The 57,671-nt window shown below is 31.9% G+C and carries 48 protein-coding genes and 1 tRNA gene (1 of these 49 cut by a window edge); 26 read left to right on the plus strand and 23 right to left on the minus strand.

What is annotated here, in order from left to right; all coding sequences use genetic code 11:
- Positions 1-71 precede the first annotated feature (71 nt).
- The 5 genes from GCL57_RS07135 to GCL57_RS07155 all read left to right on the plus strand — a co-directional run bounded on the left by GCL57_RS07135 (position 72) and on the right by GCL57_RS07155 (position 3,102).
- The gene (locus tag GCL57_RS07135; RefSeq protein WP_152212667.1) at positions 72-830 is read left to right on the plus strand and encodes a hypothetical protein; all 759 of its coding nucleotides are present in this window, start codon (positions 72-74) and stop codon (positions 828-830) included.
- 248 nt (positions 831-1,078) lie between these two features.
- Positions 1,079-1,195, plus strand: coding sequence for an HNH/endonuclease VII fold putative polymorphic toxin (locus GCL57_RS15185; RefSeq protein WP_152212668.1), 117 nt, complete (start codon positions 1,079-1,081; stop codon positions 1,193-1,195).
- A 12-nt stretch (positions 1,196-1,207) separates the two neighbouring features.
- Entirely contained in the window at positions 1,208-1,966 is a 759-nt protein-coding gene (locus tag GCL57_RS07145; RefSeq protein WP_152212669.1) for a hypothetical protein, read from the plus strand.
- A 248-nt stretch (positions 1,967-2,214) separates the two neighbouring features.
- A complete protein-coding gene (locus tag GCL57_RS15190) occupies positions 2,215-2,331 on the plus strand; it encodes an HNH/endonuclease VII fold putative polymorphic toxin (protein ID WP_152212668.1) in 117 nt (38 codons plus the stop codon).
- A gap of 12 nt (positions 2,332-2,343) precedes the next feature.
- Complete coding sequence (locus GCL57_RS07155; protein ID WP_152212670.1) at positions 2,344-3,102, plus strand: hypothetical protein; 759 nt, start codon at positions 2,344-2,346, stop codon at positions 3,100-3,102.
- On the opposite strand, the gene GCL57_RS07160 is transcribed toward GCL57_RS07155, so the two are convergent.
- Both GCL57_RS07160 and GCL57_RS07165 read right to left on the minus strand, forming a co-directional pair.
- A complete protein-coding gene (locus GCL57_RS07160; protein ID WP_152212671.1) occupies positions 3,091-5,103 on the minus strand; it encodes an ATP-dependent helicase in 2,013 nt (670 codons plus the stop codon). The two genes, GCL57_RS07155 and GCL57_RS07160, sit on opposite strands and share 12 nt — an antisense overlap.
- Positions 5,104-5,127: 24 nt before the next feature.
- Positions 5,128-5,991, minus strand: a complete 864-nt coding sequence (locus tag GCL57_RS07165) for a prepilin peptidase (RefSeq protein WP_152212672.1) — start codon at positions 5,989-5,991, stop codon at positions 5,128-5,130.
- Between the two features lie 20 nt (positions 5,992-6,011).
- Between GCL57_RS07165 and smpB the strand changes: the two genes are divergently transcribed.
- Positions 6,012-6,548, plus strand: coding sequence for an SsrA-binding protein SmpB (smpB, locus tag GCL57_RS07170; protein ID WP_281349648.1), 537 nt, complete (start codon positions 6,012-6,014; stop codon positions 6,546-6,548).
- Here the strand turns inward: smpB and GCL57_RS07175 are convergent.
- Both GCL57_RS07175 and GCL57_RS07180 read right to left on the minus strand, forming a co-directional pair.
- A complete protein-coding gene (locus GCL57_RS07175; RefSeq protein WP_152212674.1) occupies positions 6,545-7,009 on the minus strand; it encodes a hypothetical protein in 465 nt (154 codons plus the stop codon). The genes smpB and GCL57_RS07175 overlap by 4 nt on opposite strands.
- A gap of 5 nt (positions 7,010-7,014) precedes the next feature.
- Complete coding sequence (locus GCL57_RS07180; RefSeq protein ID WP_152212675.1) at positions 7,015-7,659, minus strand: hypothetical protein; 645 nt, start codon at positions 7,657-7,659, stop codon at positions 7,015-7,017.
- A gap of 477 nt (positions 7,660-8,136) precedes the next feature.
- Between GCL57_RS07180 and GCL57_RS07185 the strand changes: the two genes are divergently transcribed.
- Positions 8,137-8,352, plus strand: coding sequence for a hypothetical protein (locus GCL57_RS07185; RefSeq protein WP_152212676.1), 216 nt, complete (start codon positions 8,137-8,139; stop codon positions 8,350-8,352).
- Between the two features lie 129 nt (positions 8,353-8,481).
- On the opposite strand, the gene GCL57_RS14780 is transcribed toward GCL57_RS07185, so the two are convergent.
- Entirely contained in the window at positions 8,482-8,877 is a 396-nt protein-coding gene (locus GCL57_RS14780; RefSeq protein ID WP_161597647.1) for a hypothetical protein, read from the minus strand.
- A gap of 246 nt (positions 8,878-9,123) precedes the next feature.
- On the opposite strand from GCL57_RS14780, the gene GCL57_RS07195 reads away from it, so the two are divergent.
- Positions 9,124-10,014, plus strand: coding sequence for a shikimate dehydrogenase family protein (locus GCL57_RS07195; protein ID WP_152212678.1), 891 nt, complete (start codon positions 9,124-9,126; stop codon positions 10,012-10,014).
- Here GCL57_RS07195 and GCL57_RS07200 read toward each other — a convergent pair.
- Complete coding sequence (locus GCL57_RS07200; protein ID WP_152212679.1) at positions 10,004-11,203, minus strand: aminotransferase class I/II-fold pyridoxal phosphate-dependent enzyme; 1,200 nt, start codon at positions 11,201-11,203, stop codon at positions 10,004-10,006. The two genes, GCL57_RS07195 and GCL57_RS07200, sit on opposite strands and share 11 nt — an antisense overlap.
- Positions 11,204-11,418: 215 nt before the next feature.
- On the opposite strand from GCL57_RS07200, the gene tilS reads away from it, so the two are divergent.
- Both tilS and ftsH read left to right on the plus strand, forming a co-directional pair.
- Complete coding sequence (tilS, locus tag GCL57_RS07205; protein WP_152212680.1) at positions 11,419-12,462, plus strand: tRNA lysidine(34) synthetase TilS; 1,044 nt, start codon at positions 11,419-11,421, stop codon at positions 12,460-12,462.
- Between the two features lie 158 nt (positions 12,463-12,620).
- A complete protein-coding gene (gene ftsH, locus GCL57_RS07210; RefSeq protein WP_152212681.1) occupies positions 12,621-14,594 on the plus strand; it encodes an ATP-dependent zinc metalloprotease FtsH in 1,974 nt (657 codons plus the stop codon).
- A gap of 136 nt (positions 14,595-14,730) precedes the next feature.
- On the opposite strand, the gene GCL57_RS07215 is transcribed toward ftsH, so the two are convergent.
- Positions 14,731-15,969 carry an anthrax toxin-like adenylyl cyclase domain-containing protein gene (locus tag GCL57_RS07215; protein WP_152212682.1) on the minus strand — a complete coding sequence of 413 codons (1,239 nt, stop codon included), beginning with the start codon at positions 15,967-15,969 and terminating at the stop codon, positions 14,731-14,733.
- 350 nt (positions 15,970-16,319) lie between these two features.
- On the opposite strand from GCL57_RS07215, the gene GCL57_RS07220 reads away from it, so the two are divergent.
- The 4 genes from GCL57_RS07220 to GCL57_RS07235 all read left to right on the plus strand — a co-directional run bounded on the left by GCL57_RS07220 (position 16,320) and on the right by GCL57_RS07235 (position 20,821).
- Positions 16,320-17,942 carry a hypothetical protein gene (locus tag GCL57_RS07220; RefSeq protein WP_152212683.1) on the plus strand — a complete coding sequence of 541 codons (1,623 nt, stop codon included), beginning with the start codon at positions 16,320-16,322 and terminating at the stop codon, positions 17,940-17,942.
- A 15-nt stretch (positions 17,943-17,957) separates the two neighbouring features.
- The gene (locus GCL57_RS07225; protein ID WP_152212684.1) at positions 17,958-18,800 is read left to right on the plus strand and encodes an MBL fold metallo-hydrolase; all 843 of its coding nucleotides are present in this window, start codon (positions 17,958-17,960) and stop codon (positions 18,798-18,800) included.
- Between the two features lie 8 nt (positions 18,801-18,808).
- Entirely contained in the window at positions 18,809-19,666 is an 858-nt protein-coding gene (rsmI, locus tag GCL57_RS07230; RefSeq protein ID WP_152212685.1) for a 16S rRNA (cytidine(1402)-2'-O)-methyltransferase, read from the plus strand.
- A 204-nt stretch (positions 19,667-19,870) separates the two neighbouring features.
- A complete protein-coding gene (locus GCL57_RS07235) occupies positions 19,871-20,821 on the plus strand; it encodes an acyl-CoA desaturase (RefSeq protein WP_152212686.1) in 951 nt (316 codons plus the stop codon).
- Positions 20,822-20,869: 48 nt separating this feature from the next.
- Here the strand turns inward: GCL57_RS07235 and GCL57_RS07240 are convergent, their stop codons facing one another.
- Positions 20,870-21,781, minus strand: coding sequence for a DNA adenine methylase (locus GCL57_RS07240; RefSeq protein WP_161597648.1), 912 nt, complete (start codon positions 21,779-21,781; stop codon positions 20,870-20,872).
- 163 nt (positions 21,782-21,944) lie between these two features.
- Here GCL57_RS07240 and GCL57_RS07245 point away from each other — a divergent pair, with 163 nt between their 5' ends.
- The 4 genes from GCL57_RS07245 to GCL57_RS07260 all read left to right on the plus strand — a co-directional run bounded on the left by GCL57_RS07245 (position 21,945) and on the right by GCL57_RS07260 (position 26,607).
- On the plus strand, positions 21,945-22,184 hold the full coding sequence (locus GCL57_RS07245; RefSeq protein WP_152212688.1) for a hypothetical protein: 240 nt from the start codon (positions 21,945-21,947) through the stop codon (positions 22,182-22,184).
- A 527-nt stretch (positions 22,185-22,711) separates the two neighbouring features.
- The gene (locus GCL57_RS07250) at positions 22,712-23,752 is read left to right on the plus strand and encodes a hypothetical protein (protein WP_152212689.1); all 1,041 of its coding nucleotides are present in this window, start codon (positions 22,712-22,714) and stop codon (positions 23,750-23,752) included.
- A 97-nt stretch (positions 23,753-23,849) separates the two neighbouring features.
- Positions 23,850-25,172 carry a site-specific DNA-methyltransferase gene (locus tag GCL57_RS07255; protein WP_152212690.1) on the plus strand — a complete coding sequence of 441 codons (1,323 nt, stop codon included), beginning with the start codon at positions 23,850-23,852 and terminating at the stop codon, positions 25,170-25,172.
- A 49-nt stretch (positions 25,173-25,221) separates the two neighbouring features.
- On the plus strand, positions 25,222-26,607 hold the full coding sequence (locus tag GCL57_RS07260; protein WP_152212691.1) for a hypothetical protein: 1,386 nt from the start codon (positions 25,222-25,224) through the stop codon (positions 26,605-26,607).
- A 46-nt stretch (positions 26,608-26,653) separates the two neighbouring features.
- On the opposite strand, the gene GCL57_RS07265 is transcribed toward GCL57_RS07260, so the two are convergent.
- Positions 26,654-26,730 (minus strand) — tRNA-Arg (locus tag GCL57_RS07265).
- Positions 26,731-26,923: 193 nt separating this feature from the next.
- Here GCL57_RS07265 and GCL57_RS07270 point away from each other — a divergent pair.
- Positions 26,924-28,081, plus strand: a complete 1,158-nt coding sequence (locus GCL57_RS07270; protein WP_152212692.1) for a ComEC/Rec2 family competence protein — start codon at positions 26,924-26,926, stop codon at positions 28,079-28,081.
- On the opposite strand, the gene ligA is transcribed toward GCL57_RS07270, so the two are convergent.
- The 3 genes from ligA to GCL57_RS07285 form a co-directional block, all read right to left on the minus strand.
- Positions 28,076-30,043: an NAD-dependent DNA ligase LigA gene (ligA, locus tag GCL57_RS07275; RefSeq protein WP_161597649.1), complete on the minus strand. Its 1,968-nt coding sequence runs from the start codon at positions 30,041-30,043 to the stop codon at positions 28,076-28,078. The genes GCL57_RS07270 and ligA overlap by 6 nt on opposite strands.
- 76 nt (positions 30,044-30,119) lie before the next feature.
- A complete protein-coding gene (locus tag GCL57_RS07280) occupies positions 30,120-31,478 on the minus strand; it encodes a helix-turn-helix domain-containing protein (protein WP_152212694.1) in 1,359 nt (452 codons plus the stop codon).
- 28 nt (positions 31,479-31,506) lie between these two features.
- On the minus strand, positions 31,507-33,858 hold the full coding sequence (locus GCL57_RS07285; RefSeq protein WP_152212695.1) for a DNA translocase FtsK: 2,352 nt from the start codon (positions 33,856-33,858) through the stop codon (positions 31,507-31,509).
- A gap of 49 nt (positions 33,859-33,907) precedes the next feature.
- On the opposite strand from GCL57_RS07285, the gene GCL57_RS07290 reads away from it, so the two are divergent.
- Positions 33,908-34,657: an EI24 domain-containing protein gene (locus GCL57_RS07290; protein ID WP_152212696.1), complete on the plus strand. Its 750-nt coding sequence runs from the start codon at positions 33,908-33,910 to the stop codon at positions 34,655-34,657.
- Positions 34,658-34,659: 2 nt separating this feature from the next.
- Here the strand turns inward: GCL57_RS07290 and GCL57_RS07295 are convergent, their stop codons facing one another.
- Positions 34,660-35,193: a DUF1003 domain-containing protein gene (locus GCL57_RS07295; RefSeq protein ID WP_152212697.1), complete on the minus strand. Its 534-nt coding sequence runs from the start codon at positions 35,191-35,193 to the stop codon at positions 34,660-34,662.
- Positions 35,194-35,484: 291 nt separating this feature from the next.
- Here GCL57_RS07295 and leuS point away from each other — a divergent pair, with 291 nt between their 5' ends.
- Together leuS and GCL57_RS07305 are read left to right on the plus strand one after the other, a co-directional pair.
- Entirely contained in the window at positions 35,485-37,941 is a 2,457-nt protein-coding gene (leuS, locus tag GCL57_RS07300; protein ID WP_152212698.1) for a leucine--tRNA ligase, read from the plus strand.
- Between the two features lie 227 nt (positions 37,942-38,168).
- Positions 38,169-39,113 carry a TerC/Alx family metal homeostasis membrane protein gene (locus GCL57_RS07305; RefSeq protein WP_152212699.1) on the plus strand — a complete coding sequence of 315 codons (945 nt, stop codon included), beginning with the start codon at positions 38,169-38,171 and terminating at the stop codon, positions 39,111-39,113.
- A gap of 33 nt (positions 39,114-39,146) precedes the next feature.
- On the opposite strand, the gene GCL57_RS07310 is transcribed toward GCL57_RS07305, so the two are convergent.
- The 4 genes from GCL57_RS07310 to GCL57_RS07325 all read right to left on the minus strand — a co-directional run bounded on the left by GCL57_RS07310 (position 39,147) and on the right by GCL57_RS07325 (position 45,836).
- Complete coding sequence (locus GCL57_RS07310; protein WP_161597650.1) at positions 39,147-40,010, minus strand: phytanoyl-CoA dioxygenase family protein; 864 nt, start codon at positions 40,008-40,010, stop codon at positions 39,147-39,149.
- A 69-nt stretch (positions 40,011-40,079) separates the two neighbouring features.
- Positions 40,080-40,670, minus strand: a complete 591-nt coding sequence (locus GCL57_RS07315; protein ID WP_152212701.1) for a cupin domain-containing protein — start codon at positions 40,668-40,670, stop codon at positions 40,080-40,082.
- A gap of 81 nt (positions 40,671-40,751) precedes the next feature.
- Positions 40,752-41,144, minus strand: a complete 393-nt coding sequence (locus GCL57_RS07320) for a CVNH domain-containing protein (RefSeq protein ID WP_152212702.1) — start codon at positions 41,142-41,144, stop codon at positions 40,752-40,754.
- Positions 41,145-41,195: 51 nt separating this feature from the next.
- Positions 41,196-45,836, minus strand: coding sequence for a non-ribosomal peptide synthetase (locus tag GCL57_RS07325; protein WP_152212703.1), 4,641 nt, complete (start codon positions 45,834-45,836; stop codon positions 41,196-41,198).
- 231 nt (positions 45,837-46,067) lie between these two features.
- Here GCL57_RS07325 and GCL57_RS14785 point away from each other — a divergent pair, with 231 nt between their 5' ends.
- Positions 46,068-46,208 carry a hypothetical protein gene (locus GCL57_RS14785; RefSeq protein ID WP_161597651.1) on the plus strand — a complete coding sequence of 47 codons (141 nt, stop codon included), beginning with the start codon at positions 46,068-46,070 and terminating at the stop codon, positions 46,206-46,208.
- A gap of 357 nt (positions 46,209-46,565) precedes the next feature.
- Here the strand turns inward: GCL57_RS14785 and GCL57_RS07330 are convergent, their stop codons facing one another.
- The 5 genes from GCL57_RS07330 to GCL57_RS07350 form a co-directional block, all read right to left on the minus strand.
- Entirely contained in the window at positions 46,566-48,293 is a 1,728-nt protein-coding gene (locus tag GCL57_RS07330; protein WP_152212704.1) for an ABC transporter ATP-binding protein, read from the minus strand.
- 15 nt (positions 48,294-48,308) lie between these two features.
- Entirely contained in the window at positions 48,309-50,900 is a 2,592-nt protein-coding gene (locus GCL57_RS07335) for a non-ribosomal peptide synthetase (RefSeq protein WP_152212705.1), read from the minus strand.
- Between the two features lie 2 nt (positions 50,901-50,902).
- Positions 50,903-51,415 (minus strand): hypothetical protein, encoded by a 513-nt coding sequence (locus tag GCL57_RS07340; RefSeq protein ID WP_152212706.1) that lies wholly within the window; start codon positions 51,413-51,415, stop codon positions 50,903-50,905.
- A 290-nt stretch (positions 51,416-51,705) separates the two neighbouring features.
- Positions 51,706-52,512 carry a Cof-type HAD-IIB family hydrolase gene (locus GCL57_RS07345; protein WP_152212707.1) on the minus strand — a complete coding sequence of 269 codons (807 nt, stop codon included), beginning with the start codon at positions 52,510-52,512 and terminating at the stop codon, positions 51,706-51,708.
- Positions 52,513-52,589: 77 nt separating this feature from the next.
- On the minus strand, positions 52,590-53,246 hold the full coding sequence (locus tag GCL57_RS07350; protein ID WP_152212708.1) for an NUDIX hydrolase: 657 nt from the start codon (positions 53,244-53,246) through the stop codon (positions 52,590-52,592).
- A gap of 244 nt (positions 53,247-53,490) precedes the next feature.
- On the opposite strand from GCL57_RS07350, the gene pepQ reads away from it, so the two are divergent.
- Positions 53,491-54,813: a Xaa-Pro dipeptidase gene (gene pepQ / locus GCL57_RS07355; protein ID WP_152212709.1), complete on the plus strand. Its 1,323-nt coding sequence runs from the start codon at positions 53,491-53,493 to the stop codon at positions 54,811-54,813.
- 58 nt (positions 54,814-54,871) lie between these two features.
- Here pepQ and GCL57_RS15070 read toward each other — a convergent pair whose 3' ends face one another.
- Positions 54,872-57,145, minus strand: coding sequence for an NADP-dependent malic enzyme (locus GCL57_RS15070; RefSeq protein WP_152212710.1), 2,274 nt, complete (start codon positions 57,143-57,145; stop codon positions 54,872-54,874).
- 135 nt (positions 57,146-57,280) lie between these two features.
- On the opposite strand from GCL57_RS15070, the gene GCL57_RS07365 reads away from it, so the two are divergent.
- Both GCL57_RS07365 and GCL57_RS07370 read left to right on the plus strand, forming a co-directional pair.
- Entirely contained in the window at positions 57,281-57,634 is a 354-nt protein-coding gene (locus GCL57_RS07365) for a response regulator (RefSeq protein ID WP_152212711.1), read from the plus strand.
- A 3-nt stretch (positions 57,635-57,637) separates the two neighbouring features.
- Positions 57,638-57,671: the beginning of a helix-turn-helix domain-containing protein gene (locus tag GCL57_RS07370; RefSeq protein WP_152212712.1), read on the plus strand. It continues 290 nt past the right edge of the window; only the first 34 of its 324 coding nucleotides appear in the window; the start codon lies at positions 57,638-57,640; its stop codon lies off the right edge, out of view.

Raw genomic sequence — 57,671 nt, forward strand, 5'->3', positions numbered from 1 at the left:
TAATATATTCAAAAAGCCACTATAACGGACCAAAAGAAAATTCGCATTATGATTATTAAAGGAAATATTGAATGTTAAATATATTAAAATGTCATTTAGGAAAAGACAACTATGTTGATAATATTATTTGTCCATTTTTCCCATGTATTAAAAATAGTAAATACATAAAAGAAAATGATTATTTAAGCTCATTAAAAGTCATTAAAATATATGAAAAAATACTACCATGGGCAGACAATCAAAAATTGCTCCATATATATGAAAATTTATCAAGAATTATTAAAGAAACTTTAACTCCTACAGGAACATTATACTTTACTCTTTCAAGCTACTATTCTGAGAATAATAGAATCACAAATTATTTAAAATTATGGAAACAATTGAAGAAAGATGGTGACGACATTTCATTTTATGAAAAAATAAACACATCTGAAGAAATTATGACTCTGAATGATAAGGGAAAAGTCGCATATTCGGCTATGTGCTCAATTACAAAAGACAATATAGAAGAATTTATTATGAGAAATGTTCATCGAGAATATTATGATATGAGACTTTATCTTTCAACAAGAGATATTCATTTAAAAGATGAATTTTTAAATATTTATAGTATTGATAATATCACTATAATTGAACATTTAAGTAGACAGGGTGATATATATTTTCTAATATCAGGAAACACACATGATGGAATATATGGTTTAGATATTTTTGGAGAAACTGAAAAAATAGATTTAATTTATGAAAAAATAATGCAAGATAATCCGAAATTAAATATAGTCAATTTAAGCGAGTTAACTCTTGAAAAAATATTTTCCATTCCAAAGTGATTTTGTAAATTGAGTGATGGAAAATATTTTCAAAATATGGATGCTCATTTCTCTACTTAAACAAGTTTTTGTGTTTAATTGGCATCAATAGATGCCTCTTCAATTATGGGAAAACAGGCGCACAAAAAAAATATAATACCCATTCCATTTTGGGAATGATACATTAAAACAACATAGAGGTTTTGAAAAAGATCATGAAAATATTCCCAAGAAAATGAATCTTATATAAATCATTATGATGTTTTTTTATGATCATTAAAGTTATTCAGCACCATAGCCAAGGTCATTTTTTTGGAGAGAATGATTCTCAAAACAGAGGCTCCCACTATAACGGACCAAAAGAAAATTCTCATTATGATTATTAAAGGAAATATTGAATGTTAAATATATTAAAATGTTATTTAGGAAAAGACAACTATGTTGATAATATTATTTGTCCATTTTTCCCAAGTATTAAAAATAGTAAATACATAAAAGAAAATGATTATTTAAGCTCATTAAAAGTCATTAAAATATATGAAAAAATACTACCTTGGGCAGACAATCAAGAATTGATCCATATATATGAAAATTTATCAAGAATTATTAAAGAAACTTTAACTCCTACAGGAACATTATACTTTACTCTTTCAAGCTACTATTCTGAGAATAATAGAATCACAAATTATTTAAAATTATGGAAACAATTGAAGAAAGATGGTGATGACATTTCATTTTATGAAAAAATAAATGCATCTGAAGAAATTAAAACTATGGATGATAAGGGAAAAGTTGTATATTCGGCTATGTGCTCAATAACAAAAGATCATATAGAAGAATTTATTATGAGAAATGTTCATCGAGAATATTATAATAAGAGTTTTTATCTTTCAACAAGAGATATTCATTTAAAAGATGAATTTTTAAATATTTATAATATTGATAACTTATCTACTATTGAATATGTATGTAGACAGGGTGATATATATTTTCTAATATCAGGAGAAACACATAATGGAATATATGGTTTAGATATTTTTGGAGAAACTGAAAAAATAGATTTAATTTATGAAAAAATAATGCAAGATAATCCGAAATTAAATATAGTCAATTTAAGCGAGTTAACTCTTGAAAAAATATTTTCCATTCCAAAGTAATTTTGTAAATTGAGTGATGGAAAATATTTTCAAAATATGGATGCTCATTTCTCTACTTAAACAAGTTTTTGTGTTTAATTGGCATCAATAGATGCCTCTTCAATTATGGGAAAACAGGCGCACAAAAAAAATATAATACCCATTCCATTTTGGGAATGATACATTAAAACAACATAGAGGTTTTGAAAAAGATCATGAAAATATTCCCAAGAAAATGAATCTTATATAAATCATTATGATGTTTTTTTATGATCATTAAAGTTATTCAGCACCATAGCCAAGGTCATTTTTTTGGAGAGAATGATTCTCAAAACAGAGGCTCCCACTATAACGGACCAAAAGAAAATTCTCATTATGATTATTAAAGGAAATATTGAATGTTAAATATATTAAAATGTCATTTAGGAAAAGACAACTATGTTGATAATATTATTTTTCCGCTTTTCAAATATTATAAAACAAAAAAATATATAAAAGAAAATGATTATTTAAGTTCTTTAAAAGTCATTAAAATATATGAAAAGATACTACCTTGGGCAGACAATCAAGAATTGATCCATATATATGAAAATTTATCAAGAATTATTAAAGAAATTATAACTCCTACAGGAACATTATACTTTACTCTTTCATGCTACTATTCTGAGAATAATAGAATCACAAATTATTTAAAATTATGGAAACAATTGAAGAAAGATGGTGATGACATTTCATTTTATGAAAAAATAAATGCATCTGAAGAAATTAAAACTATGGATGATAAGGGAAAAGTTGTATATTCGGCTATGTGCTCAATAACAAAAGATCATATAGAAGAATTTATTATGAGAAATGTTCATCGAGAATATTATAATAAGAGTTTTTATCTTTCAACAAGAGATATTCATTTAAAAGATGAATTTTTAAATATTTATAATATTGATAACTTATCTACTATTGAATATGTATGTAGACAGGGTGATATATATTTTCTAATATCAGGAGAAACACATGATGGTATATATGGTTTAGATATTTTTGGAGAAACTGAAAAAATAGATTTAATTTATGAAAAAATAATGCAAGATAATCCGAAATTAAATATAGTCAATTTAAGCGAGTTAACTCTTGAAAAAATATTTATTTCAACGAAATAGATCAAATAATTTTCGAGCAGCTTCCATTCGTCTTGCTTCTTCAGATGAAGGATCTGTCTTACCATATTCAACTAAATGGCGAGGTATTGCTGTCAGAAAGCGCGAAGGCTTAGGCTCTCTTTCCGAGTTGCTTGAACGTCCTTTTTTGCGAAATCCACAATGAGAAATGAGAAGTCTGTATTTAGCTCTCGTAATGGCTACATAAAATAACCGACGTTCTTCTTGCTCTCCATTTTTTATGGTTAAGCTTCTTTCATGGGGTAAAATACCTTCTTCGACTCCAATTAAAAAGACATTTGGAAACTCGAGTCCTTTAGAAGCGTGTATTGTCATAATTTGAACTTTTCCAGAATTGTCATTGGCACGATCAAATTTTGCTTCATCGAGATGAAGAGCATCAATAACTGATTGTATATTTTCTTTTTCCAGTTCAAGTTTTTCTATAACTTTAAGAACTCTCCCTACGATTTCCATTCGGAATTGAGCAATCTGCATATTGGCTGAAGACACTAAAATATCTTTTTTCAACCCAATATTTTCATAGCACTCCTTGAGTGCAGACGAAATGTCCACGATGTTTTCAGAATGTCTTAGTTTGGTACCGAAAATATTCCATAAATTAATAAATTCGAGTATCCCTTTGTGAGTTTTTGCAAGATCGGTTAAGGATTCTATAATACTTATTTTTGAATTTTGTTTGTATGCATTAAAATATGTTTCTTTAATTTTTTCAAGCGTTGTTATTCCAATGCCTCTACTAGGAAGATTCATAATACGAAATAAACTATTTAAATCAGAATTATTATGAGCAAGTTTTAAATATGAAAAAAGATCTCGAACTTCTTTTCTATCGAAAAACTGTGTCCCCCCATTAATATGGTACGGAATTTTTTTTTCAGCAAAGACTTGTTCAAGTGATAGAGTCTGACTATTTGATCTGACTAATACTGCCACATCATCATAATTAAATGAATGATTGTTCTTTTGCAAATAACAGATATTGTCAGCAACGAATATTGATTCATCTCTTTCATTTTCACACTCATGGATTATAACAGAATGAATATTTTCTTGTTTGCTCCAAAGTTCTTTGCCAAGACGCTCCGTATTTTCTCTGATCACACTATTTGCTGCATTGAGAATATTTGGACTGCAACGATAGTTTTGTTCTAAAGTCACTTTTTTTGCTTCTGGAAATTTATTTAAAAAATCTGAAATGACTGAGGGTTTTGCGCCTCTCCAAGAATAAATACTTTGATCATCATCGCCCACAACACAAATATTTCTTGATTTTGAAGACAGCATACAAATGAATTCAAATTGAGCATGACTTGTATCCTGAAATTCATCGACCATTAAAAACGAAATATTATTTTGAATTTTTTCAAGAAGGCTTGGATTATTTTTAAATCCAAGCACAGTTAAATAAACAATATCATCAAAATCTATCAAATTATATAATCGAAGTCTGCGATTGTATGCATTAAATAGTTGTTTTAAAATTTTACTGTCAAAAATATTTTTTTTATTAGTGAAGTCATCATCCGTAAATAGACAATCTTTAAAATGAGATATTTTTTGTGCGGCATCTTGCAATGAAAGAATATCTTCAAGGTTAAATTCTCGAATAGATTCCCTAAGTAAATTTCGACTTTCACCTTCGTCAGAAATTGAAAACTTATTTTGCAGCCCAAACTCAGCATGGTAATTTCGTAATATTTTTAATGCAAAAGAATGAAATGTAGAGAGTTCAACTTTTCTAGCAATTTTTTCGCTTACAAGTATTGCGAGTCTTTCTTGCATTTCTTTAGCTGCTTTATTGGTAAAGCTCACTGCAACAATACTTTCAGGCCGAATTCCAGAGTGTATCATCCATGCAATTCTTGTAGTTATAACTTTTGTTTTACCAGTACCTGCACCCGCTAAAACGAGTAAAGCTCCTTTTGAGGAAATAACGGCTTCTCTTTGTTCATTATTTAATTGAGTTAAAATATGTTGCATTAAAAATTAATTACCTTTGTTAATTTAACCAAAATAAATATAAGCATTCATATCATTTCCGAATACACTGATAATAAAAGCGGAGGTTGCTAAAAAAGGGCCAAAAGGTATTGCAGCCGAAAGTCCTTTTTTTGAATAAATAGCCCATATAATACCTATTATAGCTGCAATAAAGCTCGCCATAAAAAGAGTTAAAATAACGCCTTTCCATCCTAACACTGCGCCGATGAATCCGAGATATTTTATATCTCCCATGCCCATGCCTTCTTTTTTTCTAAAATACTCATAAAATTTTGAAATAAAAAATAGTCCTCCTGCTCCACAGGCAATACCAATTAAGCTTTCTAACCAACCCAAATCAGGGTTGAGACAGCTCATTGCAAAGCCAACTAAAATACCTGGTAGTGTGATAGAGTTTGGTAATATTTTATATTTTAAGTCGATAAATGAAAGAGGTATTCCAGTATATAAAAGCCAAAGTGACACAAAAAAAGGGACATAACCTGAGTAATGAAATCGTCCAAAATGAGTAAAATCTACTGAGAATAAAATGGGGAATGAATCGAGAATAATATATGGGTTTAAAAATTTAAAAAAGACAATAACGCTTAGTATACCGCATAAAAATTCTACAAAAGGATATTGTATAGATATTTTTGTTTTACATTTTTGACATTTTCCTCTTGTAAAAATGTAGCCCAATAATGGAATAAGTGCAAATGGAGAAATAATTGTTTTACAACTAGGACAAGAACTTCTTGGTAATATAAGCGAGATTTTATTTGGCAATCGATAAATAACCACATTTAAAAAACTTCCAATACAAATTCCAAATATAAAAACAAATAATCCGAAAATTATATTCAATGTATTTAACTCGATTGGCATTTATTTTTCCTTGACAAATTATGAGTCTTCAATCAACTATTCTAACGGATAGTTTCTGCCTTATAAATTACAGTAAAAGGCTAAACAATAGAATTGAACATGAGAAAACTATGAAATCAATCTCAAAAAACAGAAAAGCTTGGCACGACTACTATATCGAAGAAAAGATAGAAGCAGGCGTTAGTTTAAAAGGAAGTGAAGTTAAAGTACTTCGCGATGGTCATGGGAGCATTGTTGAAGGCTATGCCATGGTGCGTGATGGACAAGCTTGGCTTGTAAATGCTTATATTCCTTCGTTAAAACATGCAAGCTACTTAAATCATAACGAAAAAAGAGATAGACGATTGCTTTTGCACAGAAATCAAATTGAACGCCTCGATGCAGCAACCCGCCAAAAAGGCTACACGCTTATTCCGCTCGAAATTTATTTTGATGATAACAATCGTGTAAAAATTGAACTGGGGCTCGCTAAGGGTAAAGCGAACCACGATAAACGTGATGCTGAAAAACAAAAAGATGCTAAAAAAGAAGCTCAAAAAGCAATGAAGAGATATTAGTCGACTTCAACATTTATGTTAAAAACTTCATCTGTATCAAAGCTTACTGCAGTGGTAAGTAGTCCTTTTTGTCTTTTTATAAGTTTTATAGTTGTTTTGCCTTTACCTATAAATGAAAACTTATAAACTGAGCTGCCAGATGCACCTATGAGCCCATTTTTAGGCATGCAGCAAGAAGCTTTTCCTTCATAATTGACAAATGTATTGTGGTAGCGAGGTTCTAAATAAGAGTAAGAGGTTGTGCTGATATCGCGGACAACAACTGCAATTTTATCCTCTTTATCGAGCTTTAGGGAAACAGTGTCTTTGTCAATTCCATCTACAACCAAATAACCATTAATTTTATAATTTTCACTTTCAGATTCAGAAGGTAAATTTGGATTTTTTGGCGATGATGCACAACCAACTATAAAAAAAGGTGCTGCCAAGCAAAGTGTTGCGATTGTAAAATACTTTTTCATGACGATTAGCTCACACTGCATGTTAATTTGGTTAAAGATTCTTTTCCAGTTAGCATAACGGAATCCCATGAACGACGTGCTTCGTCCCCTTGAAATTCTTCATCATAGGTTTCAAGCAGGTCTTGAATGCCATCAGCATCTTCGAGCAAGCTTAAAGCATTTACAGCAGAGCGGAAATAGCGAGCTGCTTCATTTGGATGACGCTTGACTTTTAAACACAGTCGACCCATTTCTTCATACCATTGTGCTTTTTCTTCTGGAAGAGCGTATTCTCCACTTTCTCCGAGCAAATAAATATATGAGTTTAAGGCGCGAACATGATCGCGTGCAGCAATCATTTCGGCAATTTTTGGTGAAAGAGATTGAATTGTTTTGCGAGCGCGTACCTGCTCTCTGCGTTTGTCTTCAATACTCTCTTGTGAATTTCTTTCGATAATTCGTTCACAGTAAGCTTTTAATAGGCGCAAATCTTCTGGAAGTACTTGATCTCGTTCAGTTTCAAGTGTTGGGTTGATTTGACGAAAAAGACCCAGCAACTCTGGAGGTTGAACATGTAAGTAGCTTGCGAGGACTTGTATAGCCCATGGCCTTTCATCAGGCCATACTCTTTCAGCTCGTTCCATTTGCCTAATCAGTTCGTGCATATCCATAGCTTCTCCTTGATGGCTTCTTCTCATTTTATAAAATACAGCAAACAACAAGCCCTTAAACATTGGCCAACAAATACATGCGACTTTAGATTGCAACGGTCAAGACAATTTTTTGTCTATGCTCCAATCTCTTTGGTTTAGATTCCTTGAATACAAATAGGTTATCAGAATATTTGTTTGCTAACTACATGAAAAGTGATGTCAAACAAATTTGTGTGCGATTGACAAGAATAACTTAAAGACTTTACTAAAGCTTAAATATGATGCAATTTTGTCTGTGTCTCTTTTTTATGAAAAAACTGAATCACAAAAGACACACTTTAAGTTAAAAAAAATCGAATGGCTTATAAAAGCTAAAGATTTGTTAGAAAAAATAACGGCATAATTTTTGCTTACTAATTTAAGTTGTAAATTTTTGTCATTTTATTTTTTTACTGAGACAAAAATTTTGCGTTTAACCTAATAAAGGGGATATACATGCATACTCTTTTGAATACAATAAAAAATTTGAATCAAAGTTCAAATTTAGGATCTTCTGCCAACACGACAAAATCAATTGCAGAAAGTATTTTTAAAGATTTAAGATCTTATGGGCTTGCAGATAAAGATATCGTTGCTATTTCTTCAGAATTATTAAATAAATTAACTGACGATCTTAAAAGTAGAAATGAAAAAAACAATATTCCTTCCTAAATTATTAATAAATAAAAATTAAATTAAAACATATTGAAAAAGCCTGACTTTTAAAAAGTCAGGCTTATGAGGCAGGACAGATTGTTTTAAAAACAATTCTGCATTTTAAGAATCAGGTTAAAGCAAAGTTTAGCCTGCTTTTTTGAGATGTTTGTCGGAAGTTTTTCTTGCAACAACTTTTCTAGCTGAAGTTTTTCTTTTAGCTTTCCGTTTACGAGTTTTTGAAACTACAGAAAGTTTAGTCTTTCTCTTAGCTTTTCTCTTTGTCTTTTTAACTCCAGTTTTCTTTACAGTTGTCTTTCTACGTTTTCTCTTCGTAGCAACAGTTTTTTTAACTCCTGTTTTTTTACGTTTTCTCTTCGTAGCTGTAGTTTTTTTACCAGCGCGTTTTGCTTTGGTTTTTCTCGCTCCGGCTTTTTTAGCAACTTTTCTTTTTGTTTTGCTAGATTTAGCCTTAGTCGTTTTTTTACGTTTTTTGCCAGTCGTTTTTGCTTTCGTACCAGCTTTTTTTCTTCTCGTTACCATGACGTTTCCTCTCTCACATCACTGAAGACGTTTATACAAGCCACATAGCGTCCTCTCGACGCGGTGATTGCGCAATCGAGCATCTTCACGACGCATTCTATTTGCGCTTTCAATTTTTATCGTCATCGGTAAAAATACCTTGAGTTTATTTTGTGAGTCTGCTTGCAGTTTAAACATATTTTGACAAAAAGCCTTTAAAAAAGGCAGCTTAATTTTTAATAAAAATGTATAATTATAGGTTGTTATATGAAAAAAATGATTTCAGTGAAGACTTCTTTTGTCCCAGATGGGAAAACAAAATATTGTTTTCTTTTTGGCGACTCAATTGAAAACTCTCTGTCACCCGCAATGCACACAGAATGGTTTTTAAGAGAAAAACTAAATTGTGTTTACCTGTCAATGCCTGTTAAAAGTGAAGATGTTTTTTTAAGCTTAGTTAAAGATCTTATTGATACAGATAGTTTTATTGGTGGAAATATAACTCTTCCATTTAAAAACACGATTCTGAAATCAAATTTATTTGAATTGTCCAAAAGAGTAGAAACAATTCATGCAGCAAATACAATATACAGAAATGACAAAGGAAAGTGGTGCTTGGACAATACCGATATTTTTGGTGTGCAAGATTCAATTCAACACCTTGTAAAAACTGGTGAAAAATATATTGCACTCGTACTTGGGGGAGGCGGGGCCGCAGCATCTGCAATTTATAATTGCATAGAAGATAAGAACTGTTTAAAAATTGTTTGTTCAACGCGCTCTCCAGAAAAAACTAAAGAGCATTTTCCTTTCCTCTCTAATGAAAGAAAAGTCGCTGTAAATTCATTAGAGTTTGAAAAGTTATTTAAATGTCTTAGTTTTGATTGCGACGACAAAATAAAAGTCTTAATCATAAATACAATTCCAATTGGTCAAAATAGTTTAGATGTAAATCCATTTGCAATTTCGGCAATGGAGCACACTTTAAAAATAACTCAGAACAAAAATATTTTTTATTTTGATCTCATTTATATAGATAGCAAAGCTATTTTATATGCAAAAGATAATAAAATTAAAGCAATAAACGGCAAGAGAATGCTTATTTCTCAAGCAAAAAAAAGCTTTGCTTTATGGACAGGAATTGAAGTTAAGAGTTGAGAAGTAAATCGGCGACTGTATGAAGAGTCTCGTCTTTTTTACAGAATGCAAAACGTATCCAAGGTAAACTTTTTGGAGGATGTTTATAAAATACCGATACAGGTATTGTTGCAACTCTATGAGTTTCAACGAGTTGTCTTGCATAAAGCACATCTGACATATCACCTGCTAGTCCTTCAAAATTTGCAGTAATAAAAAATGTTCCTTCACACTTACTCAATTGATAGCCAGCCCTTTCTAAAACGGATTTCAAATAATTTCTTTTAGCAGCGTAGCTTTTTTTCTGTTCGTTTAAATAACTTTCTAGCCAGTTTTTATCGGACATGACTTCTGCTAGTCCCAGTTGGGTAAAAGGACTGGTGCAAAAAACAGTGGCCTGATGTACAATGCGAATGGCGTCAGTTAAATTTGCAGGAGCACAAATCCAACCTGTTTTGAGTCCTGTAAAACCAAAGGTTTTAGCTGCAGAGCTAATTCTAACAACTAAATGTTGAATTTTTGGAATTGTACAGAGAGAAATGTGGTTGTGTGAATCATAGGTTAGATTTTCATACACTTCATCACTTAAAACAATTGCATTATTTTTAAGTATTTTTGAAGAAATACGATCAATTTCCTCTTCACTAAATACTTTGCCAGATGGGTTATGTGGTGAGTTAAAAACAATAAGAGAAAACCCGCCGGCTGCCACGGAATCAAATTCACTCCAGTCAATACTCCAACCTCCACCACGAACTCCCACAGGAGTGTCTGGAGAGTGAAGTCTCACTGGCACGGCTTCTCCACCTGCGTTTGCAATAGCTTGATAATAAAGATCGAAAGCAGGTTCAAACACCAACACCTTATCCCCAGGGTTCACGAATGCATTGATTGCACTGTAAAGAGCTTCAGATGCCCCTGAAGTGATTGTGATTTCAGAGTCGGGGTCGTAAATAACTCCAGTAGTAGATTCAACAAAATAGGAGACTTCTCTTCGCAAAGGTTCTTCTCCATGTGATGGAGAATATTGGTTGTGGCAACTTAAGACCTGTTTCGAAATCGCTTCAAGAAGGCGCGTGGGGCCATAATAATCTGGAAACCCTTGGCCTAAATTGACCGCATTGTACAGTTTAGAAAGAGCAGTCATTTCAGAAAAAATACTTTTGCCTGTTGTATTCCAGCGCCTTGCGATCCGATTAGTACTTTGCATCTTAATACCTTTAGATTATTTTAATAACTTTCATATATTATTACTATAAAACACCTTTATTTTATGCTTTATTGGCAGCATATGAAAGCGAGTCTTTGAAAGAGGAGCTATCATTTTTGTGTTATCAGGAAACAACTTTTCTATCAAGCTTGTGCTTGGGGTCTTAAAAATCTTGAAAACCAATCTGAATTTATAATGTATGCGAAGAGGATAAAATGGAAAAGCGAGGGCATAATTTAACTCGACTAGAATACAAAATACTGTCAGATTTATTACAAATTGAAACTCAATTAGGCTTTTCTGGAAAAGTAATTTTATTAAACCTTCAAGTCTCAGGTGGAATGGATAGCATGTGTCTTTTGCATGTGCTTTCTAAGGTGCTTAGTTCAAAATATTTTAATTCTAAAAATAGCTTTAAATTAATTGCTCAACATTTTAATCATAAAAAACGTGGCGAAGAATCAGATAAAGATGCTGAACTTATTTGTAAAGTTTGTCTTAAAACAGGTATTCCTTTTTATCAAGAAATAGCTGATGAAGAGACTTTTACAAAAGAAGGTAACAACTTTCAAAACAGTGCACGAAAATGGCGCAAAAATAAAGCTCATCTTTTATCTGAAAAAATGAAAATTGAATTAAATTGTGTGCAATATTTTATTGTGACCGCGCATCATGCTCGTGATCATGTGGAAACAGTGTTACTTCATGTTTTGCGTGGCTCTGCATTGCAAGGGTTAAAAGGCATTCAAAAATTTTCGGATGATAAAATTTATTATAGACCTTTTTGCAAATTTAATTATGAAGAAATAGAAAATTATTCTAACGAATTTAAAATTGAATATAGAACAGACTTATCTAATTTTAATAATGATTATGATAGAAATTATGTGAGAAATAATATTCTTCAACACTTAAAAAAACTACGACCTAATTATCAACAGGCATTTCATAAACTGTCAGAGCATGCTATTGAGCAGTTGGAATTAAATGAATCATTTCTTAAATCAAGCAAATGCAATCATTATACAATTGATAAGGAAACAAAATCTTCTGAGCTTTTTCATGTCCTTATCCAAAAAGAAAAAAGCTTGTTAGGGGTTGTGACAAAAAACTGTATAGACAATATTCTCTATGAAGTGGAGCTTATGTATAAAAAGAAGATAATTAAAAAAGAGATTAAAATAAGTTCTGGCTGGGGAATTCAATTAGTAAAAAATAATGAAAACATTGAGATAGATGTTTTTAGAGAAAAAATATAGAAGTCTGAATAAAGTATCCGATAAGGAATGACTTGACTTAGTGTGGTACCGTTGCAAACTGTTCCAAAGGGTGTAGAGATCGCCCGTTTTGTAGCATAAGATGATACTTGATTGCCTCCAACCAAACCAGAGGCTAAAGTGAAAGGTAAGGAGCTCGAATGGGTAAAGAATCCTGGTTAAAAGCCGCGCTGGTGTGGGCAGCGATTATAGTTTTATTTGCTTTATCTTTTAAGTTTTTATACAAACCTCATGAAGATATTCAAAAAACTTATCCACAATTTCAAAGTTATGTTGAGAAACCCCTTGGAGATCAACAAAGCATTGTGAGTGTTACAGTGCGTTCTGATAATTTGCGTGGCGATGAAATTGTTGCGAAATTAAAAGACAACTCAACTGTGACAACTTATGGTCCTGCAGATGATGGTGTACGTTCTCAATTACGTAAAGAACTCGAAGCCAAAAAAATACCAATAAACTATGAAAAACCAGATGATGGCAGCGTGTGGTGGGTAAGCCTTATAACAATGTGGCTTCCTGCAATATTAATTGTTGGACTTATGCTTATGTTCCTTCGCAATATGCAAGGAGCTGGTGGTAAAGCAATGTCCTTCGGTAAAAGCAGAGCAAAGCTTCAATCTGAAGGTGCAAATAAAGTAACGTTTAAAGACGTTGCTGGCATTGAAGAAGTCAAACAAGAATGCTCCGAAATCGTAGCATTTCTTAAAGACCACAAAAAATTCCAAGAAATTGGTGCTCGAATTCCTAAAGGCGTTCTTATGATGGGCGCTCCTGGTACAGGAAAAACCTTGCTCGCACGCGCTATTGCAGGCGAAGCCGGAGTTCCTTTCTTTACTATTTCAGGCTCTGATTTTGTTGAAATGTTTGTTGGTGTTGGTGCATCACGTGTGCGTGATTTATTTGAAAATGCCAAGAAAAATTCTCCTTGTATTATTTTCATCGACGAAATCGATGCCGTTGGTAGACACCGTGGTGCAGGCGTTGGTGGTGGACATGATGAAAGAGAACAAACTCTGAACCAATTATTGGTTGAAATGGATGGCTTTGAAGCCAACGATGCCGTCATCGTTATTGCTGCTACAAACCGCCCTGATGTTCTTGACCCCGCACTTTTAAGACCTGGACGTTTTGACAGACGGGTAATGGTTGGCCTTCCTGATGTACGCGGCCGTAAAGAAATTCTAGGCGTACACATGAAAAAAATTAAGCACGCTGAAGATATCAACGTTGAACGCATTGCACTTGGTACCCCAGGTTTTTCAGGAGCTGATCTTGAAAATCTTTGTAACGAAGCAGCACTTATGGCAGCTCGCAATGGCATGAAACGTGTTATTGAAAAAGACTTCGAATCTGCAAAAGATAAAATATTAATGGGACCAGAGCGCAGAAGTGCGGTTCTTCCTAAAGAAACTATTCGTGTTACAGCGTATCACGAAGCAGGCCATGCTTTGGTTTCTCACTTCTTAAAGTCACGTGATAATGTTCATAAAATTACTGTTATTCCACGTGGTCAAGCGCTTGGGGTGACTGCATATCTTCCAAAAGAAGATGTTTATGGCTACTCTAAAGAAGACCTCTTGACGACTATAGCTTATGCAATGGGCGGACGTGCTGCAGAAGAAATTAAATTCTCTCAGTTTACCACAGGTGCTTCAAATGACATTCAAAAAGCCACAGACCTCGCACGTCGCATGGTTTGTCAATTTGGTATGAGCCGCCTTGGGCCTATAAACTTCGGACAGAAAAGTGAAAATCCATTTTTAGGAAGGGACTGGGGAGAGTCACGTAATTACTCTGAAACTCTTGCTCATGAAATCGACATGGAAGTTTCAAAGATTATCAACACTCAATACGAATTGGCAAAACAAATTCTTGTTGAACACATGGATGTTTTTGAAAAGGTTTCAAGCATTTTACTCGAAGTTGAAACTCTCGACAGCGAAGAATTCCTAGAAATAATTAATAACAATGCGAATTCTGAGAAAATCAAAGAAATTCAAATTAAAAAGACTTTGAGTGGCAATGTAGAGGGTGCTGATGGAGCAGGTTCAAAACTTGATACAGCAAATGAAAACAATCTCAATCCATTAAATACAACACCTACGCCTGCTTAATTTTTATTGTATCTTCGTAAATAAATCCATCCAAAATATTTCATTTTTGGGTGGATTTGTTTTAAAATTTTTTCAATTAAAAATCCTAATTTATTAAGGCATATTAATCCTCCTTAAAAATTAAACTCTACAACGACTACAAAAAAATTGATGATTTTCTTATAAAATTCGAAGCATATTTTCTTATAAAATAAGACTCCAAATTCCATTTTTTATTAATTGGGAAAAAATATCCTTTCTCAAAAACAAAATTTATAAATTCAATTAATTCGTTTTTATTATTAACACTCCCATACCATCCATAACCATATTTTACTTTATCATTAATTCTAGTACTTTTTAAATTAGCAATATTTTTAGGTAAAAAATATGAAATTGGAAAACAATTTTCCAAAATATCTGCAAATGGATTATATGCTTCCGTGTTATGATGTATTCTCGTATTAGGTAAAGCGTTTCCTTTAGTCAGTCTTTTACTTAATTTTTCTATTATAGTTTGAATTCTTGGTGTTATATTTCCTTGATGAGGATGCTCATTAAGTGGAAAATTGGGTTGATTAATTTTTTGATGCATTTCATTATTATTTCTATAACGAAAAAATGATGGAGATGATAAATTTGATGTTCCAATACAATTTAGTCTTTTTTCCATTGGAATATCTTTTAAACTATAATCACTAAAAAGCGGACAAATATTAAATAAATCGTAATCGCCGGTAATATAGTTTTTATTATTATTTGAGACCAAATAAGCCATGACAAAAAGCTGTTCAAAATTTTTATCTATACTTTCAGAAATAAATACTCTATATTTTTTCATTAATGAATTATTTAAAATACACTCTAATTTAAAATAAAAACATTTATTCCTACTACTTTTTGATACACTACAAATAAAGTAGCGGTTGCCAAATTTATCTGCCCTCAAAAATTTTTCCGTAATAGAGTTTCCTCGAGCTCTCAAATTTTTAAGTTGTTTAATCAAATCTTGTTCACTCATAATAAGAGGTGACATTGTGGCATATTTTTCTTTAATTGCATTATTATTTTCCTCAGAACCTTTTTTGGCTCCAATCTCATCAAACCATACTTTGCTATACTTTCCTTCAAAAGGAACAAGGCCAGCATGAAGTCCCCAATCTGAAGTTTTTCCTTTAATATGAAAGTTTTTAGATGGGTATCCTTGCTCAAGCCAAGGACGAGCATAAGCTCCAGTAGAACGAAACATAATAATTACATTTTCATTTAGAGCTATATCTAAAATTCCAGATATATCACGTATTAAAATTCCACATTCAATGGAAAGCTGTGGAAACTGAGATAGAGATAATTGGCTAAATTTTGGCATAAATACTGATTTATTATTTAAATTCATAAGAAATCCTTAACTCATATAAAGATATAATTATCTAAAAATATTAAAATTTAAAAATAATTACTTTAATTATCAAATTCATTATAAAAAAGTCAAGACTGCTTTCAAATAGAAATTGTAGACTCATTGAGATCAAAAAACATTTTCTATAATTTGATCACAGAAAAAATAGAAATATGTTAAGTCATAGGCTTAGAGAGAAAATATCTCTTATATTGTTATTACAGTTTTGCCAGAAATAGTTTAATATAAAGCTATGAGTTGATTTATATTTTTATTCATTGGTTGCGCATGAATAGAAAATTAAAGAACTTAAAAACGATTCAAAAAAATGAGTAATTGAGCTGCACATGAAAAAAAATTCAAACATCATTCTTTTGTTATTTACAAGCATGCTAACAATAATATTGATAATTACTTGTTTTGTTTTTTACTTATACCAAATAGTACAAAATAATACTCCTCAACTTTCAGATCTTGCAAAAAAATCTGGAAAGCCTGCGTTTGCAATAACTTATAATTACCCAAAGAGCTTTAATCAGCAGCTTTATCATTTCTCAAAAAATATGGGTCTAGTAGAAACAAACTCAAAACAAACTCTCCCTCCAACAAGTAACGTTGGTTCCACTGGATTTTTCATTTTAGATATTAAACCACAAAATAGTAAAAGAATGATAAAAAAGCTCGATGAGGTATTAAGTGATTTTCTAAACTTTATTGATGAAGAAACCACTGAAGAACATGAATTTTTTGATCCTAGAAATTATGGTTACATACCAGAAGAAAGCAAGTTTTTTCCTACGCAAGATTCCCAAAATTTAATAGCCAATGAACTCGAACTTTCCCAAAATGAAGAAAGTCCTTTTTCAAAACCTCTTTCATTTTTAATAGAAGAGTTGTGGAATGGACAAACATTTCTATTTGGTGGAGCAACACAACTCCAACTCTCAACCAAAAACATCGTTTTATTATCTCTTGCACCGTATTTAAAAAAGGATGGCTCGCTATCTCCCAATTCATTTGAAGAAATATTTGTTAAAAGCATACCAAAAAATTTAGAGAATTATTTAAAAAAACATTCTTTAAATATCTCATTTAATACACTTAAAAAGGATGATCTTAAAGATATTAAACATTCTCAATTAACTCTATCTGTCACCGATCCTTCAGAGTTTTTAAATTCAATCTGTTCAATAAAAATCAACCCATGGGATTACTGTGGAAGGTTCTCCCTACAAAGAGACAAATTTAGAAAGAATTTTGAAGCAATTTTATCTTTATTAAGCAATGATTTTAAATTAAATTTGAATATATATTGGACTTTAAAAGGCAAAACATTAATTTATTCTAATCAATTATCTTATATAGAAAATCTAACATCTTTAAATGTAAAAGAAGAAGCGAATAATATTATTACATCTGTCTCTGCTTCAGGAAATGATTTTTTATTACCATCTGACTCTCCAAAAACTTTTACGAGTTTTTCTATATTATTTGACATGATTAAAATCCAGAACGAATTGATTGATTTTTCAGAAAGAATCAGACAAAATTCAAATATATTATCTGATTATTTTTCATCACCAGCTGGTGAAGTTTATTTTTCAGATTTCGAAAATAAAGTTAATAAGCTTACAGGGTATTCAGAAAAAGCATCTATAACCTTAGACACAGATGGCAATAAAATAATTCCTGAATTAAGACTTTTCTCTCCCACTGGAGATTTATTTCAAAAGAATGGTAAAGAATTAAGTCCAGAAGTTATAGGTTCTATAAGATCTTTTATTACAAAAACAATTTCCCTAGGAAATTACTTACAACCCAAAGAACTATTACCATTGCCAGGGCCATTCATTCAAAAAAATGGAAAATGGATTATTATCAGTTCTGAAATATTGGCAAAATTAATTCCAAGCTATTTAGAGCACAAAAATCCGTATATAGACAAATATTATGACCCAACAAATTTATGATATTGGAGCTCGTTCATGAAAGTTATTCCTATTGAAGGCAACACGCAAAAATTAGATGGTGGAGCCATGTTTGGAAATGCCCCCAAAACTATGTGGGAATCTTGGGTAGAATGTGATAAAGAAAATAGAATTAATTTATCTTGCAGAAGCCTTTTAATACAAAATAAGCAGGGGAAAAATATTCTATTTGAAGCCGGAGTCGGAGCCTTCTTTGAACCAAAATTAAAGGATCGATTTGGTGTTGTTGAAAAAGAACATGTTCTTCTAAATAATTTACAAAAAAATAATATTCCTCATGAAAAAATAGATGCCGTTGTTCTTTCTCATTTACACTTTGATCATGCAGGCGGATTACTTTCAGCATATAACGAAGGAGAAACTCGACTTTTATTTCCAAATGCTAAATTTTATGTAGGAAAAGAGCATTGGCAACGAGCTATCAATCCTCATCCCCGCGACAAAGCTTCTTTTATTCCCATTTTAAACAATCTTCTTGAAAAATCAGGTCGCTTGGTTTTAATTGAGGAAGATGGAAAAAGTGATCTTGCTCCTTTTGTTACATTTCGATTTTCCAATGGTCACACTCCTGGGCTTATGCTTGCAGAAATACATCTAGAGAATTATTTACTTGTTTTTGCAAGTGATCTCATTCCTGGTTTTGCTTGGATGCACATACCCATATCAATGGGATATGATCGATACCCTGAGCTTGTCATCGATGAAAAAAAGAAATTTTTAGATGATCTCTATACTAAAAATGCAAAATTATTTTTTACCCATGATACGAAACATCCTTTTGCTTCAATTAAACGAGATGAAAAAGGAAAATACAGTGCTGAAGTTTTTGAATTTAATTAAGGAAAATAATGTCTGAAGCCGTTCTTTATATAGTTTCTACCCCAATTGGTACTTTAGGAGATCTTTCTCCACGCGCACAAAACATTCTCTCAAGTGTTGACTTTATAGCCTGTGAAGACACACGTCATACAAGTAAATTATTGAATAATTTTGGTATAAAATCTCAACTTGAAAGCTTACATGTCCATAATGAAAAAGATAAAACAGATTATCTAATAAATAAAATTTTAAATTCAACTCATAAAAGTGCTGCAGTTGTATCCGATGCGGGAACCCCATGTATTTCAGATCCTGGCAGTTACTTTATTAGAGCTGCTCATAAAAATGGGATTCGTATATTAAGCATTCCTGGACCGAGCAGTATGACTTCTGCGCTTGCTGCAAGTGGATTTATTCAACCAAGAAGTCTTTTTTCTGGTTTTCTAGGGCGCAATAAAAAAGATCAAATAAAAGAATTTGCTAAATGGAAGTCTATTTCACCCTGTATAGCTATTTTTTTTGAAAGCCCTAAAAGAATTATTGACACATTAAATAATTTAAAAAATTATTTTATTGATAGCCCCATACAAGTATGCATTTCAAGAGAAATTTCTAAAAAATTTGAAGAACATATTATTGGAAATATCAATGATTCATTAGAAAAAATAAAAAATAAAATTGAAGTTCAAGGAGAATTCGTTGTCACTGTAAATATCGAAGAAATTAAAAATGAGAATCTCATACGAACTCCTGAAGAAGCTGCAATAGAAGTTCAAGAATGGGTTAAACTGGGTAAACAAGCAAAGCAAGCAAGCAAAGAAATTGCAGAAAAGTATGAATTAAATTCTAAAGAAATCTACAATACTTTTTTAAAACTTAAGCAATAATAATTATTTATAAATACATAAAAATAACAATAACTTATACTCTTGTTTAAATCTATCTTACACAAGAACAATATAGCCAAGCAAATTCAAATAGTTACCCCTCTTTACAGTTCTTTTACGTTTATAACCTTCACATTGCTCTAAAATTACCGTTAGAACGTAAAAGGAGTGTGTAACACTTTTTTCAAAATTTTAGAGGGACTTATGAAATTAAGAGAATCTGCATCAATAACAAAATTCAATTGGAGAAATTTCATTTGGATTACTGCAGTACACATTATAGGTTTAACACTTTGCTGGTTTTATTTTACATGGCAGGCTTTAATAGTCTTTTTAGTAATGCATTACCTTACAGGTATGGTTGGTATTACCTTTGGTTTCCACCGACTTTTGAGTCACAAAGGCTTTAAAACAAATTCCTTTATTCAAAACTTTGCTGCATTTTGCGGAACCCTTGCCTGCCAAGGTGGTCCTATTTCATGGGTTGGACAGCATAGAGTTCACCATGCTTTTTCCGACACAAAGTACGACCCACATGATATGAATTTAGGATTCTGGCACTCCCACATTGGCTTTATCTTTAATAGACGTGCCGATTTAAACGACGTTGCAGAGGTTTCACACTATTGTCCTGACATTGCTCGAGTTAAATATTTTATGTTCCTAGAGAAAAATATGATTCTCATTCAAGTCATTGTTGGTCTTTCATTATTTGCACTTGGCGGAGTCCTAGGTGGTGCCACTGGCTTTGACTGGTACAATGCTATGAGCTTTATAATCTGGGGAGTTTTCTTAAGACTTGTCTCTGGTTACCACGTAACATGGTTTGTAAACTCAGCAACTCACAAATGGGGAACGCGTCCACATAACACGAATGACGATTCTCGTAATAACTGGTGGGTAGGGATTCTCGCCTTTGGTGAAGGCTGGCATAACAATCACCATGCCCAACCTAGAGCGGCCCGTCACGGATGGGAATGGTGGCAATTTGACCAAACTTGGATAATGATATCAACATTAAAGACTCTTGGCTTTATTACAGATCTCAAGCTTCCTAATAGAGGCTCTAAACAAGAAATCTCACTTAAAAGTGATGATTCTACCTCTCCACATAGTTCCACTCCAGAACTGACTTCACAACGTAAAGCAGTTTAATTAAACAATATTAAATCCTCTCAATTTTAATGAAGGATTTAATATTGTTTACATTGATAGCTCTAGTTCATTACTAGAATAGTGTTTTACTTCGTTAAAATAAAATTTTCTTAAATTTGGTTCGCAAATAAAAATAAGAACCTCTTCAATTTCCCCTCTCTTTTTTCCATTGGAGTTAATGGCTCTTTTAGCAAATAACTTTCTGATCTCAAAATCTTTGTACAAGTCTAAAATAAATTTAGAATTAGAATTTGAAATAATAATGCATGCACCTCTGCGAGAAGCTCTTACGCATGAGTCATATAAACGTATTTGTTCTTGCTGATTAAATCCTATACTATTGTAGCTATTAAAAGAAGATGTTTGAGACAGAGGTTCATAAGGTGGATCACAATAAATAAAATCACCCTGACCAGACTTGTCAATTACATTTTCAAAATCTTCGTTAAATATTTCAACAGAGGAAAGTCTTTCAGACACTTTTAGAAAATTTTCTATTTCATAAAGGGTTGGGCATGCATCTCTTTTTCCAAATGGAACATTAAATTCACCCTTTAAATTTTGACGATATAACCCATTAAAACCAGTTTTATTTAGAAAAATAGTACGTGCAATTTTCTCATAATTAGAAGAAGGAATATTCTTTCTTAATTCGTAGTAAAACTCTTCTGAATATAATTTTGCATATCTATCTAAATTTTTGATTATTTCTTTAGGATTCTCAAGAATTCCCATGTATAAATTAAACACTTCTTTATTATAATCATTTATAATTGCTGGTATTTTTTTTGTTAAGGATAAAAAAACCGCTCCTCCTCCAATAAAAGGCTCAATATAGCGATAAAAATTAACTGGAAATATTTTGAGGAGTTGAGGTAATAAATTTGTTTTTCCACCAGCCCACTTTAATATTGGTTTTGATTTCTCTTTTAAAGAAAAGTGAAAGTTAGAATCATTCATAGCCAAACTCCAAAACGGAAGCATTGAAAAAGGATTCACTAACGAATTTTATTTATTGACTCGTATAAAAGCATATATTTAGAGTATCTATGAAACAAAGTAGAAAACGAGAAGCAATTCATGCTATAGAGTTTTCTAAGAAATACTCATAAATGGAGGCTTTATGACTGAAAATAATGCAACTGTATCGCATCAAAAGAACAATGCTCTTAGAACATGTCGAGATGGCTACGATAAATACCATCACATGGTAACCCCAAAAGCTGAATATTCAGGCATTGGCTGGTTCCTTGTTACATTCGGTATTACCATACGTCCCAAAAAAATAAAGTATATGTGCAGAAAGTGTAATGAGATCTTTGATGAGAGTTCTTCAAGTGAAGATTTAGACAGAAATACCTAATACTATTAATAGATTAAACAAATTTTGCACTCTTTAAATTAAGCCTTCTAAAGTGAATCACTTTTATATATTAGTATTATATATTCGATTATTAAAAATAAAAATATTCCTTTATTAAAAAGGATATATACATACAAAAATACAACCATATATTACCCAAATTATAAATTATGAAAAAATAACTATTTCAACAAAAGAGAGATTAAATTTCCACTTTTAGAAACACTTAATAGATTCAACCTAAAAATGAAACAATTAAATTTTAGCAAAAAATCAAATAAAATAGATCATTTTCATGAAAATAAAAAAAATAAAATAAACCATCCGATCTTTACAACTATTGATATCCAATAACAAATTTAATATATTTAAAATTATAAAAACACGTATCCCATCTAGAAATTGATTTCAATTCTACTTTCAAAATTTACATGCATTATAAAGTTTGATATTTAAAGAAAATATTATACTCTTTCAGCAAGTGTTTGACTAAATTGAGCTAATCTTAATTGGAGCAAAAACGATTTATGAATTCTGAAGATTCTCTTTCACTATTAAAATACATTGAAGAAGAGGAACTCTCTAAAAACAGCATAAAAAGCAAAGCGTCTATTTTAAAATCATTAAGTTGGATGTTATATTTAGTTGCATTGATTGTTTCATTCGATTTAACACCCAGAATTTTGAATCATTTCTCATTCTTTTATAGTTCTTGGATCAATATTATTTTATTTATATTATTGGCAAGTGGAATATATTATTTTAGAAAAGAATTTTTTCCAAAAAAAAATATTGAAACGGTTCGCAGCAAATTTAAAGAAATATCAAATATTATTGAAGAAAACGGTTTCGAAAAAATTTCAAATGATTTAAATCATATATTAAAACTCTCTCTTCTTATTTACAAATCAAACAAAGAATTTATTTATATTATTGATAAATCTCTTTCAGAATATCTAAAAATAATTCTAAAAATATCTGATTTAATAGAAAAAACAGAGCAGAATAGCAGTCAAAAAATCAAAAATATGAACATAAATATACATAATTTATTTAAATGTAAATTCAGTCATCATGATAAATATATAAATATCCTTAATTTTATTCAAATATTTGAAAATAAAAATTTTAGAGGAATTCAAATTGGAGAACTACTACGTTTTGGTGAAGGAAAGAATTTTGAAGGTATAGAAATCTTAAATGGTGTTATTCTAATTGGCAGAAATGAATATTTTGATGGCCTCATTATTGGTTTATTTAGATTTGGAAAGAAAATAATAAAATCCCCTAAAAAAGAAATAATTTTAAATGAAGCTTTGACTATATCAAATAATTCGGAAAATCAAAAAAACAATAAAATATTTAAAGCAAAAGAACTATTAAAAGATAATATAGAATTGAGAGATACGGCCGTCATGATATGCGAAGAAATTTCGCTTATCCGTTCCCACTGTACCGAATTTCTTGCAAATCAAATTAAGGACAATGTAAATAGAACAAGCAATAATTTAAAAGAAAAAATTGAAACTGAAAAAAGAATTTATGAAGAAATAAATAAGTTTATTTAATTTTGTATCCTAATATTTCCAACTTGCATTATCATATTTTCAACTATACTATTTATATAGGCATTTAACTTATAAATATTTAAACAGGAATGTATGTATGATGCATATAGCACATTATCAACTTGAACTTAAATATAAATTTGAAGATCAAATAATATCTGCCCCAAATTCAACAATTATTGAAAACACAACTTTATCAAGAAATAATCATAACTCACAAAATATGCTTATACATGGTGATAATTATCAAGTTATGAAATATTTACAAAAATCATTTCAAAATAAGGTAAAATGTATTTACATTGATCCTCCATTTAACACTGGGGTCAAAATTAATTCTAAAGGAATGGAACTCAAATACCACGATGAATTCGAGCACAGTTTCTGGCTTGGTATGATGCATGAAAGATTGATTGAGTGCAGAAATCTATTAAGTGAAGATGGCTGCTTATTCTTACACTTAGATGATAATGAATGCGCATATGCAAAAATATTATTAGATAATATTTTCGGAAGATCTAATTATATCAATACTATTTCTATAAAAACGCATGATCCTTCTGGTTTTAAAGTTACTGGAAAAATATTATTTTCAAGTGCTAACTACATACTACTTTATGCGAAAAATAAAGAGAATCTAAAGCTGAAGCCACTTTATATTGAAAAAAAATACGACAAATTATACTCCTATTGGTTATATAATAGAGAAGAGAATATTTCGTTGTGGAAATTTGAAAATATCAAAGATGCATTTGCAAAAATTAAATACAATACCTCCTCTTATAAATTATTAATAAATGAGAAAAAAATTTTAAAAGAGGAATTAGAAGTTCAACTGTCTGAATTTGCAATTAATAATGCAAGACAAATATTTCGTCTTGCACCAATTGGAGGAGGGGCAAAAGTAAAGCGGCAAAAATTTATTGAACTCTCCACTAAAAATAAAGGTATTATTTTTCAGTGCCCAAATGAAAAAGACGAGCATTTTTATTTGCTAAATGGCAATCAAATTCTTTTTTACGATAAGCGATTTCAAATTATAAATGGAAAACTTTGTCCTTCTGAAGTTTTAACAAATATTTGGTGCGATATTCCTTGGAATGGAATTGCCCGTGAAGGAGGAGTGACGTTTTGCAATGCAAAAAAACCAGAATCTCTTATAAAAAGAATTTTATTATTGTCAACTAATGAAGGAGACTTGGTTTTGGATTGTTTTTTAGGTTCTGGCACAACTGCTGCAGTTGCTCATAAAATGAAAAGATCTTGGATAGGCATTGAAAAGGATGATCAAATTTATACCCATGCGCATAAAAGACTTGTGCAAGTTTTAGAAGGAAAGGATAATCTTGGTATTTCAAAAGAAATGAATTGGAAAGGAGGCGGTGGCTTTCAATTTTATGAGCTGAATTATAATACCTAAAATTATTGATATTAAAATAATTAGCATTATTTATGAGAGATTTTTAATAATGAAAAAAAGACTTCAGTCGATTTTATATAATCAAATATTTATTACAAGAATTCTAACATTTTCAGTCTTTATTTTTGCATATATTTATTTAATTCATGATGTAAACAATACATACTGGCTCTTCGGTGATCAAACTCGAGACTGGAGAATTGCAAGCTCAAATGAATTGCAACTTATAGGCACTCCCATTTTAACAGGAGGATACTCATTTGGCCCTATTTTTTATTGGATTCTTTCTGGTATCTATCACTTCATAGGTCCTTTTTTTCATTATCTTCCACATGTAGCTGTTTACGGTTTGAGTTTCATAAATGCACTTTCGTGTGCTTTCTTATTTTTTGTTTTCTCTAAAAAGTACTATTCTTCAACCATTTTAATACTGTCACTTATTATTTTATATATAACAAGTCCCACACTCGCTTCGATTGGTGCAACTGCATGGAATCCTAATCTATCTGCTGCATTTGTAAATTTATCTTTTGGCTACGCCATATATAAAGGTTTATTTGAAGCTGGATATACAGTTAATAATAAATTGAGTATAATTATTTTTGTGATTTTCTCTTGGTTTGCTCTTCAAAGTCATTCTCCAGCAATTTTTTACACAGCAGGGGTGCTCTTATTTGTTTTTATAAAAACTAAGAGTTTAAAATTAAAATTTCACTACATTCTCATTGGTTTTTTAGTTATATTAATATTACAAACTCCTTATATTATTTATATGATAAATAATATAAATGAACTTATCTCATATAAAAATGGAACAGATCAATCTTTTAATAGATTCCTCCTTATTAAAGGAGCATTTGGAAAAGGATTTATATATTTGTTTCAAAATATAGCTGATTATATTTTTACCTACAATTACATTATTTCCTATATAATTATTTATCTATCTTTATTACTAATTTGTATTTTTAAGAAAAAATTTAAAGATCCCTTATTTCAATTTTCTTTCCTATTCTTATTTTTATGTTACTATGGATATTCATGTATTCCTTCATGGTCGAGAGAGAATTATCTACTTGTTGCAAATATTTTTCCAATAGCAATATTACCTCTTTTTTTACTACTTAAAGAAGTTTTTAAAGTTAAAAAATTCAATATCTACTTACATATATTTATATTATCCACAGTTATTTATTTAATTCCAAATCGTAATTCTCAAAAAAACACTCAGTTTCCATTTTACAAAACTCTCAAAATCACTTCAAAAAAAATCTTTGAAACTCACAAAGAATTGCAAGATATTATTGTTCCAGATTTTAAATCCGATGTTGATTCGACAATTATTTACGAAGGCTATGGAGGAAAAATAGATCCTGAAAATAAAATAACAGCTATTATAGATAACAATGGAAATGTTACATATACATATTTCTAAATGAATTAAGAGACTAAGGAAATATAAATTTCTTTCTTAAAAGAAATGGCGTCACCAGCAGGATTCTAACCTGCGACCCCATCTTTAGGAAAGATGTGCTCTATACAGCTGAGCTATGGCGACATAATCCTTATATTTTGCAAAAAAAAGCTCTTCCGTCAAGGGCTAATTATTTTTACTTTCTCTATTTATGAAAAATCTTCCAAAAACTGAGCAAACTGAGACTCAATCTGTCCAATTTTTTTCTTAAAAAGAAAAACACATTTTAAAGGAATATAACTTTTTCTTTACCAATGGTTTGCGAATTGGAGAATTTTTGGACAATCTTGAAAATAAATATTATAAAACTCCAAATTTACTACATCTTTTTTCAGTTGGTTTTCTATATTCCATTTTTTCATATTTAATATTCATAATATCAATACAAGCTACATCACATATCATTCAAAATACTGGAATATTTGAAAATATATTTAATATTTCTAAGGGTGTAAAAAACAAAGCGTTTTTTATTTCTTCGCAAATGGAAGAAAAAAACTTGGCCCTCAATTTTTTAGGAAATATTCGAATGTTATCTTTTACAGAAGCGAATCAATTTCAATCTTCAGGTCTTTTACACTTACTTGCAATATCAGGAGGCCAAGTTGTACCAATTGCAAGCGGCATAAGTCAATTTATTTCATATATTTTCTATTATATTTTAAGAAGTTCTTCTTCTCCTCTAACCCTTATGAATTTAATATATAATTTTAAAACAATATTATCCTTAATACTATCACTTTTAATATGCCATATGTTTGGCTGCTCCGGAGCACTCATTCGTGTTTCTTCTTTAACATATTTAAGTAAAATAAAATCATTACAATCTGTTTATCTAAATCTCTTTCCCTATTTTCCAAATATACCTGTTGCAAGCTTCAACCGTATTTTTATTCTAATTTTAATATCTCTTTTCTTTGGAAATATTTTAATTAATTATTCATTTTTACTTTCAGCAATTGGTGCTTCTTGTGCAGAAATTTCTTTACGTATTTCTTATTATTTTATTAAAAAATCAAAAATATTTATTGTTTTATCTTGCACATCTCTTACTTCAATTTTTACAGGATTAATTCTTTATCCATTTTCTTCTATTAATTTATTTCAATCCTGTATGGCAAATCTCATTGCACTGCCAATAGTTTGTTTTTTAATAACTCCCTTTTCACTTCTACTATTATTTCTACCACAAAATTTTATATATTTTGAAAATATTATTTCTATGCTTGATTTTTCCTTATCTTTATTAAAAAAAATATCATTTGTCTTTTCTGAACCTTACTTTTCTAAAAATCCATTTGAAAAAAATAACCCACTCTTTAAAAAGGAAGGATTATTTTATTTAAACTCAGTGCTTTTTATTTTATGGATTACAATTGATCTTTATAAAGAAAGAAAAATTTATTATGCACGAAAATATTTTTTTAAATTATAATTTATCAGAGAATTCAACTTCAGAAAGTATTTGTACATTGTGCTTAATTGCATCTTTATATTTTGATGAACTAGAAGTTTCATTACAGACCAAAAAATCAGTCTTAGAACTCACTGAAGAAACAAGCTTAGCACCTGCTTTTTCAAGCATTGCTTTATATTCCTCTCTTGGACGCGAAAGAGCTCCTGTAATACAAATGTTTTTTCCAAAATAAGGGTGATTTTTTTGTTGATCTGTAATAATACCACTATCATCATTTAAAACAGTCACAAATTTTAATAAGTTCTCAATTACATGTTCTTTATTTTTAAGTGATTCAACAAAATCTTCTGCCGACTTTTGTGCCCAACCTTTTTCAGATAAAAGATCTTCAACACTTAATTTTAATGTATTATTTAATGTTCCACACTTCTTTGCTACTTCCTGACATTTTACTGCACCTCCTCTTTTTAAACCAAGTGAAGTTAAAAACTTTGCCAAAGGAATTTGCCTTGAAGCTTGAATTGCAGCCACTACATTTTCAGATGATTTCTGTGCAAAACCTTCTATTTGCAAAAGATCTTCCACATTTAATTTATAAAAATCTGCTGGTTCTTGAACAAGTCCTGCTTCTCGAATTTTCATTATGATTTTATCAGACACTCCCATAATATCGAGTGATGATACATAATAGACGAGGCTTTCTTGATCTTTGAACGTACAATTTTTATTATCAAGACACAATAAATCTGGTCCTTTACGAGTTAAGAGAGAACCACACAAACATATGCTAGGAAGTTTAAATTTCTTTTCCGCAGGTTCTACCAAGCGCAAAATAGCGGGAATAACTTCTCCACTACGAATTATTTCAACTTTTGCTCCTACAGCATATTCTCCTTGCTCAATAAACTCTGCATTATGCAAAGTTGCATATGAAATTTTAGCCCCAGATAAATACACAGGATTTAATTTTGCTCGAAAAGATATTTTTCCACTACGCCCTACATTAACTTCTATTGCTTGAATTTCTGTTTCTGCAGTTTCTCCTGCTTGCTTAAAAGCAAGACTTCCCCTTGGATGATGAGCTGTATTTCCGAGGGATTCCCAAATAATTTCATCTCTCAAACGAAAAACTATACCATCGATTTGATAATCTCTTTCTATAGAATACAATTCTTTTAAAAATGTAGTTAAATTTTCAACATTTTTAATATTATTTATTTCGCTAATATGAGATGTTTCTGTAATAAAACTTAAAGATTCTAAAATATTAATTTTTTCAAAATAATCTGATTCGATCGAAAATATTTTAGAAAAATTACGGGCAGGAATATAATTATCATCTTTATCAAAGACTAATATATCATAGACACAAAATTTTAAAACTCTTAGAACATCAACTGCTTCTTCTACATCTTTTCTACCTAATGTTCCAGGGACTGCATTTCTAAAACTATCAAAACGATCTGTAAATTTTGGAAATTCCGATAGTGGGAAATAAACTTCACCTCGAATTTCAATTTTATATTTTCCGCTGCTATTTAAAATAATTTTTTTACTAATATCTTTAATATGATAAACATGTTCCGTAACATCTTCTCCAAACTTACCATTTCCTCGAGTAGATGCTCGTAAGAAATTTCCATTTTCATCATACTCTATTGACAATGCCATTCCATCAATTTTATCCATTGCAACGCATTCATACTTATTTATAAACTCAAATAGATCTTCTATAGAATAAGTTTTTGCTAAAGATAACATTGGTAAGTTATGTGAAATTTTATTATTTGTTTCAGAAAATGGGTAGCCCACTAAACTTAGAACAGGATGATTTGGAGCAAGTTCTTTTAATTTTTGTTCCAGAGCATCATACTCAGCATCACTTATAATACTCTTACCCTTATAATATAATTTCTTATGATAAAGAATTTGTGAGGCTATGTTTTCAATTTCAATTTTTATATTTTTTTTAGTAATCACGAAAATCCCTCCCAAAGAGCCAAGGAGGGTTATAACAATCTTAATTAATAAGAATCAAGCTTTTCCATAAAATGCTTTATTCAGCATAGGGCTGAGCATTTAATATTATTTTTCTTTTTCGACCAGCATAGCCAAGCGGACCATGATCCCAGCCTTCGTATGTTAAAGAAGCCTTTGATGCATCGCTAATAGTTATTTCTGCTTTTTGTTTAAATGGAATTTCAAATATTCCAACAGGATGGATTCCTGAATAAATTTGTTTTCCATCTGACTCAACAATTATATTTACTTTACTTGTTACATTAATTTTTGCAGTCCGTTCAATTATCATTGAATTCGAAACTTTTTGTGAAGAAATACTCATTCCACCAGTAGCAACAGTTTGCGTTTGAGAAGAAGGTTCTGCCACACTTTTATTTTCTTTATTTGTTGGAATGCTAGGATCAACAACACTTGAAGGAATGGGTTCAGCATTCTCAATATTACTTTCTATAGATTTAGCGCTTAAGCTCGTTCCTTTAGTTTGGTGAGTGTTCTTTGAGCTTAAAAATAAAGTGATGAATCCAAATATCGCAAAAAATGCGAGACCTAAAACAATTCTCATTGGAGCCATATCGACGGAGGATCTTTTCTTTGTTATTTGTTCTTCACTGTAATCATTACTTTCAGGTGTATTATCAATTCTTGAGTGATATATGGGCTCACTTTCAGTTATTTTTACTTCAACTCTACTTTCTGTAGCCGCAACATAAGTATTTTCTTGAACAGGTCTTTTCACAGGCTCTGCTCTGGGCAATGCGCTCTCTTGAAAGCTTTTATAATTTGCTTGGGGAGGGTGATAGTTTTGTTTTTCTTCTACTTCTATACCCAATACTTCAAATGCATTTGGAGTTACAATTGCATTCGAATGTGGTCTTTGTGGAATATACGCAGGTCTATTATAAGTTCTGGTTTGAGAAACGTCTTCTGATATACCCGTTGCAGGCACAGCATACTCTGCATGACCTTCATTTCCTGTTACTTTTTGAAAATCACGCCTCGAAATGGAACGAATGACTTCGGCCGACTCTTCGGCAGCAGGATGATATTTTGATTTTTTTGTAGTCGACGACATAAGACTTTCAGACTGTCTTTCAACTCTTACCGTTTGCAAGTGCTGGAAAGACTCAAATTCAGGAATATGTACTGCCAGTTCTCTTGCGTACAAACGAATAAGTCCTCTGCCGTTGAGTCCAGGAGGCAATACATCCCAATCTCCGGCTTCAATTGCTTCAATATATCTATCTCTAATTTTTACGCGCGCTGAGACTTGGGATTGTGAGAGTCGACGATTTTCACGTGCTTGCTTAAGTCGACTTCCGACAATATTTGCAGTTTCATAGGTAACGCCAAGAGCATTCTTGTCATTTGCAGATGCGGCTTGCGTTATATTCATATTCCACAGTCCTTTTTAGAATTCAGTCCTAAAATCTTTTTAGCACGGGTCTAGGTTTACCAGTGGCTTCCGATTGCCCTACAACCCCTTCTCGGATCATTCTATCCATAAGGCGTGCAGCTCGGTTATAACCTATTCGGAATTCCCTCTGAATACTTGACGTACTTACGTTTCCGCACTCACGGGCAAATTCGACAGCTTTATCATAAAGAGTATTTTCATCTATCGTCTCATTATCACCTGAAATTGAGGGCATACCGAATGCACTTACTTTGTCATTTTTTTGTCTTAAATCTTGAGATGCTCTTTCAATATCTTGCATAACATCTGCTTCATAAAACGCTGGATATAATTTTCTTAATTTATCTGATATTGAATTTATTTCTTTATCTGTAACAAAAGCACATTGTGCACGAATAACTTTACTAATCCCTGGCGGTAAAAACAACATATCACCTTTACCAAGTAAACGTTCAGCCCCAATATTTTCAATTATGGTTCTACTATCATGCCGAGAAGATACTTGAAAACTCAAACGGCAAGGTAAATTGGCTTTTATAACTCCAGTCAAAACATCTACACTTGGTCTCTGCGTTGCAAGTATGAGGTGAATTCCAGCAGCACGCGCTTTTTGCGCCAACCGTTGAATACTGTCTTCAACATCTTTAGGTGCTGTCATCATAAGATCGCTTAATTCATCAACAACAACTACAATATATGGAAGATATTCAAGTTTTACAGTTGGATCTTGTGCTTTAATTTCACCCTTTTCAATTCCATTATTAAAAGTCATGACATTTCTAACTTGATAATTTTTCATCAAGCGATAACGCCGTTCCATTTCTTCTATTGCCCATTTTAAAGCGCCAGCTGCTTTATCAGGCTCAGTAACCACGGGCATCAGCAAATGACCTATTCCGTCATAATTTGAAAGCTCAAGCATTTTTGGATCAACCAACAATAATCTAAGCTGCCGTGGCGTTTTGCTCATCATTAAGCTCATAAGCATAATATTTATACACACACTTTTTCCTGAGCCAGTTGAACCTGCCACCAATAAATGAGGCATTGCAGATAAATCTGCAATGAGGGGCGAACCATCAACATTTTTTCCAAGAGCAACAGGGAGAGGTATTTTAGGATTTTGAAAATGGGGAGATTCCATAATTTCTTTTAACGAAACTGTCTCTCGTATAGATGCGGGGATTTCTATTCCGAGTGCACTTTTTCCTGGTTGCAAGCCAATTAATACACTTTGAGCTTTTAATGCTAATGTAAGATCATCCTGCAATGAAAGAACTTTATTAACTTTAATTCCAGAAGCTGGTTCAAACTCATGAACATTTATAACTGGACCATTTTGACTTCTGACAACTGTTCCTTTGACTCCAAAGGAAGCAAGCTTATCTTCAATTTGATTTGCTTCTTGTCTTAATTTTTGATTTTCAATTTCAGGGTTTTTCTTTGGAGAATTAGTTTTATGATAATCTAATAAGTTTAACAAAGAGTCATAATCTGTTTTTGTAATAGAAAATGCTGAATTTATATTATTTAAAGTACCAATATTTTCACTTTCCATAGAATTATTATCATTTATTATATTTTCATTTTGACTTATTTTATTAATTCTATTTTCACTGTTGTTTTTCTTTATTTCCTCACGATTCCTTCTAAATATCTCTTCATGTGTGAGTTGTACAGATTCTTTTTCTTTTTCAGGAGCAACATCAGATACGATACCTACAAAATCCTTCGTCACCCGAAAAGGTAACAAAGATAAAAGATAAGAAACAGTAGCGATAGGACGAATTCCAAGCGATAGAGTTAAGCTTGCAAGACCTGCAATAGAAAGAGCAATAATTGCTCCTGATTTTCCTATGAGTGAAATAACATATACCGCTATACTATTGCCTAATAAACCACCTGTATAAAGATCTATTCCTCTAAAATGTGTTTCGGGAGCAATTAAAGACAATAAACCGAGGTAACAAAAAATGAGTTGCGGATAACCAAAAATGCGTAATGGAAATCGACTCTTTAATTTAGGACGACGAAAGGTATTTAAAAGTTGCGCAATAAAAACAAATGAAAAGACGATTGCTCCTATACCAAAAACTTGGAAACACCAATCTGCAACTGATGCTCCAATTGGACCAAATGTATTCGTAATTTCTGCGAGTTTATTTGTCACTTGGGAACTTATATTAAATGCGCTCGGATCAGCTGGGTTATATGTAATAATTGATACAAATACACAAAAAGCAACACCCAATAAAAGAACATGTGTATACTCTTTTAAGTATTCTTTATTATTTGCCTCATTATTTTGCATTATATTCACATTTTGATTTTTATTTTGTAGCTCAGAGGACATAGCCATTGAGAGTCTCCATCAGTCGCACTATTCTTAAATTATAAAGGAGGACCTAATGTCCCATTCACCTATCCAACAAATAATTATTGGATTTAAAGCTCCACTCCACTCTGTCAGCTTTTTTAAAAGCAATAAAGGCATGTTGATCTTAGGAGTGATACCTCACATATTTAATCTCCTATTCTACATTTGGCTTATTAGAAACATTATCATAGCAAAATGGATTCGGCCCCTTTTCAATTCCTTATCAACAAATTGGCATGATTCGTTCATTGCCCCTATTTTTAATCCAACACTTATAGAATCAGTTGTATGGATTGTAGGAATCTTATTTTATGGTATCTTTGGGACAGCATTTGTAAATGCGTTCGCAAGTCCACTTTATGACATTATCGCACAAAAAGCATATGAAAAAACATCTGGAACGCCTATTCGTCAACAAAGTTTTATGGATTTTATAGATAGTATCATTTCTGAAGTTACTAAAGGCATAATAATTATTAGTATTGTAATAATTTCATTTTTTGTTCAAATATTTGCCCCACTCGTATTTTTTGTTGGCATTTGGTACCTTGGTTGGAGCAGCATAGATAGAACATTATTATTAATGAATCTTCCCCTTAGAAAAAGATTTATTTTTGGAATCCGCAATTGGGGTCTTTGTTTTGGCCTTGGAATATGGAATTATATACCCCTAATAGGCGCCATATTCTCATTTGCAATGGCTGCAGCAGGAGCAATTATTGTTGCTGAAAGCAAAGCGGGTGAAGCTTATGTTGAAGACCAAAATGATTTAAATTTATGAATTTAAGCTGTCATACTATCCGAATTCTCAGTACGCTCAGATTTATTATTTTGCAGCACATCTTTTTTATGAATTTCTACACTTTTCAGCTCTTTATTTTCAACTGACTTCACTTTTTTCTTTTGTCCAGAGACTTTTCTTGCAATAAACACAACTCGCTTTATTTCTTTTAAATATAATTCTCTATCCTGTTTCATTTCTGTTTCAATTATTTCAATTTTTTTAAATATTTTCTTTTCAAGCTCATAATCCTGTTCAAGCAATGACTTCCTATAGTCAGTAGATTTTCGACTGTATAAAAGCAAAATAGGAGTTTGAATAGCTCCGAGCAATGCAAGTGCCGTCCTCAAACCGTTATAAGGATAAGGGTCAAATTTTAGAGCAGGAACCATAAATGTGTTCCAAATGACACATCCACCAACAAGTAGGATAAAAAACAGTAAGGCCCACCAAGAAGTTGAGAATTCATAAAAACGACTTCCTGATTTGTCACGAATTTCACGAAAAGATTTGAGTTTCTTTCTAGCGGCCTGCATTAAAATCACCTACTTATGACAGTTATGTTACAGTTAGAGACGACGCATTTCTTGAGTTTACACTTTCGTCACATACTTGTAAATATTTTGTGACTTTTTTGTGACAAAATATTTACTCTGCACTGACTCATAAAAATTTCATGCTTAAACTTTAAAAATATACATTTAAATCCTAAGAACTAGGAAACTCTCTTCCACTCACAACTGTTCTTTGTTACAAATGAGCTCGTTTAATATGCACCCAAAGGGTAAAAAGGGTGGGTTTTTCAACATTTACTGTCGAGGATTGACATGGCGTACCAACACAAGCAACTTGAACCACGCTGGCAAAAATACTGGAAAGATAAGAATATCTTCAAAACAAATGATGATCTATCTAAACCTAAGTATTACGCTCTCGACATGTTTCCATACCCCAGCGCAGCAGGTTTACACGTTGGCCATCCGCTTGGTTACACAGCAACCGATATAACCTCACGCTATTATCGCATGAAGGGTTATAATGTTTTACACCCCATGGGTTGGGATGCTTTTGGCCTCCCCGCAGAACAACATGCAATTGATACGGGTGAACACCCAGCAAAACTGACATATGCATCTCTTGAAAACTTTAAAAAACAACTCAATAGCCTTGGTTTTTCTTATGATTGGAGCCGAGAAATTGCCACTTGTGATCCTAAGTTTTTTCATTGGACTCAATGGATTTTCACAAAACTCTTTGAAAAAGGTCTAGCATACCAAGCAGAAGTTTTTGTAAATTGGTGTCCAAAATTAAAAACAGTTTTAGCAAATGAAGAAGTTATTGATGGATTAAGCGAAAGAGGAGGACATCCTGTTTTTCGTGTCCCAATGAAACAATGGATGCTCAAAATCACTTCATATGCTGAAAGACTTATTGAAGATCTTAATACTTTAGACTGGCCAGAATCTACAAAAGAAATTCAAAGAAATTGGATTGGAAAATCTATTGGCGCAAAAGTTAAATTTGCGCTTGAAAATTTCAATTCTGAATGTATCGAAGTGTTTACAACTCGTCCCGACACTTTATTTGGGGCAACTTATATGGTTCTTGCTCCAGAACATCCACTTGTTAACTTAATTACAGCTGTAGAAAATCAAACTTGCATTGCAGAATATCGTGAATTCACTTCACGCAAAAGTGACCTTGATAGAACAGAATTAAATAAAGAAAAGACAGGTGTTTTTACTGGATCTTACGCTATTAACCCAGTAAGTAATGAAAGAATTCCAATTTGGATCAGTGACTATGTCATGATGGGTTATGGGACAGGAGCTATTATGGCAGTTCCTGCTCATGACACAAGAGATCATGAATTTGCATTAAAATTTAATCTCAAAATTATCCAAGTTGTTTCATCAGGTGAAAATAATTTAGACATTCAAAAAGAAGCTTACACTGAAGATGGAATAATAATTAACTCCAGTTTTTTAAATGGATTAAATATTGAAGCAGCAAAAGAAAAAATCATTCAATTTTTATCAGAAAAAAATCAGGGTGAAAAAAGCATCACCTATAAATTAAGAGATTGGGTATTTAGTCGTCAAAGATATTGGGGCGAACCCATTCCAATTATGAAAGACTCTCAAGGCAATGTCATAAGAGCTTTTCAAGAATCAGAACTCCCTTTAACACTGCCAGAAGTTCAAAGCTATGAACCAACCGGTGATGGGAAAAGCCCTCTTTCAGCAATAACAAGTTGGGTTCAAAGAAAAACAAAAGATGGTTCCCTTGAATTTGTTGAAACTGACACGATGCCAGGCAGCGCAGGAAGCAGTTGGTATTTTCTACGCTATGTCGATCCCTTTAATAGTTCACAAGTAGCAGATATTGAAAAACTTAAATACTGGATGCCTGTTGATCTTTATATTGGTGGACAAGAACATGCTGTAGGACATCTTCTTTATTCTAGGTTTTGGACTAAAGTTTTGTATGATATTGGTGCATGCCCTGTAAAAGAACCATTTCAAAAACTTGTACATCAAGGCATGATCTGTAAAAATGGCGCAAAAATGTCAAAATCCAAAGGGAATGGTATAAATCCTGATGATGTCATTGAACAATATGGTGCTGACTCCCTTCGAGTCTATGAAATGTTTATGGGCCCTTTAACACAAACAAAAGAATGGGATGATAGCAATCTTGCAGGAGTTCATCGTTTCTTAAGTCGTGTTGAGCGCTTTTATGTTTCAGATGAGGGTAAAAGTTTATTAAATAATACTCAAGCCATGCAACAAGATCTTAAAATCTTGCACAAGACAATTAAGAAAGTCACAGAAGACATTGAAAGTTTAAGTTTCAATACAGCCATTGCACAAATGATGATTTTTTTAAATTCAGTTGCTGAAACTCAGTGCAAAAGTAAAGAGATATTAAAAGTATTTTTACAAATACTCTCACCTTTTGCCCCCCATTTAACTGAAGAACTTTGGTATAAATGCATTGTAGAAGAAAAAGTATCACCTGACAGTAATAAATATGAATTTATTTCATTAAGTCAATGGCCCAAATTTGATCCAAAGCTTGTAATAGACAATGAAATAAAAATTGGTGTGCAAGTCAATGGTAAACACAGAGGTGAAATCACCTTACCTTTAAATGCTGATCAAGAAACTGCAGTTGCACTTGCAATGGAAAATCCGAATGTAAAGGCAACACTCGAAGGAAAAATACTTAGAAAAACTATATATGTTGCAAATAGAATTCTTAATTTTGTTGCAACCGATTAAAAAATAAATATATTTTTAAAAATTAAGCTCTCAATAAAATTAATAATTTGAAAATTTAACTTCAAAAATAGAAATTGAAAATAATGAATTAGTTGGTTTAGTAAAATTTTCTTCTGGTATATATTTTTCTATGGATCAAAAGTACGTTAAGTCCAATGAAGTTAAAATATTTACGAGAATAGAATCACTTTGTCTAAAATCACTGTCTCATTTATGGATAGGATAAAATGAAAACATTTTTTTCAGATATTTCTGTTGTTCCAAATTGGCTATGGTTATCTTTTAGCATTGCAATTTTATTTTTACTTTTCATCGATCTCAGTCTATTTTCTAAGGGGCATAAAAAGAGTAGAACTAAAATTGCTTTAATCGAAAGCGGAATTTGGATTGCCCTCGCCCTCTGTTTTAATGCATGGTTCGCATACTCATTTGGAACTCAATTAGGCATTGAGTTTTTAACGGGCTATTTAGTAGAAAAAAGCCTTAGCATTGATAATCTTTTTATTATTCTGCTTATTTTTAGTTCATTTAATATACCTTCACAACTTCAGCACAAAGCTTTATTTTATGGTGTTTTAGGCGCTATTGTTATGCGTGCTTTGTTTATTATTCTTGGAGCTCATTTGCTCAATTCATTTCACTGGATATTATACTTTTTTGGGCTTATTCTTATTGTTACTGGAATTAAATTGCTATTTAAATCAGAAGATAAAAGTAATCTAAAAGAAAGTTTATCTATTTGGTTTTTAAAAAAAATAATTCCCACAACAGATAAATTTCATGGTGCCAATTTTTTTATTATAGATAAAGGGATAAATAAAGCAACGCCTCTTTTTTTAGCTTTAATCGCTATTGAAGTTACAGATCTTGTTTTTGCAGTAGACTCAATCCCTGCTGTATTTGCAGTAACAAAAGATGCTTTTGTTGCCTTTGCTTCAAATATTTTTGCTATACTAGGATTAAGAGCCTTGTACTTTGTTCTTGCAGAATGGATAGTAAAACTCCGCTATTTAAAGCCGGGACTTGCAACTATTTTGCTTTTTATTGGTATAAAAATGATTTTAATCGATTATATAAAAATACCTAGCTGGGTTTCTTTATTGATTGTATTTACTGTTTTAGTTACAGCAGGTTTAACATCATGGTATGTATCAAAGTTTGAAAAAAAATAAAATTCGAAAGAATTACAAATGCCAATTTTATATTTATTGCAAATTTAGGAGTTCTCCAAAGCCCCCTGGCCTTTGTAACCAATTATCTTTTGCATATCTGTGAGTAGAAAAACCTTCAATAAAATGGAGTGCATAAGCTTGTCTTGAGAAGTTTGACTTATTTATTTTGCTCTGATGAATAAGTTCACCACTCATAACCACAGCAGTGCCCGCTTTAACCTCAAGAGGAACAAATAAAGAATCATTCCAAGGTGGTATGTTACCTAATTTAAGAAAACGTCTGCCATAGACCGCAGCAGGATCACTAAGCACACGACCTAACAGTCCATCATGATGTGACCTTGGAATAATCCACATGCAGCCATTTTCAACTGTTGCATCTTCAAGAGCTATCCAAATAGCACAACAAGAAAGGGGCTCCGTGTAAACAACTGTGGAATCTTGATGAGGGTGTATGGCACCTTTAACTCCAGGTAATTTAAAAAAGTATCTGGATTGAGCAATGAGTGGTTTTTTATAACCTAAAGCTTTCACTAATTGATTCATTCGTAATGAATGAGTAAATAATTTAAAAATAGGATCATAGTCATGCAAAGCATGACCAATCTTTACTACTGCTTTCATTTTATCGCACAGCATGTGCCCATCAGCTGTTATTGTGCTGGACTCAAAAAAAATGCTGGCCTTATTCAAACTTTCAAGAAAATAATCGGCGGACACATGATTTACCGGTAAACTTGCGTTCCATTGACATCTTGGATCGGTAGTAGGATTAAACGCTGCAACCAATGCTGCAGCATGCCCTTGTAATGCACGACATTCGTCTGAGGAGGCGAAGTCAGGAATAAGTAGGTAGCCCTGATCTTTATATAATAATAAATTGGCTTGGTTTATCAAGATTCATATCCTTATAAACTTATAAAAGTGGCATTATTTAGCTAAATAATTGCTTTCGTGTTTGTTGGACTATTGCCCAATGCAACGTTCTTTGGCATTAAACTGATAAAGTTTTCCTGAAATATCACCAGCAAGTTTTTTCTCAATAAATGAACCGTCTGGCATGATTTCAATAAAGCCAAGATCCTCATCGTACACAAGAATATCTGGATCATCAAAAGCAATAAAAGGATTGTGAATAGATTCTACCACGAGGCCACTTTTTCCTGAATACCATGTGTGACGAACGCCTCTAGGCATCCACACTCTGTCGCCAACAGAAACAGAAATACTCTTAATTGGTTCGCCAAATGGAGCAATCAAGAAATATCCAAAACCTTTAATAACAGTTACGAGTCTGTCTGTATAAAGGTGAGTATGAATTCTGTTGTCTTCAGCCATTTCTGGCGGAAATTTAATGTGTAGTAATCCTACTTGACCCGCAACAGCAGCAATTAATTTTGCTTGCATGTATTTTTCATAGGTAACCCATGGAGTTATCTCTGCAAGAGATTTTAAATAAGAACTTTCTTCTGAAAATGCAGTCTGTCCATGTTCTAAAAATGAATTTTGTTCCCATTTTTCACGAGTCAGTTTGTCCAAATTAGCAAGTTCAATCATGGCATAACTCTCCATCTGTAAAATTGTAGAATAAAAATATTGTAGAGAAGATAACAAAACTAATGTATTTGCGCAAACGATTCAGTTGTAAGTTGATGGATAAACGAGAGTCCCGTTGAAGTTACGCAGCAAGGGATTTAAATCAATAAAAGTCCATACATACGCATTTTTGGAATTTTTGCAACTAGCAGCTAATACACCGTTTGAATCAACTCCCGTTTTGGTACAAGTTGTATGAAATTTACTCATAACATGACTATCAGCATCTGCAGTGAGTACACCGTTGCTATTATTAATGCCTCTCAAACGAAGTGAGGTGTTATATCTTGCACCATTTTCTGCCGTACAAACAGCGCTAAGACTTGCTTTATATATAATAAAATTATTGCATGTTTTTGCAAAGCTCTTTAGCTCTGTAGCGTATGAATTCATTGAAACGAGTGTTAAGAGAATAAGTAAAATAAATTTTTTCATTGTCCTTTGCCCTTTCCTTGTTTTGACACTTTTTTGATTCACTGAATCCGATTATATTTCAATCACCGATTTTGTCAAAAAAAGGAACTCTTCAGAAAATTTTTCTATCGATGAAAGATCATAAAGATCGGTACAGTATTCTATTTTTATATCTAATGATTTTTTGCGTACATAAATGTCAAATGAAAGGCCAAATTTTGCTGTTTTGTTATCGATGAATTCAATTTCGCTATTCATATTTTGAGATACAAATTTTGCGAAATTTTCATCGAAATGATGAAAATTCACACTTATATCAACCAAGGTGTGACAAAATGCAAGTCTTTGTAAATGCATCGATTGATTAATGAGTTCTAATGGTGTGAAGCGATGAATTGTTGCATCAAATAATGTTTTTTTAATTGGTGTTAAAAGATCTACAAAAGAATCACCAACATATATTTTATTTCTTAATAAGACGACATTTAGAAACATACCCATTAAATGTTCATCAATGTGATGATCTCGAGTTGAAATGACAGAAGCAAAAGCAATGTCATTTTCACCACTATAGCGATGCAAAAGAAGATTCATAATTGTCAATAAACCAACAAATAAAGTGCAATCGTGATGGCTACAAATATTGCGTAATTTTTGAGTGATAGATTCATCGATTGAAAAATAATAGGTGTGACCAGAAGATGAGTTTAGATGCACGTTGGATTTTCGAAAAGGCAAACAAATTGGTTTGTAATTTTTTAATTGATGACACCAATAGTCCAAACTTTTTGTTGCCTCTATGTTTTTGGGTGATCTTTGCCACAGTGCATAGTCTACATACTGACGCAAAATCTTGGGAAGTTTATATTCTACTTTAGTTAAAATTGATTCATAAATAGTACTTAATTCTTTAATAAAAATATTTATTGATGAAGCATCGTGAATGATATGATGATGATTTACAAATAAAATAAAATGCTCAGAATGAATTTGAAATAATCGTAATGTTAAAGGTGGATTATTTGATAAGTGAAATGGCGTACGAGCATTTATGACAGCAAATTCTCTAAATTGCTCAATGGTAATTATCTCAGGTTTCAAAATAACATGAGATATTGGTAATACGTTTTGAGTTATATTTGTATCTCTTTTAAAGATACTGCGTAAAATCCATTGTCTTTCTATAATACGGTTGACAGATTCTTCTAAAGTAACAGTGTCAAGGACACCTTTTAAATGCAGAGCATAGGCAACATTATAGTTTATACTTTTTTCACTTTGCAGATAATTAAGAATCCACAGACCTTCTTGTACAAAACTAAGTGGTCCAAAAAAAGACCCTGATTGAATTTGTTCAATAGAGCGCTTTCCTCCAATACTTTGTTGAATGACATTTAACATGCAACTAAAATTTGGATTTTCTAATATTTCTCGGACAGTGAGTTGTGATTGAATTTCACGATTTATTAAAGCCAGCAAACGCATAGCATGCAATGAGTGTCCACCTAAATAAAAAAAATGACTTTCTGCATTAATCTCTTGAACACCGAGCAATTTTTTCCAAAGGTTTGCCAATACCAATTCTAAAGATTTTTTTTCATTGCATTGACTTTCACTATTGTTTTTACTCTGAGGTTTTTTTTCTGTAGATAGCAAATCAATTAATTGATTTGTATCAATTTTTCCTTGTATGGTAACAGGCCATTTTTCAACAAATTGCAGACGTGCTGGTTGCATGTATTCTGGTAGGTTTTGTTTAATGTGATCTTGAATTGATGTCTTTAGAGTAGAATATTCTATTTTTATTTTTGCATTGATTTCAGAAATATTAGGAAGAACAAAGGCTGCAATATAAGGGATGAGTGCATTTTGATTGTAAATAGCAATACTACTAGCAACAAGAGCATGCTTATTTAACACACATTCAATTTCACTTAATTCAATTCTAAATCCACGAATTTTAATTTGTCTATCACTTCGCCCCAAGAATTCAAGTGTATTTTCATTCACCCATCGCACTCTGTCACCTGTCTTATAAACAGGCCCAGTTTTAGGTAAATCCTTATTCATCGTATTTAAATCTTGTAAAAAAGATTTTGCTGTGAGGTTTGGACGTTTGAAATATCCACGGCTCACTCCTAAACCTCCAATGTAGAGTTCACCACTAACGCCAATTGGCACAAGCCGATAATAATCGTCGAGTACGTATAATAATGCATGCGTAAAAGGTTGGCCTATGAGTTTTTCGCGCGCATAAAATGCAACATAGTTATCAAGTTCGCACGCAGTTACGGCTATTGTTGCTTCAGTTGGTCCGTAGGTGTTAAGAAGTCGAATACCTGAAGGTTTAAATTGAAACCATTGCTCAAGAATTGCGGGTGCGAGTGATTCTCCACCAATGACAACTGTTTTTAAACTATCAGGAAGTTTTAGTGAAAAGGCAAAAAGATCATGCACCAGTTGGCCCCATAGTGTTGCAGGTAAATTAAGTATGGTTATTTTATATTGTTGGCATATTTCAAAAAAGTGAGCACTTGTATTCAATATATTTTGAGTGCGCAAGCATATGCTTGCTCCTGAAATTAACGAAGCACAAATATCTGCTAAAGAAGCATCAAAATTGTAAGAACAAAATTGTAAAATACGATCTTCCTTTGTGATAGGAAATGTTTTTGCGGCCGATTTTGCAAAACAAACGAGAGCCCCATGCGCAATCATAACACCTTTAGGCAAGCCACTAGACCCAGAGGTGTAAATAATATAGGCCAACTCGTTTGCTGTTAATTGCATTTTATAGCGAGAAAAGTGAGTAGAAATATTTTCTAAAGTGCTATGTATAATTTGTGAAGAAAGCAGGCAAGTAAAATCTGTAAGTATGTGGGAAAGAGATTCAACATCAGTGATTACAAAGCTTACTTCTGCTTCATGTAAAATACTTTGCAATCTGGATTGTGTTTCCTGAGGCGATAGCGGCAAGAAAACCATTTTTGCTTTCATAATTCCAAATATAATAGGAATATATACATAGGTATGCTCATGAATAACAGCAATAATTGAACCGCAATTTAAACCTGATTTTTGTAAGTTATAGGCAACAATATCAGATAAATGATCCAGTTGCTGATAAGTGATTGATTTAAATTCACTTGTCACAGCAATATGCTGTGGATGATTTGCAACCTGTTTTACAAACAGAGATATAATTGTTTCTTTATTGTTAGTGTCTATAGAATTTTCTTTTGCCTGTTTAAGAAAAAGTTCTCTTTGTTTAAGAGAAACAAGTGGCAGATTTTTAGAATGATAAGTTGGGTTATTTAAGGCAGTGGTTAAATAGTAAGAAACATTCTCTAGAAATTCTTCAATTCTTTTTGCATCATAGTATTTAGAATTGTAATGGGCGCTTATTTGCAAGTGCTTCGTGCCTTTTGGAAAAATATGTAATTGCAAAATTTCAGGACGATTACTTTCTGTAACAAAACTTTCTGATGCAGTGATGCATATAGGAATTTTTTGAAGCCAAATGCAGTTTCGGTCTAAAAATTCGTTTGCACTATTTTCTTCAGAAGAATCATTCATGACATCATATATATAAGACAAAATAAATTCTCGACATACATTAGCTGTAATATCAACATTTAGCAATATAAAATGATGTAATTGTTGTGCAGGTAATAATGTTTGTTCTGCACATCGCAAAAAATTTAGATTTCCCGTGTTAACTTTTTTAAATGCTTCTGCTTCACATTTTTTTGCCTGTTGCAGCATTTCATTTTGAAAAAGATTTTTATATTCTGCATAACCTATTTTTTGAAAAGCTTGAGCTGTTTCTGGATGATTTAATATCCCCGATTTTTTAAGTACACTTATAATATTTTTAACAATAGGATTAATTAACCATAAAGATTCTACTGTGTATTCGGGATGTGTGTCATACAAAACACGTTCAATTTCTTCGCATTCTAAGTTTAGTTTCGATAGTATATCTCTATCTATTTTTATTTTAATATCACGACTTAAATATTCACAAATAAAGTTTGGCAAACATCGCCCAATAATTTTTTTTGTATCCTCAGATATTTCTTGCCAAAGACGAGTCAGTAATTCTGAAAAAATACCACAATGCCTACCTTCATCAGCAAGATGATCGGCGTTAATTTCATTAAAAAATATATTCACTTCAGGGTCTTTAATTGTTGCAACAAGCTCTTTTGTTATAGAATTTTCTGCAATGCAAACAGCAATGATTTCAAAATAAAATCGACAATGTTCTGGTAACGTTGTGAGCACTAATTGAATAGATCGTGTTAAGCTTGATTCGAAAGATAATGCTATTGGTTTAATTTTTGTAAAATTTTCGACTTGATTAATAAAATCATGTGCAACATGAGCATGGTAACTTTCATCAATAATTACTGTCAATAAATTTTGATACATTTCTTCTGGCAAAGAAATAAATGGTTTTTTTTGTATTATTTTTTGGACAATTTTACAAACAACTTCCGTCTCATTAATTAAAATATTTTGCATAAACATGTATGCAGATTGAACAAGAATAGATCGTGTTATTTCTTCACCTAATGCCATTATGATTGGATGAAGGCATAAGGGTTGTTCTGTTATGGGAAAAAAATATTTTGAACCGTCGCTAATTAGTATACGTCTTGGCTTATTTCTTACAGTGGAGTTTTTTTCCCAATTATTAATGATTTGCATAATCTTCTCCTCTTCATAAACTTTGTTAATCTCGCAAGTTTTATCGCAACATTTGAAATTGTGTCATCCCACGACTTGAGCCTGGGATCCATACAAACTACGATTGATTTTCTCTTTCGCTAAAGTCACAAACATTTTCTCAGGAATGGCAGTATAACGAATTTTTGACAAACAGATTTTCTTAAGCTATACTGACGACAGAATTTAAAACATTAAAATGAGGAATGTAAAATGGAAACTCTCGCAAAACAACTTATTGAAGACAAAAATTTTGAGTTACTTATGAAACTAATTAGTGACGAAGGTTCACGCGCTAGCTGTACAGGCGGTGGTGGTGGTGCTGGAGATTGTGGTTCCTGTCAGGTAAGTTAAACTTTAAAAACAAGATTAACGAGTTTTAATTCTAAAGAAACAAAATTTTTTACGTAAATCTTATCGGAAATCTATTAAATTTTCAACATTGCTCATTTGAAACTCTGGAAGTTGAGAAAAAAATTCGCATGTATTAAGTTATATGAAGATGAGTTAGATTTGCCAATTCATTGGAAGCTCCCATTGTTGAGATTTATTTTTGGAGAAATTAAGCTCCAAAAATGAGACTCTTATCTACCAATAATCTACTCAACATTTAGCTGACATTTATAGTATTTTTTGGTCGCTACTCATTCTCCATATAATGTTCGGATAATTTGCTGAATTTTTCTGCCGGATTCAGCAGCTTTACTTAGTTTATGATAAGTCTATCATTGGGACAGGAGAAACAGCCGAAATCATCTGGGATTTAATTTCCAAACAATACAAAAAATCGGCCACTTGAATAGGCTGCAATCTATGTGAAGTCATAATAACAAGCTTGCCTTTAAGATTTTTCTTAAGAACTTCTAAAAATAATTTTTCTCTTTCTAAATCAAAAGCAGATGTTGGTTCATCAAATAAAAATATTTTTGCATCAGTGTAAAAAGCTCGTGCAAGAGCAATGCTCTGTATCTGCCCGCCTGAAAGTTTAATGCCATTAATACCAACAATTGAATCAAGGCCATTTTCGAAATGATTGACAAACTCAGAGGTTAAAGAAATGTCTAAAGCTCTTTGCAAAGCAGTGTGATTTAATTGTGAATCGAAAAGTGTAATATTATCTCTTATACTTGCCGTAAATAATTTTGGATTTTGAGGTACAAAAGCAATTTTTTTGCGCCACTCTGTTTGTACATGTTCGTCGATATTAATAGAGTTATATAAAATTTTTCCTGCATCAAGTGTAAAATCACGCATTAATAAACGGAGGATAGTTGTCTTACCAGAACCAGTAGGCCCCTTAATAACACTCAGTTGTTCAGCTTTAAATTCAATATTAATCTCACTTAATATTTTTCGATATCCATAAGAAAAACCGCTCCCTTCCATTTTAATGTTTGCTAAACAATCAGAAAAATGAGGATTTTTTTTATCGATTAAAGGAAAACTCAAATTATTTAATTTAATTAATATATCTTTAAATCCTTCAAACCCCTTAACTATTTTATCAATAAGTCCACCTAAAAAGGAAAATGGTAATAAAAATTTTCGACTTAGAAAAGATGCTGCTGCAAAAGCTCCAAATGATATTTGTTCGTTAAAAATAAGAATTGCACCATGTACAAGAATGCTAATTAAACCTATTTGTATAAAAATACGTGTTGCAGGAATCATAGCTGAGTTAACAGTGTTCGCCTGATCATTTGCCTGCTTCAACTCATCTGCTTTTATTTCTACTTTTTTATAAAATCGACTTTCAAGTGCATAATCGTTGACAATCGAAACACCACTAATCAGTTCATCAATTTCTCTGTACATGAATCTCATCTTTTTTTTCGAAAATTGATAAATCGGATGTGCTTTTTTTTGTAGAAAAATGGTAATTAAAAAAACAGGCAACAAAGAAATTAAGGCGTAAAATAAAAAAACAGGTGCAATGATAAATAATAGAGGCGCAACAATTAATACTGAAAATAGCAATTTAAAAAAATCTTCCAGTGTGTAACTTATAAAGAATTCAACTATTTCGATGGCTCTATTCGTGAATCTATCATCATCACGTAATGTTGCGGCTTCAGAAGTTGAATGTGTCTGCTTTTTTTGATGAGTTAAAATATAATGACAAAGCTGCATACGTAATTGGAACTGTAATGAACTTGCAGTGCGTTTCCATTGAACTGAACTTAAAAACTGAAATAAAATGCTGAACAACCAAGCTAACAAGGCCAGTGCGCCTAATAAAAAAACACTCGTATAATTTGCCGCAAAATAATATTGAAAAAGAAAACTTTGTTCCTGACGAATAGCTATATCTATCATAAGTCCCAAAAGTATTTCAGGAATAACATCAAATAATTTAAATAAAAAAGTTCCTGTTGCAGCCCATATCATAGATTTTCTAAATTTAGGTTCAGAAAATGCTAATCTCAAAAAAGATTTCACAAATAGAACTCCAAATTAATTCTTTGAAAATGTTATGCAAAATTGCAAAATATCTTCTCCCATTTTTCTAACGGCCATTGCATCACTAAAAAGAGTGTGGTGAAAAGCATCAATTTCACTTTTTGTCACAAAAGTGCGTGCTGGAGGCAATGACCAACCATGATTTTGTTTTTTAAGCTGTTGAAGAGTACTTTCTTGCTGAACTTCTGAATGCAAATGTTTACATTCAATAAAAAGACAAGGACTTGTTAAATATTTTTGATGATAATTTACAACCATAACTTGATTATGATTTAATTCGTGAACAATTTTTTGTCCGAGTTGAGAATTCTCTGGAAGCCCTCTTAGATGCAATTGAGTTTTATTGTACAAATCTCTCTCTTGTGGCGATCCTAAACTCTGCAATTTAAAACTATCAATTAAAACAAGAGCACAAGGAGTAATAGCAAGAGATTCTAGCTGTTTAATCATTTCAAAAGCAACTACTCCGCCAGTGCAAAAACCGCCAAGAATATAAGGTCCTTTAGGACAATGTTTTCTCAGAATTTGAATGTAGGAAGCAGCCATCTCTTCAATGCTTGCATAAGGATTTTGAACATCACCAAAACGATCATTACTTAAAGCATAAAAATCAATTTCTTTTAAAGAACTCTTCAACTCTTGATACAAATGCGCTAAGCCTGTTGCCGGATGAATTAAAAATAATACAGGCGCATTTTTATTGTGACAAAGATGATGAAGATTATGATTGACTTGTGTATTAAAAATAGCTTGTCCAAGTTCTCGAATAGTGGGCTTTTGAAAAAGCATACTGGGTGGAAGCGAGGTATTTAGGTGACGATTAATTTTATCCATTACAAGCATGGCAAGTAGGGAGTGCCCCCCCAAATCAAAAAAATTTGTGTCTATACCCATTTTATTTGGAGGCAAAGATTCTTTCCAAATTTGCAAGAGTGACATTTCAAGTGGGTTTGTCACAAGTTTTTTTTTCACTGCCAATGAATAGCTTGCAGCCAAAATATGTAATGCTTGAATATCCGTCTTGCCAGCTATATTAATAGGTAGTTTTTTGAGAATGACAAAGTGTTGAGGAACAATGGGCATAGGAATTTTGTTTAAAAGCTCATGCTTAATTTTCTCACAAAAAATAGACTCATTTGATATAGACTGTTTTACAACAATAAATGCAAAAATTTTTGGAGCATTTTGTTTATTATGCACAATTATTTTAGCGTCTAAAACATTATTTAAAGAACAGATTACAAATCTAATTTCTTCAAGCTCAACCCGTATGCCTCTTATTTTAACTTGGCTATCAAGGCGCCCAAAATAATATATATGCCCATCAGGCGTAGACATAACTTCATCACCCGTGCGGTACCAAAAACTGTTACTTTTTCCATGCACAAAAGATTTTTGTGTTTCTTCAGTTTTATTTAAATAACCATCAGCAAGTATAGGACCTTCAAGACAAAGTTCACCTTTCACACCATGCGGGACAGATTGCATTTTATTATTAACGATATGAAAACTACAGGCACGACTATCTTTTTCAATGGGAATGTTAGTTGTGAAATGCTTAATGTTGTTACGATCAATTTTAAATTTCGAACAGGTAACTGTGGCTTCTGTTGGGCCATATGAATTATAAAGTACATGATGGGGATGCAGTTCAAGCCACATAGCAGAATCTTTCACACTCATTTCTTCACCCGTAAATAACCAATTCATTGTTTGAGGTATTTTCTGAAATAATGACTTTGACTCATTAACAAGTAATCTAAAATATGAAGGAGTGCATTTGCATAAATTTATTTTTTTCTGAATGAGATATTGTAAAAAGACGCTAGGAAAATTTTTAATATCATCCGAGCATACAGAAATTGTTTTGCCAAAAGCAAGTGCCACTAAAGTTGTTGTGATTGAAGCATCGAAGGTTAAATTGGTGGAAAAATCGATACGTTCGCATTTATGAATGAAATCAAATGAGCCAAACCACGTACAGTAATGCCACAAAGCTCTATGCGATATTTTAACTCCTTTAGGTTGACCAGAACTGCCTGAAGTGTACATGATATAAGCAAGTTGATTTGGGTGAACATGTGAAGTCATATTTTCTAAATAATATTCAGGATCTTCATATTTTATTTCATCTATTGTATGTAAAAGTGAAATTTTTAAATTACATTCGGTTAAATAAGCAATACCATGATTTAATTTAACTTTTACATTGGCGTTATTTAATACATAATCAACGCGCTCTTTAGGACTCTGCAGATCATAGGGAACAAAAGCACCTCCAGCAAAAAGAATGGCTAACATGTCACTTAATGTTTCAAGAGATCGACTGCTTGAAATAGCAATACATTCGCCTGGAAAAATATCGCGTAGTAAATGTTTTTTAAAAATATTTTGCAAACAATGAGATTTTTGCAGAACTCTTTGCCAAAAAGAATGTGCAGTGAGAAATTGATCATTAAACTCAATAAGTAATTCAGATGATTTTTTTAGAGATGCTCGATGAAAAACATCTAAAATCGTCATCTCTGAGTTAAAATCTTTTTTATTCCACACAGGATTTAATGAAGGAGATAACATTGTGAACATACTCACCTGCAGTTCAAGACCAAATCATTTTTAAAGTGAACGTCATTGCGAGCATGGCGATTCAACTCATCTAAAGTGATATTCAAAGTTTGTTTAATCATTTTAATGAAAAACCAAAACTTTAAACGATCTTCTGCAATATCACCAAAGTTTTTAACGTAAAGTGAAATCCATTGCAGCATTTCATCGACAAGCTCTTTTCTTGGAATATCAGTTTTATAATCATTAAATGTAATGCTTTCATGATGAACCATTCTGCCACTAGGGAGAGCTTCGCATAACTTCTGATAATAAGCTGTTTGTAAGATAAGTGAATGCCAAATATCATCAACTTCTTGAGTCAAGGGAATAAAAGTGCGTTTAAGTTTTGGATATTTTGATGATATGTAGAGGAACTTGAGAAGTTCCTCAAAACAAGCAGATAGTGTTTCTGAATTATCTTTAAATTTAGTAAATATATATTGCTTTAATCGCGGATCAACAAGATTCAAAAGATCGCTTCCATTTATTAACATAGGGTGTGTTCTCTAATATTAAAGAAGGCTTGATTTTAGCATGTTTTTCGCAAAAGTTGGATTACTAGGTCTGACAAAAGCAAGAGAACATGTTGAGAACAATTATAACAGATCAACTATGGGCAAGGCTAGCACAAGAGTTAAAAGAATTTAAAATTCTCTACTCAAATGGAGAAATGGTATTTATGGAAGACGTATTTTGGAAATTATGAACAGATGTTCATAGAAAATGAGCTTTCAACAGAGTTCGAATTTCGATCAACAGTATTTAATTAATTATCTTTGTAAAATTAGAGAGAAAAATATTTTCTTAAGAAAAGAGCAACTCCATCTTGATCATTAGACAATGCTATTTCCTTTGCTGCATTTCTTGCCGCTAAGGATGCATTGGCCATTGCTACACCCAAACCACAATTTTTAAGCATTTTTTCATCATTATCGCCATCACCCATGCAAATAAAATCACTCATACCTAAACTCACTAACTTGGCATATTCTTCGACCCCAGAGAACTTTGAAACACCTTGAGCGTTAATTTCTAAAGAGTCTGGTTTTGATAAAACAACTCCAAGATGTTTAATTTTTTCTTTTAAAAACTGCGAAAAATTATTTAATAGATCAGGATGAGCCACAACCATAATTTTTTCTGCTGTGTCTATTTGATAAGATTGATCACCAATTATATTTGGAGAAAATCCAATAATTCTTGCCTCTTCTTGAGCTTTTAAAGTATTGTATGGAACAAGCCAATTAAATTGACTGTATATATGCATAGTCAATTCATTTTTTAGATTCTGTTCGCAAAAATACTTAAAACTTGTAAAAATATTTATCAAGTCGCTTTTGAGAATAGAATTTGTATACAGTATTTCATCTGCATTTTTTGCTATTATTGATCCATTACCACCAATCATCATTTCATTTTCAAGACCTATATTTTGTGCAATCTGCAATACAGATTGAATAGGTCTAGCACTTGCTAATACGATTTTTATTCCAGATTTTACTAATTCATTGAGTGTTTTTTTTGCTAAAGGAGACACACAATGTTTTGAATTTAATAAAGTGCCATCAAGATCTAAAGCCACTGCCTTCATTTTTGCACCTAATATTTAATTGAATTTTATGGCTTAGAGTTTACACAATAAACTTCTTTCCAGAGAAAGATCTTAAATTATTTTATTGATCGAATCAATATCTTTAATTTATTAAACTGCCTAATTGTACTATATTCACTTGTATAGTTATGTATTTCATTTATTGGAATCCATTTTAAATCAATTGATTCTTCTGAAATTAAAATGTCATTTTCATTTTCAGCAATGATGAGATAGCGAATATCATAATGTAAATGCGTTGGCTCATTCCCACGCTCAGGAATTTTATGGATATCAATATCAAATGGAATAGTATCTTCTAAATTATTTAAATTATGTATATTTGGAAAATTTAAATAATTTAGAAGATGCAGTTGGGATGAACCAGATTCTTCATTTGCTTCTCTCAACGCAACATTATGTATAAGATGATCACCATCACAATGCCCACCCAATTGAAGCCATTTTTTCAATTTCGCATGAAAAGTCATTAATACTTTTGTAAAATTTTTATTTACAACCACTGCCGATCCTGTGACATGTCCACAAAGGTTGCTTCTTAAAAAACAATTTGCTTCATTTTCTATAAAAGTTTTTAATCTAAGTAAAACTTCTATCTGTTCAGACTTTTGCTCTTCATAGTCTTGAAAAATCCCATAAATTGATTTTTCTTTATAAGACTGAAGTGCCTTTAAAATTATTTCTCTATTATCATATTTAGTCGATAGACTCATTTTTAGCTTCCAATACTTTTTAAATTTCTTTTGCAATTTTTTCTAAAACTAATAAAGTAACCCCAAATGACTGCAAATATCATAAGAAACCCACCTGACAAAGCTTTTACACTTAAGTTTCTTGCAAAAGCACATGGCTAAAAAATATAGCTAAGAGAGTTCTTACTTTTAAATTTCTCTTTGCAAAAAAATTGAGTAGATTACTCTTTGTAAAAGACATTTATAAATTTTAAGGAGAAATTTAATGGTCAGTCTTACTTCTCTATTTTCTGAGCATATTAAACAAAGAATAAGCAATGCAAATGAAGCTCTTCAAGCACTTAACTATCGCTCTCTGATTTTAGGAGCAGGAGAGCCTTTTACCTACTTTTCAGACGATTCAAATGCAGTATTCAAGCCCAATCCACACTTTGCCCATTGGTGTCCTGCCAAAGGTGCGCATCATATTGTTAAATACGAAACTGGTAAAAAACCACTTCTCATCTATTATTCTCCTGATGATTTTTGGCATTTCCATGAACCACTAGGAAATCCATATTGGGCAGATGAGTTCGAAATAATAGAAGTCAATTCAATAGATAAAATTTGGTCTCAATTAGGAGATCTTAGTTTTTCTGTTTTTGTTGGAAATGAAATAAAATATGCACAAGTTCATAATGTTAAAATAAATTGCGAATTGATGTCATCTCGTTTAAATTGGTATCGCCGTTTCAAATCTAATTATGAAATTCATTGTATTTCTGAAGCAAATAGAATTGCTGCAGCTGGACATAATGCAGCAAAAAGCTCTTTTCTAGATGGAGCCTCTGAATACGAAATACACATGTCTTATTTATTGGCAATGGAAAGCGTTGATTCAGAACTTCCATATACTGGGATTGTTGCATTAGATAAAAATGGAGCTATTTTACATTATCATGGACGTGAAAAAAGAAGAAATGGAAAAGTTCTCCTAATAGACTCAGGAGCAACTTTTAATAATTATCCTTCAGATATAACAAGAACATATGCTAATAAACAAGCCGACAGTATTTTTCAAGAACTTCTCAAACAAACTGAAACAATGCAACTTGAACTCTGCTCACAAGTAAAAGAGGGATTGTATTTCCCAGATTTACATGAAAAATGTCATCTTAAAATAGCTGAAATTTTAGAAAATATTGGCGTCTTAAAAATATCAGGAGACTATAATACAGCTTTGCAAGAAGGAATGACAAAAGTATTTTTTCCACATGGCCTAGGACATATGCTTGGGATTCAAGTCCATGATATAGGTGGAAAACAACTTGATATACAAGGCAACCCAGCTCCTAAAAATCCTAAAAATATTTTTAGTTCATTGCGATTTGTTGGGCCTCTTGAAAAAAATGTTGTTGTTACTGTTGAACCAGGAATTTATTTTATACCTATATTATTAAATCAATTCAGAGAAAATAATAATTATTCTGATAAAATAAATTGGAATTTAATAGAAAAACTCATTCCATTTGGTGGCATTCGAATTGAAGATAATGTTCTTGCGCTAGGCAATTCCCAAAGAAATTTAACTCGAGAATTTCTCCCATAAATACAAAAAGTCTCATTTAAATAAGACTTTTTGTATTAAGAATTATAAATATAAAAAATCACATTCCATTTTGTGCTCTATGCACTGTAAAAGTAATTAAGTTAACAATTTCTTCAATATCACAATTGCGGGCAAGAACATTCACAGGTTTTTTTATACCTGTTAATATTGGGCCAATAGTTGTTGCACCGCCTAATTTGCCGAGTAATTTATATGCAACATTTCCAGAAGTGAGATCAGGGAAAATAAGAACATTTGCTGGGCCCTTCAGAGTAGAAAATCCGTATGAACGCTCTAAAAGCTCTGATGAAAGAGCAAAATCAGCTTGCATTTCACCATCAATTTCAATATCAGGACGCAATTTTTTTACAATCTCAGTTGCTTTGCAAACCTTTTCAGATTCAGGGTGTTTAGTACTACCAAAATTACTAAAGCTAAGCATAGCGACACGTGGATGTTCACTTAGATATATTTTTGCAAGATCATGCGTTTGAATTGCGATTTGAGCTAATTGCTCTGCAGTAGGATTTATATTTACAGTTGTGTCTGCAACAAAAATACTTCTCTCTTTCCAAAGTAACATATAAATTCCAGCTAAAACTTTATCCGCCTGTACACCAAATATTTGTAGGGCAGGTCTTAAAGCATCGCCATAATTATGATGAACTCCTGAGCAAAAAGCATCTGCATGTCCCGATTCAACCATCATAGCGGCATAATAATGATGATCACCAGAAATTAATTCTTGCGCACCCATACGAGTCACACCTTTACGCGCACGCTTTTCAAGCAACATCGAAGCATAAATATCTGTATTTTTATCAACAGCTGGATCGATAATAGCAACCTGATCAAGATTTTTTTCTAATTTTGCTTCTTTAATAAGTTCTTTAATTTTACTAATATTACCAAGCAAAATTGGTTCACAAATACCTTCACTGCGCACTATTTCTGCTGCTTTTAATATTTTTGGACTGGTCCCTTCAGGAAGAGCAACCCTCATTTTTTTACCATTTGTTCTATTTGCAACAACCACTCCACGTTTTATTTTTCGTGTAACAGATTGCAAGACACCTAAACGAGATTCCAATTGATCAACATAAGCATCGAGATCAATTTTTTTACGCGCAACATTTGTGTCCATTGCAGCTTTAGCAACCGCAGGTGCAACTCTTAATAAGAGACGTGGGTCAAATGGTTTTGGAATAAGGTACTCTCTACCAAATCCAGAAATACTTTCGTAAGATTTAGTAACACTTTCAGGAATATCTTCTTTAGCCAGTTTAGCAATTGCATAAACTGCGGCCATTTTCATTTCTTCATTTATTCTTCTTGATAAAACATCCATACACCCTCTAAAGATATAGGGATAACCAAGTACATTATTAACTTGATTAGGATAATCGGAACGACCAGTTGCAATAATTGCATCAGAACGAACAGATTTAATATCACTTGGTCCGATTTCTGGATCTGGATTTGCCATTGCAAAAATAATTGGATCTTTCGCCATGCTAGCAACCATTTCTTTAGAAACAGCTCCTGCAACACTCAATCCACAGAAGATATCAGCTCCATCAATTGCTTCTGTCAATGTCCTTTTTTTAGTTTCATTTGCAAATCTCTCTTTGTATTTATTCATTCCTTCGGTGCGCCCTTTATAGACTACTCCTTTAGAGTCGCACAAGAATAAATTTTCTTTTTTCAATCCAATATTTATATACATTTGCGCACATGCAATTGCAGCAGCTCCTGCGCCATTAACAACACAAATCACATCTGCAATATTACGTCCCGTAATTTCACATGCATTTATTAATGCAGCTGCACTTACAATTGCTGTACCATGCTGATCATCATGAAAGACAGGGATATCTAATTCTTCTCGCAATTGCTCTTCAACTTCAAAACATTCTGGAGCTTTAATATCTTCAAGATTAATTCCACCAAAAGTAGGTTCAAGCATTCGACATGCTGAAATAATTTCTTCAGGAGTTTTGGCATTAAGTTCAATATCGTAGCAATCAATATCTGCAAAAATTTTAAATAAAACAGCCTTGCCTTCCATAACAGGCTTACCTGCCATAGGGCCAATTGCGCCTAAACCAAGAACTGCTGTCCCATTCGTAACAACTGCAACTAAATTTCCTTTAGCTGTATATTCATACACAAGAGAAGGATCTCTTGCGATTTCTTTACAAGGCTCAGCAACCCCAGGAGAGTATGCAAGAGTGATATCTTTTTGATTTTTACACTCTTTTGTTATTCCTGTTTCTATTTTGCCTTTTCGGCCTTTGCTATGATAATTTAGCGCATCTTCTCTTAAGCCCATGTAAATTCCTTTCCTCTAAACGATGTCATGGGAACAACCTCTTTCTACGGTACCCTTTATATTTAAAGCATGCAATGTGCTATTCTAGCAGTGTGCTAAAGTATAAAAACTACAGAAAAAAGGAATTGACTCGGCATGAAAGTCCTGATTATTGACGATGATTCCGATTTACTTGAGATGTGTGCGCGTAGGCTGAGAAAAAAAGGAATAGATGTTCAAACATCATTGAATCTCAATGATGCGATTGAGATTATTAAAAAAGACCCTGATTTAAAAGCTATTATTTGCGATCTTTTCTTATCAAATGGAGAAAATGGGATAGATTTCTTTGAAACATTATCAAATCAAATATTTAAAGAAAAATTTATTCTTACAACTGGAGATGACAGCGCAGACAATCGCATTGAAAAATTAAAATTGATGCACTCTAACTTTACTTGCTTTCAAAAACCTTATTCAATTGAAGATATTCTCAGTTTTTTAGGATAAAAAATGGCAAAAAAATTAATGCAACGCAGCAAAGAAA

The sequence above is a fragment of the Fluviispira multicolorata genome, assembly GCF_009208585.1.
GTDB lineage: Bacteria > Bdellovibrionota_B > Oligoflexia > Silvanigrellales > Silvanigrellaceae > Silvanigrella > Silvanigrella multicolorata.

Coding starts and splice junctions, on each gene's coding strand:
- GCL57_RS07135 (WP_152212667.1), top strand. CDS start 72: ATGTTAAATATATTAAAATGTCATTTAGGAAAAGACAACTATGTTGAT.
- GCL57_RS15185 (WP_152212668.1), top strand. CDS start 1,079: ATGATCATTAAAGTTATTCAGCACCATAGCCAAGGTCATTTTTTTGGA.
- GCL57_RS07145 (WP_152212669.1), top strand. CDS start 1,208: ATGTTAAATATATTAAAATGTTATTTAGGAAAAGACAACTATGTTGAT.
- GCL57_RS15190 (WP_152212668.1), top strand. CDS start 2,215: ATGATCATTAAAGTTATTCAGCACCATAGCCAAGGTCATTTTTTTGGA.
- GCL57_RS07155 (WP_152212670.1), top strand. CDS start 2,344: ATGTTAAATATATTAAAATGTCATTTAGGAAAAGACAACTATGTTGAT.
- GCL57_RS07160 (WP_152212671.1), bottom strand. CDS start 5,103: ATGCAACATATTTTAACTCAATTAAATAATGAACAAAGAGAAGCCGTT.
- GCL57_RS07165 (WP_152212672.1), bottom strand. CDS start 5,991: ATGCCAATCGAGTTAAATACATTGAATATAATTTTCGGATTATTTGTT.
- smpB (WP_281349648.1), top strand. CDS start 6,012: ATGAGTCTTCAATCAACTATTCTAACGGATAGTTTCTGCCTTATAAAT.
- GCL57_RS07175 (WP_152212674.1), bottom strand. CDS start 7,009: ATGAAAAAGTATTTTACAATCGCAACACTTTGCTTGGCAGCACCTTTT.
- GCL57_RS07180 (WP_152212675.1), bottom strand. CDS start 7,659: ATGGATATGCACGAACTGATTAGGCAAATGGAACGAGCTGAAAGAGTA.
- GCL57_RS07185 (WP_152212676.1), top strand. CDS start 8,137: ATGCATACTCTTTTGAATACAATAAAAAATTTGAATCAAAGTTCAAAT.
- GCL57_RS14780 (WP_161597647.1), bottom strand. CDS start 8,877: ATGGTAACGAGAAGAAAAAAAGCTGGTACGAAAGCAAAAACGACTGGC.
- GCL57_RS07195 (WP_152212678.1), top strand. CDS start 9,124: ATGAAAAAAATGATTTCAGTGAAGACTTCTTTTGTCCCAGATGGGAAA.
- GCL57_RS07200 (WP_152212679.1), bottom strand. CDS start 11,203: ATGCAAAGTACTAATCGGATCGCAAGGCGCTGGAATACAACAGGCAAA.
- tilS (WP_152212680.1), top strand. CDS start 11,419: ATGGAAAAGCGAGGGCATAATTTAACTCGACTAGAATACAAAATACTG.
- ftsH (WP_152212681.1), top strand. CDS start 12,621: ATGGGTAAAGAATCCTGGTTAAAAGCCGCGCTGGTGTGGGCAGCGATT.
- GCL57_RS07215 (WP_152212682.1), bottom strand. CDS start 15,969: ATGAATTTAAATAATAAATCAGTATTTATGCCAAAATTTAGCCAATTA.
- GCL57_RS07220 (WP_152212683.1), top strand. CDS start 16,320: ATGAAAAAAAATTCAAACATCATTCTTTTGTTATTTACAAGCATGCTA.
- GCL57_RS07225 (WP_152212684.1), top strand. CDS start 17,958: ATGAAAGTTATTCCTATTGAAGGCAACACGCAAAAATTAGATGGTGGA.
- rsmI (WP_152212685.1), top strand. CDS start 18,809: ATGTCTGAAGCCGTTCTTTATATAGTTTCTACCCCAATTGGTACTTTA.
- GCL57_RS07235 (WP_152212686.1), top strand. CDS start 19,871: ATGAAATTAAGAGAATCTGCATCAATAACAAAATTCAATTGGAGAAAT.
- GCL57_RS07240 (WP_161597648.1), bottom strand. CDS start 21,781: ATGAATGATTCTAACTTTCACTTTTCTTTAAAAGAGAAATCAAAACCA.
- GCL57_RS07245 (WP_152212688.1), top strand. CDS start 21,945: ATGACTGAAAATAATGCAACTGTATCGCATCAAAAGAACAATGCTCTT.
- GCL57_RS07250 (WP_152212689.1), top strand. CDS start 22,712: ATGAATTCTGAAGATTCTCTTTCACTATTAAAATACATTGAAGAAGAG.
- GCL57_RS07255 (WP_152212690.1), top strand. CDS start 23,850: ATGATGCATATAGCACATTATCAACTTGAACTTAAATATAAATTTGAA.
- GCL57_RS07260 (WP_152212691.1), top strand. CDS start 25,222: ATGAAAAAAAGACTTCAGTCGATTTTATATAATCAAATATTTATTACA.
- GCL57_RS07280 (WP_152212694.1), bottom strand. CDS start 31,478: ATGAATATAACGCAAGCCGCATCTGCAAATGACAAGAATGCTCTTGGC.
- GCL57_RS07285 (WP_152212695.1), bottom strand. CDS start 33,858: ATGGCTATGTCCTCTGAGCTACAAAATAAAAATCAAAATGTGAATATA.
- GCL57_RS07290 (WP_152212696.1), top strand. CDS start 33,908: ATGTCCCATTCACCTATCCAACAAATAATTATTGGATTTAAAGCTCCA.
- GCL57_RS07295 (WP_152212697.1), bottom strand. CDS start 35,193: ATGCAGGCCGCTAGAAAGAAACTCAAATCTTTTCGTGAAATTCGTGAC.
- leuS (WP_152212698.1), top strand. CDS start 35,485: ATGGCGTACCAACACAAGCAACTTGAACCACGCTGGCAAAAATACTGG.
- GCL57_RS07305 (WP_152212699.1), top strand. CDS start 38,169: ATGAAAACATTTTTTTCAGATATTTCTGTTGTTCCAAATTGGCTATGG.
- GCL57_RS07315 (WP_152212701.1), bottom strand. CDS start 40,670: ATGATTGAACTTGCTAATTTGGACAAACTGACTCGTGAAAAATGGGAA.
- GCL57_RS07320 (WP_152212702.1), bottom strand. CDS start 41,144: ATGAAAAAATTTATTTTACTTATTCTCTTAACACTCGTTTCAATGAAT.
- GCL57_RS07325 (WP_152212703.1), bottom strand. CDS start 45,836: ATGCAAATCATTAATAATTGGGAAAAAAACTCCACTGTAAGAAATAAG.
- GCL57_RS14785 (WP_161597651.1), top strand. CDS start 46,068: ATGGAAACTCTCGCAAAACAACTTATTGAAGACAAAAATTTTGAGTTA.
- GCL57_RS07335 (WP_152212705.1), bottom strand. CDS start 50,900: ATGTTCACAATGTTATCTCCTTCATTAAATCCTGTGTGGAATAAAAAA.
- GCL57_RS07340 (WP_152212706.1), bottom strand. CDS start 51,415: ATGTTAATAAATGGAAGCGATCTTTTGAATCTTGTTGATCCGCGATTA.
- GCL57_RS07345 (WP_152212707.1), bottom strand. CDS start 52,512: ATGAAGGCAGTGGCTTTAGATCTTGATGGCACTTTATTAAATTCAAAA.
- GCL57_RS07350 (WP_152212708.1), bottom strand. CDS start 53,246: ATGAGTCTATCGACTAAATATGATAATAGAGAAATAATTTTAAAGGCA.
- pepQ (WP_152212709.1), top strand. CDS start 53,491: ATGGTCAGTCTTACTTCTCTATTTTCTGAGCATATTAAACAAAGAATA.
- GCL57_RS15070 (WP_152212710.1), bottom strand. CDS start 57,145: ATGGGCTTAAGAGAAGATGCGCTAAATTATCATAGCAAAGGCCGAAAA.
- GCL57_RS07365 (WP_152212711.1), top strand. CDS start 57,281: ATGAAAGTCCTGATTATTGACGATGATTCCGATTTACTTGAGATGTGT.